Origin of the sequence: Hymenobacter sp. 5516J-16, assembly GCF_022919335.1 — a bacterium.
GTDB lineage: Bacteria > Bacteroidota > Bacteroidia > Cytophagales > Hymenobacteraceae > Hymenobacter > Hymenobacter sublimis.
In genome coordinates this window covers 4229587-4285818 of record NZ_CP095058.1, presented here as the reverse complement: position 1 = coordinate 4285818, position 56232 = coordinate 4229587, and the positions used below count along the sequence as shown (strand labels likewise).

Below are 56232 nucleotides of genomic sequence, written 5' to 3'. Positions count from 1 at the left end.
GTGGGCTTTGGGGTAGCCGTGGGGGTAGTAAGTGGCGTGGTACTTCCGGATGCTCTCCTCGGTGCTTTTGCGCTCCGTGGCCTCGGCCTGAGCGATGGTTTGATAGGGTACGCCCAGGCGGTAATCTTCCAGCCCAATGGGGTTTTCCAGCACCAGCCGCTCCGTGAGCTGCGGGTACTGCAGGGCAAAACGGGTGGCTAGCATGCCGCCCATGCTGTGGCCTACCACCACTACCTGCCGCACGCCCAACGTATCGAGCAGGCGCCGGGTGTTCAGGGCCAATTGATGAAAGGAATAATGAATGTCGGGCTTATCTGATTTGCCAAAGCCTACTTGGTCCGGCACCACCACCCGAAACCCGGCCTCCCGTAAAGCTTTGATGGTTTCGCGCCAGTAGGCCCCAAAAAAATTCTTGCCGTGCAGCAGTACTACCGTGCGGCCATTCGGCTTGCCAGTAGCGGCCACATCCATGTAGGCCATGCGCAGGCGCTGCCCCTCAATCGTCAGCGGCAGGTAGCGGACAGGAAAAGGATAGTCGTAGCCGTCGAGGGTAGCGTTGAGGCTGCTAGGGGCAGTAGCTTGAGCCGCGGCAGAAGTGGTAACGCACACGAGCAACAACAGGCAGTAAGAAAGAAAACGTAACATGAGCCAGGAAAACGAAAGTGAAGCGGTAGCTTCTTCCAACCGTCTTTTCGGCCCGGAGGTTACGCTGCCGCTTACTAGGCTCCCAGGGGCCGCGTTGCTTTAGGCGCAGTTCCAGCACGCGGGTGTCCTCGTTGCTCCAGATAAAGTTGCGCACGTCCTCGATGCGAAACACCACCAGTCCATCGGGCAGGCCATACTCGGTGAAGCATTCCATGAGCACGTGCTCCTGGGTAAGCTGGCGCACGTAGCCGTAGTAATCCATACTCAGGTGGGTGTACACGTTTACTAGTTGCCCGGCTTGGTGGGCCCGTTCCAGCAGCAGGGGCACCGTCAGGTCTTCCTGCTCCAGAAAAGCCGGCGACTTCAGCCCCGCGTATACCTTATCCAGGTTATCGGCCTTGAATTCGACGTGACGGGTATACTGGTCATCGAAATCGAGCTGAAAGACGTCCAGCAGGTTAAAGGACTGAATGGCCGTGGGCATACCGTCGCGGTTGATGATGCGCAGCACCACTACCTCCTCGGAGTAGCTTAGCACGTAGCCCACCGAAAAGCGGGACGGGTCGCCTTGGCTACTACGCACTCCTAACAGCCGCTTTTCCCGCCGGGCGCGCTCAAACACTTCTTGAAACAAACTGGGCATACTAAACTACGATACGCAACTATAATTCCGGTTTCGCCGGCTTCTTCCCGCCTGCCCTGCCTTAAGAGACACCCGGCCAAGCCTTTGCCCGGCTAGGCCGCGCCACAAAAGAAGATTCGCTTGTACTGCCTACGGGCCAAAGCTCAACAGTACGGAGAGAAGCAAAAGTAGCTAATCGGGAAGCTCGGCCCTAGTGACTACCGTCAAGTTTTCGCAGAACTTCCCGGGCCTGGGCTACATGGTCGGTGGCCCGGCTCATGGAATTAAAAATATATTGAATAACTCCCTGTTTGTCGATTACAAAGGTTACACGCCCAGGTAGCAGCCCTAGCAGGGCCCGGGGCACCTCGTAGAGCTTGCGCACCTGCCCGCCGGCATCGGCCAGCAAGGGGAAGGGCAAACGGTGCTTCTGGGTAAACTTTTGGTGGGAGGCTTCACTATCGGAACTCACGCCCACTACTTCCGCCCCCAGGTCCTGAAAATCCTGGTACTGGTCGCGGAAGGAGCAGGCTTCGGCGGTGCAGCCGGGCGTATCATCTTTGGGGTAGAAGTACAGCACTACGCTGCGCTGCCCACGCTGGTCGCGGAGGCGAAAGGTTTCGCCGGTGGTGGTACGGAGGGTAAAATCGGGGGCTTGGTCGCCAATCTGGAGCATAAAAACACGGGTAAAGCCGAAGTATACGGCTAACTCAGCATTGGGGACCATTGTTCCGGGGCCGGAACAAGACGCCCACAGGGGCGCTAGCCGCCAGTGAAGCCCGAAGTTCAGGGGCTGCTGACGGGTAGTGACCGGGTGGTGAGGCTGGAAGCGGGACACTTGCGCATCTTTGCAGGCTCAACCCTGCCCCACCCATGTCTGTTGCTCCTCTGCCGCTGGCCGTCATCGACGTTATTATTCCTGCTTACAACGAAGAACAGTCCATTGCCCGGGTACTGGCCGAAATTCCGGCGGGGCTGGTGCGCGAAGTAATTGTGGTGGACAACAACTCCCGCGACCAGACCGGCCCGGTAGCCGCCGCGGCCGGGGCTACCGTGCTGCGCGAGCCCCGCCCCGGCTACGGCCACGCCTGCCTGGCTGGCATGGCCCGCTGCTACGGCCGCCCCCCGGCCGAGCAACCAGATATCATTGTGTTTCTGGACGGTGATTACTCCGATTACCCCGCCGATATGACGGCGCTGGTGGCCCCGCTACTGCGGCAGGAAGCCGATGTGGTGATTGGCTCCCGGGCCCTGGGCCAGCGGGAGGCCGGCTCCATGCTACCCCAGCAACTATTCGGTAACTGGCTGGCTACTACCTTGCTGCGCTACCTCTACGGAGCCCAGTTCACCGATCTGGGGCCGTTTCGGGCGGTACGGCGCGAGGCTCTGCTTCGCATCGGCATGCAGGATACCACGTACGGCTGGACGGTGGAAATGCAGCTGAAGGCGGCCAAACTGGGGCTCCGCTGCACGGAGGTGCCCGTGCGCTACCGGCGGCGGATTGGCGTAAGTAAGGTATCCGGGACGGTGAAGGGGACGCTGGGGGCGGGCTATAAAATCCTGTGGACTATTTTCCGCTACCTGTAACCCGGCCTCCAGCCTTCAGGCCGTTTTGCGCCAGTGCTGCCTCACCGTTTCCTTTCCTCTTTTTCTTTTCCCTGGCTGCTTGCTACCTGCTTTACAACTGTTGCTGATTGGGTTGTACGGGCTTTGCCTGCTGCTGCTGCTGGGCTTTAGCGTGGGCCAGTGGCAGCTTACTCGGCTGGCCCGCCGGGCCCACGCTGCTCCCCCCAGCCCACCCCCACCTACCCCGGCCGAATGGCCGCTGGTAACGGTGCAGCTCCCCTCTATAACGAGGTATTTGTGGCCGAACGCCTGCTCGATGCCTGCGCGGCCCTGCGCTACCCTGCTGGGCGCCTGCACCTACAAGTTCTCGATGATTCTACCGACGAAACCGTAGCGCTAGTTGCCGCCCGGGTAGCGCACTACCGCGCCCAGGGTGTGCACATCGACCATGTGCGCCGGGCTACCCGCACGGGCTTCAAGGCTGGGGCCTTGGCCTACGGCCTCACCCGCACGGAGGGGGAGCTAATTGCCATATTTGACGCCGACTTCGTGCCGCAGCCCGATTTTTTAGAGCAGGTAGTACCTCATTTCTACCTTGATGAGGCGGAAAATACCCGCACTGGAGTAGTGCAAACTCGCTGGGGCCACCTCAACGAGGAGTATTCCCTGCTGACCTCCCTGCAAGCCTTTGCCCTGAACGCCCACTTTTACGTGGAGCAGGTAGGCCGGCAGCAGGGCGGGCACTTCCTGAATTTCAATGGCACCGGGGGAGTATGGCGGCGCGCCTGCATTGAGGACGCCGGCAACTGGCACGCCGATACCCTGACGGAGGACCTCGACTTGAGCTACCGGGCCCAGCTACGGGGCTGGCACTTCCGCTACCTGCCGCAAGTTGCGGCCCCAGCGGAGCTGCCCGCCACCATGGACGCCCTGAAGTCGCAGCAGTTCCGCTGGACCAAGGGCGGCGCCGAAACGGCTCGTAAGCATTTAGGCGCTGTTTGGCGCTCGGATCAGCCCTTGGTCACCCGCTTGCAGGCCACCTTCCATTTATTGAACAGCACCGTGTTTCTGGCTATTCTGTTGATGGCCGTGCTGAGTGTGCCGCTAGTGTTTATGCGGGCCCGGGTGCCGCAGTTGGAGCCAGCCTTCCAGATGGCCACGGCCTTTCTAGTGGTGCTCGTTCCCCTGGTTTTCTATTTCCGTACGGCTTGGCAGCGGGCAGCCCTCGACCGGCCAGCGCCCCGGCCTGGCTTTATGAGGCAACTGCTTTTGTTTCTGGCGTTTTCCATGGGCTTGTCCTTGCATAACTCCCGGGCGGTTCTGCTCGGGTTGCTGGGGCAGCGCACTGCGTTTATTCGCACGCCCAAGCTGGGGCTGATGCAGCAGCCGGGGGCTTGGCGCGGCCGCCGCTACCGTACCAGCCGCCTGCGCAGCGGCCTGACCCTCCTGGAAGGCCTGTTGTGCCTGTACTTTCTGGTCGGAATAGGAGCGGGTGTGTATCTGCGTGAGTTCGGGCTGCTACCTACCCATCTGCTCCTTGCCACGGGCTACGGCCTGGTATTTTACTACTCCTTGCGGCACGCCGCCTAGCTTTAGAAGCGGAAGCAACTACCACTTCTACGCCACTTGTCTGTTCTACCCAATTGCATGAAACCCGCCGTTCGTATTCTGCTGCTGGGCAGTAGCGCCCTGCTGTACGGGGTGCTGGCCTATGCCACGCCAAGGCCGGAGTTTGGGCAGCTGCTGGGGGTGCTGATTGCGGCGTTTGGGTTATACGGCTGGATGATGCGCGCCGGGCTGCCGCTGCGCCAGGGTTTAGTGGCGGCACTGCTGTTGCGCCTGCTCTGGCTGCCGGCCCTCCCTACCCTCTCCGACGATTACTACCGCTTTCGGTGGGACGGCCTACTAGTTGCGCACGGCGTCAATCCGTATCAGTTCCGGCCCGACGAATTGCTGACGCCCGCGGGGCCCCTCCCGGCCCAACTGGTGGCCGAGCTGTACCCGCGGCTTAACTCCCCGCATTACTACTCGGTGTACCCGCCGGTCTGTCAGGCGGCGTTTGGGGCGGCAGCGAGCCTGTTCCCGACCTCGGCGCTTGGGTTCGTGGTGGTCTTGCGGGTGCTCATTATTGGGGCCGAACTGGGCACCGCTCTGCTGCTGCTGGCCCTGCTGCGGCGGTTTAACTTGCCGGAGCAGCTGGCTTTGTGGTACTTGCTCAATCCCCTCGTGCTAATAGAGCTAACTGGTAATCTGCACTTTGAGGCGCTGGTTATCAGCTTTCTGCTGCTTATGCTCTGGCTGGCTACCCGCGGCCAGCTAGCGCGGGCAGGCGGGGCACTGGCGCTGGCTGTTGCCACCAAACTACTACCTCTGTTGGTGCTGCCCTTGCTGGTGCGCCGTCTGGGTCGAGGGCAACTGCTAGGCTTCCTGGCAGCGCTGGCGGTGGGGCTGCTGGTGCTGTTTGCACCCTTTCTCTCCGTCGAGCTGTTTCGCAATATCGGGCGCAGTCTTACGCTGTACTTTCGCTCCTTCGAGTTCAATGCCAGCGTGTATTACCTACTGCGGGCCGCGGGCCAGTGGTACAAGGGCTACAACGATATTGCCCGCATTGGGCCGGCGCTGGCCTGCACTACGGCCTTGGGTAGCCTGGTACTGGCCTCACGCGAGCGGCAACCCACTTGGGTAACCCTCCCCCGCACTCTACTCCTACTCCTGACGCTGTACTTTCTGCTGGCCACTACGGTGCATCCGTGGTACATCACGCCGCTGGTAGCCCTGGGGGTATTCACCCGCCTGCGCTACCCCGTGGCGTGGTCGGGACTAGCCGTGCTGTCCTACGCCGCCTACCGCACCCCAGCATATACTGAGAACCTGGGGCTAGTGGCGCTGGAATACGGCCTGCTGCTGGCAGTACTAGCCGCTGATGGCTGGCAGGGCCGGTTTAGCGTGCAGCCGCGGCAGGCGTAGCGGCTGCACTATCAGGGGCGGTAGCGGCGGCCGGTGCCACGGGCCAGTACACATAACGACGCACTTGCTTGAGCTGAAGGGTTCGGCCATCCCAGGTGGTTTGACGCAGCAGCACATTGGGGTACTGTTTGCCAAACCAATACACATTTCGCTTTTGATTGGTCAGCGTGACGGTCACCCGCCAGGCAGGCTCGGACGTGTCCGCCGTTAGGGCGTCTTCCGTGCGGATGTGGGCGGGGTAGAGCACCGGCGGCGTGGCCTGGTTGGTTTGCTGCAGCTCGTACACATCGGCCTTGAAGGTGGGAAGGGTTTCAAAGCGCAGACTGCGTAGTGTGTAAGGCAGGGCATCTTCGAACAGCACCACCCGCCGCAGCTGGCGCTGCCCTACCCCCTGACCGTCCCAGTAAGAGTTATAGGTTTGCACGTACTGCATCCCGTCGTCTAGGATGGTCTTAAACGTGTTGCCGCACCACTCCTGCGAGGAGGTCGTGAGCTTGTGAAGCTGGGCCGGCTGGTCGCGTCGAAAGAACAGGGAAGTCAGGAAGTGATAAGGATACTGCTCCGTAGGAATGGTACAGAACTGATTCACCTTCATCACCGGAAACACGTCCTTGCGCTGCCGGTCGTCGGTCTTGACATTGTACTGCTGGCTGAATTCTTCCTTTACCGTGATAAGCGTGTATTCAAACCGGCGCGGCTCCCCGTACACTACCCGCTCCGCCTCGTAGGTAGCCACCTCCGCCTTGCCATCTTCCCACAGCCGATCCATGGCCCATTGCTGGCGCAGGGGCCACCCCGCCGGGTCAGCGGGTTTTCGGTTGCAACTTCCGGGGCAGCCACGGAAGCCGCCGGTTTGCTACCGGAATCAGGGGAACAGGACAGCAGACCAGCGCCCAGGGCGCCGCCCACTACTACGGCAACTATACGCATGCAGGAAAACACTAGCTCAGGAATGCGCTACAGTACGCGCAAACCCTGCCCAAATGTTTTCCCCGTGCTGGTTTCCCAGGCGCGCAGATCAGCTCCGGTATCAATGTCGCTCAGCTCAGAAAGCAGTTGGAGGCGCAGGCCTAGTTGCTGCGCGTCGGCTACCGTAGCGGCGCACACAGTATCGGTGCTCCAGCTTTTGCCCGTGAACAAGCTCGGCCACAGTTGCTTCATTCCCAGCAGGTAGTAACCTCCATCGGTGGCGGGCCCGAGCACTACATCGTGGGTGCGTAAGGCCTCGAAAGCATTTGTCAGGTGGGCGGTAGTCAGGCCCGGGCAGTCCGTCCCGATGATGACCACGGCGGCAGCTTGCCGATCAAAGTCGTGGGCAAAAGCCGCCTGCATTTTCTCACCCAGGTCGCCTGGGGGCTGGGCCAGCTGCTCGTAGCCTGGCCACGCATCAGTCAGGTCAGCGGCGGGGCCGGCTTCGGCCAGCCACACGGTTTTATGCACCGGCAGCGGAGCCACCACGGCCCGGGTGTGGGCCAGCAGTTGGCGGTAAATGCTCAAGGCGGGTTCGGCCCCGATGTCCGCCGCGAGCCGCGTTTTCACGCGCCCCATTTCGGGCAGGCGGGCAAAGACAATCAAGTGGTTAAGTGCCGGAGGAGCCACGAAATCGTTATTCATAGACCGGGTTGCCTTGCTTCAGCCAGGGGCGCCACATTACGGAATAGGGGTGCACATTGGTAGTGGGACCATGCGCATTTACTACCCCATAGCCGTTGTTAACCCACTGAAAAATACCGCCGTACAAATTGCGCACATCCTGAAAGCCCCGCTCCCGCAGCCAGGCCCCTACCTGCTCGCTCCGGGCTCCGACGGTGCAATACACCACTATGGGCTGGGTGCGCGGCAACTGCCGCAAATCGGTGTCACGGAAATGGTCAAAATCTACGAACCGTGCTCCTTTCAAGTGGCTTACCCGGTATTCGGCCGGGGTGCGAGCGTCTAGGAGCACGACGGCGGCGGGGCTGCGCTGCAGGCTAGCAGCCAAGGCGGCGGGCTGCACCACGGGCACCGTCTGTTTGTAGAGCAGGCGCAGCATGTGGTCGTAAGCCGTCATGGTAGAGGTAGAGGCAGAAGCGGAAGTAGTGGAGCCGGTCTGCTGACCGCAGGCAGTTAGCGCAGCGGCCAGGAATCCTAAAAGCAGGCTGGAGCCTCGTTTCATGTGCGTTTCTGTGCGCCCGGAGGCAACTCGTTGGCATGGTGGCTAACTCCCCTTCAGCCAAGGAGCAACCACCAGTCGATGGAAAACAAGCTTCGCTGAGCGAGGCTGATTATTAGGTGGTTGCGCCGCCGCAACTCGAGCCGGCGCCGGCGGTGCAGCCGTAGCAGTGCTGGTTGATGACGATGGCCCGTGCGTTGAGCACAGCCTCATCAAAGTCCCGGATGTGCTGCACCGGGCTGGCTACGGTCAGGTCCAGCATCTGGTTGAAGTCACAGTCGTAGAGCTGCCCGTCCCAGCCAATGCTGAGGGTAGAACGGCACATGACGTTGGCAGCGGCCACTGGGTTGTAGGCCGCCACCAGCTTTTCCATGTAGCCCTCATAGTTGCCACTTTCTAGCAAATACTCCAGGAAACGGCTAACGGGTAGATTGGTGATGGTCAGCAAGTTATTGAACACAATACCGTACTCCCGCCCCAGGCGCTGCTTGAACTCCCGCTCCAGGCCTGCCTGGCTACCCGGCATAAAGGCTCCGGCGGGGTTGTACACCAAGTCCAAGCTCAGGCCCGAGCCTTCCTGGCCGTAGCCGACGGCATTCAGCATTTGTAAGGCCCGGATGGAACGCTCAAACACGCCTTCCCCCGCTGGGCATCGGTGCGGCCGGCCGAAAAGTGAGGCAGCGACGACACCACCCGCACCCGATGCCGGGCGAAGAACTCGGGCAGGTCGTGGTACTTCTTGTTGGCCACGATGATGGTCAGGTTGCAGCGCACAATGATGTCTCGCCCCAGCGCCGAAATCTGTTCCACCAGCCAGCGGAAATCCGGGTTCATCTCCGGGGCACCGCCGGTCAGGTCCACGGTAGCAATGTCGGTGCGGGCCAGGGCATCGAGGCAGAGCTGCATGGTGGCCCGGGTCATGATTTCGGTGCGGTCGGGGCCGGCATCTACGTGGCAGTGCTTACAGACTTGGTTGCACATCTTGCCCACGTTGATCTGCATGACACTCAGGCCAGTTGGCAGCAAGGGTAGCAAGCCGCTCTGTTGCAGTTTGTGGGCAAAAGACGGCAGATGCGCGCCTTCCGCCTCGGCCTGGGTCAGGACGGTAAGCTGGTAGGCCGTATCGGCCAAGGGGGCGTGCCGGGCCAGCAGGGACTTAATCATGGGCTATTAACTCGTAAGCCAACGGGGTAGTTCGCTGCTCCTGTAAGCAACACGCCCCAAGGGCAGCTGACTACATGCTTAACTCCTTGGCTTTGTTCATCATCTGCACGCCGTGCACCAGCGCGGCCCCACCCTTGATGGCGGCAGCTACGTGTACGGCTTCCATCATCTGGGCCTCGTCAGCGCCTTTCTGCAGGGAGTCGGAAGTGTAGGCATCAATGCAGTAAGGGCACTGCACGGCGTGAGCCACGGCCAGCGCAATCAGGGATTTTTCCCGCTCGGTTAGGGCTCCGTCCTTGAACACCTCGGCGTAGTAGGCGAAGAACTTGTTTCCCATTTCCGACTGCCACTCCGTGATGTTACCAAACTTGGCCAGATCCGCAGGATTGTAGTACGTGCTCATATTCAGATGTTTAACCTGTGGTGAAAGAAGTTGAAAGTAAATTGATTCCCGCAGAGCGGAGTAGCTGCGCGGGCGGCTACCCAACACACTCAACTGGCAGCATAGCTAGTAAGCGTTTAACTAGGCCGCAGGTTTTATCCGTCGTACCCGAATGCGCACTTCTTCGCCGTTTTCATTGGTAGTGGGCTCCACTTTGATGATGTCGGCTTCATCGAAGTACGTGGCCAGGCCGCGTACGATACCTACGGCCAGCGCCCCCATCCGCCGCTTCGACACGTAGTCGATGAACAACTCGTCGGGGCTGATGCGGGTAACGTGCAGCACGGGCGGGGCGTTTTCGGCGTGCTCGCTCCGCACCTGCCGGTGCATGGTGTTTTCGGTGTGCTCAATCATGTCGAGCGTGTTCCAGCCGGGCTGCACCAACCGCTGATACATGTACATCAGGTCCGGCACCAAGTACTCGCCAAACTTTTCGTGCAGTTCATCCGCCGACAGCCCGGTCATCTCGGCGGCCTGGCCTACCAACTGGTACATATGCTCATCGGGGTACACATGCTTGTGGTCGAAATCGGTAGCCGTCAGCCCCGAATTTTCCAGCAGCTGAATCCAGGTACTATGGTCGTACTGGGTCTGGACGTAGCGCTTGAGAAGCGTAAAGATGGTTCCGTGCACGGGTTGGGTAACTGGAGTTAGAATCGGAAGATAGCCGAAAACCAGTTATCTGCCAGCCCTGAACAGAAGAAGGAGCAGACAGCTTACGCCGCCTGCTCCTTCTTCTACCCTCGCGTTGCCGCTACAGGTTGCCGATTACGGTCATGGTGCTCAGGGTGGGCGAGGCTACCCCACCTTCATCCTCCACCGTCATGGCAAAGGCTTGGGCGCTGGCTATGTCCTTCATCTGCTGAATGCTGTCGCCGCTGGCCGTGGTGCTGGCTAGTACCCCGGCGTCAACGGGCTTGCCGTTGTCGAGGGCCCAGAGCTGGTACTGCTTGCCAGTTGGTGGTGCGGGCAGGTTGCGAACATCCACGTACACTGCTTTGGTTTGCGGGTTGTAGTACACGCGAGCCAGAGCATCTGGAGCCTTCGGCGTACCCTTCAGGTCCACGGTGCGGAAGGCCTGGTTACGCAGAACAGAAAGCTGCTGATCCCGTTCGTTCAGGGCCGCTTTCTGGGTAGCCGCGTAGCGCGATTGTTCCGTTTGGGCTACTTCCAGATTGGCTTCCGTTTCGCGCAGGCGGTTGTACAGCAAAAAGTTACCTAAAGCACTCAGTACCAACAGGGCCACCGAAGCTGCAATCAGCCACCGCGTACGGCTGCCGCTGGCAGTTTCAACCGGCATTTGCCGAACTACAGCCTCCCCAGCGGGGGTAGCAGCTGGCGCCGCGGCGGGGGCCGAAGCGACCATCCGGGGCGGCGTCGAGCTGCCGTCCGAAGCAGGAAGGCTGGGGGTTTGCTCCGCGGCTTGAATGGCTTGCTGCCAGCCCGCCAATACCCGTTCCCGCATGTCGGTGGGTGGGGTCAGGGCGTGGGCTTCGGCGTAGGCATCCAAGCTCGCAATAACTGTTTTCAGCTCCCGGTTTATCTCCGGATGCTCCCGTGCGATGCGCTCGACTTCGGCGCGCTCGACCTCGTTGAGTACGCCCAGAGCGTACTCCTCAAGGATGCCAGATTCGATATATTCCTGGATGTTCACGATTACCGAATCAATTTAGAAAGTACTTTGATGGCCGCCCGGGCGCGGGTTTTCACCGTACCGAGCGGGAGGTTGAGTTCTTCTGCCACTTCGCTTTGCGTAAATCCGCCGAAATAAAGCAGGTCCACGATTTGCCGCTGCTCCGGATTCAGCTGGCGCGTCATTTCCTGCAAGCCAATGTGCTCAGGCCGGAACGAAGGTTCGGCGGCCTGGCGCAGCGCTGCACTTTCTTCGATTGGCTGCGTACGACTACCTACGCGGTACTGTCGGGAGCGGATTTTGTCGATGGCTAAATTTCGGCACACATTCATCACCCAGGTAAACAAACGCCCTTTTTCGGCGTCGTAGGAGGGAAATGAGTGCCAGATTTTGACCATGGCCTCCTGCAAAACATCCTCCGCAATTTCTTCTTTCTTGACGATGCGCATAATCACACCGAACAAAGCTGCGGAGTACTTGTCGTAGAAGATGGTCATGGCCCCTTCGTCCCGGTCGCGCAGGCGTTGCACGAGCAGAACTTCAGTTTCGAGGGCAGCTGACTCAGAAGTAGGAACAGACACGGGCAGCAACTAATGGAAACAGGGCGGCGTAGCAATGCCAGCCCCGCGGATGAAACGAAAGTACTGGATAAACTTACATTTCGACACGCAGGCACCTAAAAAGTGCAATCCACGCACCTGAACATCTTGCTACGGCCCTTAACTAGCCGAAGTTACCACAGCCGAGGTTAACCACGGAAGCGGTTTACTTGTTTATTTCTTCTTAATAGGCCTTCTTTTTCGCCGGCCCTACCTCCACCGCTACCCCTTTATGGCAATTGAATCTTTCAACCCGTACACTGGCCGCGTAGAGCGCCGGTTCCGGGCGTTCAGCTGGAGCAAAACCGAACGTATTCTGGCCCAGGCGCACCGGGCCTTCGGGGAGTGGCGCACTACCTCGTTTGCGCACCGAGCCGGCCTGATGCGCCGCGCGGCCGCGCTGCTGCGTGAGCGACAGGACGAGCTGGCCCGCCTCATGGCCCTGGAAATGGGCAAGCCCGTAGTGGATGGCCGCGCCGAGGTGCAGAAGTGCGCCCTCACCTGCGACTACTACGCCGAGCACGCCGAGCACTTTCTAGCCGATGAAGAAATCAAGACCGAGGCCCAGCGCAGCTTTATTGCCCACGAGCCCATTGGGGTAGTGCTGGCCGTGATGCCCTGGAATTTTCCGTTCTGGCAGGTCGTGCGCTTTGCCGCGCCGGCCCTGATGGCGGGCAACGTGGGCTTGCTTAAGCACGCCTCCAACGTGCCTCAGTGCGCCCTCGCTCTGGAACAAATTTTCCATGATGCTGGCTTTCCGCCCGCTGCCTTCCGGGCCCTGCTCATCGGCTCTGATGTGGTAGGCAAGCTCATTGAAGATGATCGGGTGAAGGCCGTGACGCTCACTGGTTCGGAGCCGGCCGGGGCGCAGGTGGCTGCCACCGCTGGTCGCGAAATCAAGAAGACGGTGCTGGAGCTAGGCGGCTCCGACGCCTTTATTGTGCTGGTCGACGCCGACCTGGAGCTGGCCGCCAAAACCGCCGCCCAGGCCCGCATGATTAACGCCGGCCAGAGCTGCATTGCCGCCAAGCGCTTTATTATAGAGAAGCCGGTGCTCAAGGAATTCGTGGCGAAGATGAAAACCCACCTGCTGAACTTCCGCCCCGGCGACCCACTCGACGAGGCCACGCAGTACGGCCCCCTGGCCCGCCCCGACCTGGCCGACGAGCTTACCCAGCAAGTTGAAGACTCCGTGAAGCAAGGCGCGAAAGTGGAGCTGTTTGGGGGCAGAGCAAACCCGGCACCGCCCTGTTTCGGCCCGTAATCCTGACCAACGTAAAGCCCGGCCAACGCGCGTACGAAGAGGAGTTTTTCGGCCCCGTAGCCATTATTCTGGAAGCCAAAGATGCTGACGACGCCATCCGACTTGCCAACGATTCCCGCTTCGGCCTCGGTGGCTCCGTCTGGACCCGCGACGTCAGGCGCGGCGAGGAGCTGGCGCGGCGCGTGGAGGCCGGGGCGGTGTTCGTAAACAGCATGGTGAAATCGTCGCCGGAAATGCCGTTTGGGGGCGTGAAGAAGTCGGGTTACGGCCGGGAGCTTTCCCACCTTGGCATCCGGGAGTTTGTCAATCAGAAATCCATTTGGGTGGCTAAGGAAACCAAGCCAGAGGCTCGAAAGAAAGTAGAATAGCCAGGCCAGTGCCTGCCGGCTGCCGGCAATAATCCGCCAACAAAAAACGGTGTCCTTCCGAGCGGAGCGAGGAATCTGGGATGCACGCAAGAGCCTAACCTAGATTCCTCACTCCACTCGGAAAGACACCGTTTTTAAGGTAGTACAATCAAAATGTCTCTGGCTTTGTGCGTGGATTGCGAAGGGAGCTGAGGCGTGCTGGGCGCAGCCAAATCTGCTCCAGCCCTACCCCTGTTAACACCCCGAGCGTGTAGCAGAGCAAGTCGCTCCACAGGAAGCCCTGGCCCAGCACGAGGCGGCCGGGCCGGGTGTGGCGCAAGGCATCCAGCCAAGGCACGTGGTAGAGCTGACTGCATTCTATGCAAAAGGCAAAGCCCAGGGCCACGGCCGCAACCCGACTATTACCCCACCGCGGCCAGCCGAAGCCAACCAGCCAGAACACTAGCAGCGCCCACAGTGCGTCGCCGGCATAGGCTCCTATCCAAGCCGGCAGTAGAGGGGCAAATTGGCGGGAGGCCAGCCCTAATCCTATGGTTAGCAGGCCTAACACGGCATACCAGATTCTATTTCTTTTCATGCCACCTAAGCCAGTAAAGCCAACGAAAACCAAAATTAGTATTTACTTTGTGTTTCAAAGTAATTTGCAATACTACTTACATCGTAACGGGCACCGGTGGTGGAGTTCGTGCGTTTCATCGTGGAAGAAAGGAAAACATGGAGTATTTCGTAGCCCAAGAATCGGTGGTGCGCACCATTTGGGGAAAGGCTGATACGGTGCTGTTCATTTTTGCGGGGGCGGCCGCCGAGTTTGCCGTGAACAAGGCAGTCGACTGGCTGTATTTCACGGGCCGCCTGCCCGCCGATCCGCTGGGCCGTCTGTTCTCGACGGTAGAATACGCCCGGCAGATTGTGTTTGCCGAGCGCCACGAAGCCGAGCGGGCCATCGACACCATTGCGGCCATTCACGCCGCCGTGGAAGCTAAGCGGGGGCAGCGCATTCCGGCCTGGGCCTACCGCGACGTGCTGTACATGCTTATTGACTACTCCATCCGTGCCTTTGAGCTATTGGAGCGCCCTTTATCGGCGCCGGAAAAAGCCGAAGTCTGTGCTGTGTTCTGCCGGGTAGGACAGCGCATGGGCATTCCGGAGCTACCAGCTACGTACGCCGCCTGGCTCCTAGACCGGGAACAGCACCTCAGTCAGGACTTAGCGCATAGCCCTTTCACCACCAACCTGTACGCTCAGTACCGCAAGCACTTGGGCCCACTCCGGTACCAACTGCTGCTACAGGGGCAGGCGCTGGTAGTACCCGCGCCAGTTCGGGGGTTGCTGCGGTTGGGTCGGCGCTCTTGGTTGGAGCCCGTTGTGCCCATTTACCGTCGCACGCAGCACCTGGCTGTAAGCAAATGGGTGAAAACCAGCTTACTGCCAGCCGCCTACCGGGCCCAGATCAGCGCGCTGGACCGGGAGCCGGCCCCAGCGCGGCCGCTGGCGGCGTAAGGCAGGCAGCTACCCGAGGCGTGGCGACACATAGTGGCTCTCTTCCCTAACTACAAGCGTAAAAAATCTGGGCCGAAGCATTTGTTTTTTAAGCGCCAAACAGTGGCGCGGCATACCTGCCACCGGAGCCAACACGGCCCGGCTGGCAGGTATTTTTGCTTGTGCCGTAGGTGTATTGGCTTGTGGATAAGGCAAAGAAATGAGGTGAGCAGGCAAGAAACGAGGCTTGCAAATAGCCGCTAAAGGCAAATACATTAGCATTATTCACTGCCTTAGTTGAATTATTTTCTAGACCACACGGGCCCATTTCCATCGCTCATTTTTGCGTGGCTCGCTTCTCAAGGAAATGATGACCTCCCGGCTACCCGGGCTATCTGCCTACTGAACTACAGCCAATTACCCCTGGCTTCCGCTCCTGTTGCCTCACCCTTTTTGTTCTCCAAATCCCACCGTTATGAAAAGAACTTTCTACCAGTACGTCCATCGAGTCCGTGCCCGAGGCTTGGCTTTGCTGGGCGGGCTCTGTTTACTAACTCAGCTACCCGCCCAGGCCCAGCAGCAGCTTGTTTGGGAGGAAAACTTCAACGGCACCACTATTAACCCCAGCACGTGGACCTTTGACCAGGGCGACGGATGCGCTCAGGGCGTGTGCGGCTGGGGCAACAGCGAGTTGGAAACGTACACCAACCGCCCTGAAAACGCCCGCGTAGAGGGCGGCAACCTTATCATTGAGGCCCGGCGCGAAAACTATCAGGGCAAGGCCTTTACCTCGGCCCGCTTGAAAACCCTGGGCCGCGTGCAGTTTAAATACGGCACCCTGGAAGCCCGCATTAAGGTACCCAACCTGCAAAACGGGCTGTGGCCGGCCTTCTGGATGCTGGGCGCCTCGGGCACTTGGCCGGCTAGTGGGGAAGTGGACATTATGGAAATGGGCTCGGCCGCTGCCATTCAGGCCGGGCTTACCAACCGCCGGTTGGGCGGGGCCACCCACTGGGAAAACGCCGATTCCCACGCCGCCTACGACACCCACTACGACAGCCCCACCGACCTGACGGCCGACTACCACGTGTACCGCATGAGCTGGGACAGCCAGTTCATCCGGATGTATATTGATGGCACTGAGTACTACGCCATTGATATTTCCCGGGCCGCGGCGGCTGATTTGGAGGAGTTCCACAAGGCGCAGTACATCCTGCTGAACCTGGCCGTGGGCGGGCAGTACACCGGCATCTACGACCCGAACGCCATTACCGCCCCCCTACCCGGCCAGATGCTGGTCGACTACATCCGCCTCTACCAGAGCCCCGGCGACGAGCTGTACCTGGGCACCAACAACAGCATTGCCGGCGACTTTGGCATCTACACCGAAAACCCGGCCATTACCAACCGCCTGGCCTACGGGCAGGACGCCAACCTCTACCTCTGGAACAACCTCACTAACATTGCCGGCGCTACCCCCTTCGAGGGCCAGGAAGTGCTGGCCCTGCGCGCCAACGCAGGCAACTGGTTTGGCTTTGGAGTTGATAACCAGGTGAAGAACCTGGCGGCCTTTGCCAATGGCTCCCTCAAGTTCCAGTTCAAGACTACCTACGCCGGGCAATTTAAGGTTGGGCTTAAGTCGGGCGCTGGCGAAAGCTGGATTGATTTTCCGGCGGGCAGCAGCAAGTACGGGCTAGTGCGCGACGGGCAGTGGCACGAAGTGGTGCTGCCGATGTCGGCTTTTGGCAACGGCGACCTGGGCTCAGTAACGCAGACGTTTATGTTTGCCGGCGACGCAGCTAGCAGCCAGGCTGACTTTTACTTCGACAACATCTACTACAGCGGGGGCGTGGCCACCAACCCCGCGCCCACCGTCAGCCTGACTTCGCCCGCCAACGAGGCGTTGCTTACCACGCCGGTCAGCCCTACCCTCACGGCCAACGCCGCCGACGCCAACGGCTCGGTTACGAAGGTGGAATTCTACAGCGGTTTTACCCTCATTGGTACGGCTACCACGGCGCCCTACAGCGTGCCCTGGCAAAACGTAATGCCGGGCACCTACACGCTTACGGCCAAGGCTACGGACAACGAAGGCGTTGTGACTACCTCGGCTCCGGTTACCGTGTTTGTGGCCGCCCCAAACAACGCGGCGCCGGCCGTCAGCCTCACTGCGCCTTCTGCTTCCAATAGCTTCACTACGCCCGCCACCATCACGCTGGAAGCCAATGCCACGGATGCCGATGGCACGGTGTACAAGGTGGAATTCTACAACGGCATTACCCTGCTGGGCACTGACTTCTCCAGCCCCTACACGTACACGTGGAGCGGTGTGGCGGCCGGCACGTACTCGCTTACCGCCAAAGTAACCGACAACGGCAAGCTCACGGCTACCTCGGCACCAGTGAGCGTTACGGTCCGCAGCAACGTGATGGCGGGACCCAACTTCGGGGTGTACACGGACAACACCCAGATTACGGACAAGCTGGCCCTGGGTCAGGATGCTAATCTGTATATCTGGAACAACCTCAGCAACATTGCCTCCCCTACCCCTTTCGAGGGGCCGAACGTACTGGCCCTGCGCGCTAATGCCGGCAACTGGTTTGGCTTCGGCATTGCCAACGACATCAAGAACCTGGCGGCTTTCAAGGAGGGCTCCCTCAAGTTTCAGTTTAAGACTACCTACGCCGGGCAGTTCAAATTTGGGGTGAAAACTGGCGGGCAGAAGGCTGGGTTGATTTCCCGGCCGGCGCCACCCAGTATGGCCTGCAGCGCGACGGACAGTGGCACGAAGTGATTATTCCGCTGCGGGCGTTCGGTAACCTCGACTGGGCGACCTTGGAGCAGGCGCTGATGTTTGCCGGCGACGCCCCCGGCGCAGCAGCAGACTTCTACTTCGACAACGTGTACTACAACACCCAGCCCGTGGTAGTAGCGCCCGTTACTTACTGCGGCACCGCTGCCAGCGGCGACTACAGCTGGAAAGCCGTAACCAGCGGTAGCAACGTGGCCTTCACCTTCCACCCGTTGGGTGCTACGGCAGGCGGCAACTTGGCCATAGTGTACGTGAACGGGCCCGGCTATCTGATGACCAAAAATTCAGCCGGCGACTTCACCTACACCGTACCGAACCAAACCAGCGGCACCGTCCTAAACGTGTACTTCACCTACCAAGTAGGCGCCGGCGGATTCGAGCGGAACTCGGCCGCTACCCCGCATGCGTACACCGTAGGTGCCAGCTGCGGCGCAGCCCCCGTTAACGCGGCGCCTACCGTAGCCCTGACTTCGCCCACGGCCACCAGCTTCTCGGCGCCGGCCACCATTACCCTCACGGCTACGGCCGCGGATACCGATGGCAGCATCAGCAGAGTAGAGTTTTACCAGGGCACTACCCTGCTCGGCTCCGATGCTACGGCCCCGTTTAGCTTTACCTGGAACAACGTATCCGCTGGCGCTTACTCGCTCACGGCCAAGGCTTTTGACGACAAAAACCTATCCACTACCTCCGCAGTCGTGGCCATCACCGTCGTTATTCCGGACGCCGACAACGATGGCTACCCCGCCGACCAAGACTGCGACGACAACAATGCCGCCGTGCACCCCGGCCTGGTTTTCTACGCGGATGCTGACGGCGACGGATTTGGAAATGCTGGGGCTCCTACGGTAACGGCCTGCGCTACTCCCGCTGGCTACACCCTGCGGGCCGGCGACTGCAACGACCAGAATGCGGCCATCAACCCCGCGGCGCAGGACGTGTGCGGCCAGGACCGCAACTGCGACGGTAAGCTGGACTTGCCCGCCCAGGTGGCTCCTACTGTTGCCGTGCAGCCTTCCTCTAGCGTGCAAACCGGCGGCCCGGCCACAACTATTTATCTGGGCTACGGCGCTCAGCGTGTGCAACTGACAGCCAGCGCGGCCGCGGCGGCAAGCTACACCTGGAGCCCAGCCGCTGGCCTGAGCGCCAGCACCGGTGCTAGCGTGGTGTTTACGCCCACGGCTCCTGGTCGCTACACCTTCACGGTCACGGCCCGCAACGCGGCCGGCTGCACCGCCGACGCCAGCGTGACCATCACCGTAATTGATGCTCGCGGCCTTAAGCATTCGGATAAAGTGCTGGTGTGCCACCAAGGGCAGGTACTGGAAATCAGCGCCAATGCCGTGGCGGCCCACCTCAGCCACAGCGACAAGCTCGGGAGCTGCTCGGCGGTGGCAGCCCGGCCCGCGACGGCCGGTGTTGCTAGCAGCCCATCGACCCTAATGACCACCGACCTGACCCTTTCCCCGAACCCAGCCCAGGACCGGGTGAGCCTAGAAGTGGCGCTAGGCCAGGATGCTACCTACTCGCTGGCCATTTATGATCTGAAAGGCACGCTGGTCAAAACCATCAGCAGTGGTCAATCGGCAGCGGGCCAGCGACTTTCCTTAGAGTGGAATGCCGCTGACTACGCCGAGGGCATCTACCTGGTGCGTCTCGTAACGGAGAAAGAAGTCATCAATAAACGCCTGGTAATTCAGCACTAACCAACTACAAACTTAGCTTTCAACACAACGCCCCAACCGCTTGGTTGGGGCGTTGTGTTTTGTTCTTTATTGAGGCCAACTCGGGTGTGTTCTTCCGAGCGAAGCAAGGAATCTGGGTCAATCTCTTACCTGGAACTCAGATTCCTCGCTCTACTCGGAAGGACACGCGGGGTAGGCTACTGCACTTGGCTGGGAGCTACCGCCATTTGCTCGGCATGTTGCGCGCTGCCTTTCAGCTCGGCCAGGATTTCATAGGAGCGCAGGCGGGCGGCGTGGTCGTAGATGTGCGAAACGACCATGAGCTCCGCCACCTGGGTTTGCGCCACAAAGGCTTCTAGTTTCCGAGTGATGGTGGCGGGGCCACCGATGAAGACGTAGGTCATCATCTGGCGTACGGCGGCTTCCTCGTAGTCGGTCCAGTACCCTTCCATGCTGTCCAATGGGGCTGTAAGGGAAGCGTAGTGCCGCGGATGATGCCCAGGGCAAACACATAGAACGAAGTAGCCAGCCGTTCAGCTTCCTCGTCGGTATCGGCCGCAATTACGTTCACACAGGCCATGGCGTACGGTTCCGCAAGTTGGCCGGAGGGCCGGAAGTTGCGGCGGTACAAGCCCAGGGCCTCGTGCAAATAGGTAGGCGCGAAGTGGCTGGCAAAGGCAAACGGTAGGCCGAGCAGCGCCGCCAGTTGGGCGCTGTAGGTGCTGGAGCCCAACAGCCAAATCGGAATGTCGAGCCCCTCGCCCGGCACGGCCCGCACTCGGCTACCCCGGTTTTCGGCCGAAAGGTAGGTTTGCAGTTCCTGCACGTTGCGGGGAAAATCGTTGGCAGCCGTGTGCTGGTCGCGGCGCAGGGCTTGGGCCGTAAGCTGGTCGGTACCGGGGGCGCGGCCCAAGCCCAGGTCGATACGGCCGGGATAAAGCGAGGCTAGGGTACCAAACTGCTCGGCAATCACCAGCGGGGCGTGGTTCGGTAGCATGATGCCGCCCGAGCCCACCCGAATGCTGGCAGTGCCGCCCGCTACGTGCCCAATCAGAATGGCCGTAGCCGAGGAAGCAATGCTGGCCATGTTGTGGTGTTCAGCCAGCCAGTAGCGCCGGTAGCCCCACCGCTCGGCGTGGCGGGCCAGGTCAACGCTGTTGCGGAAGGTATCGGCGGGCGTGTAGCCGGCCAGAATAGCGGCCAAGTCCAGCACCGACAGGGTGAGGGTGGCAAGCGGGGAAGTGTTCATAGCAGGAAGGATAGGGAGGGCCGGCGGGCGAAACCGGTCCGTTGACCAGCCCACCGACGGACGCCAGGTGTTCACCCGCGGCGCAGTGCCGCGCTTTCGTGGTGCTACCAAATCGAAGGCGTAACAACCATGCTCGGAGCCAAAAGGTTTACGGTCCCGAAACTCCCCTTCCCAGTACTTGCCGTCGGGCGGCGGCAAACCTATGCGGGCCTGTTATTCCTTGCTCGGTGTTCTTGCTTGCCGCTGCATACGGGGTGTACTGCGGTGCGCCTACCGCGGTTTTCATAATGAGTTGCCGCCGTGGCACTCAGCGTAAGGCCCGGCCAGTGCCCACGTGCTACCGCCGAGCTAGTCTGAGCCCCAGGATTTGCCCGTACGCTGCACGGGGCCCACGCCGCCAATTGGCCTAGACTACCCAGCCGCCGCGCGCAGCCCGCTATAACTACGCCACGTAGCCCCGCAGCCGGTACACTGCATAGCCTACCATTTCATGCAGCAGAATACCCCACAGGCGCGGGGCCTCGTCGCTGGGAATCAGCCAGTACGTGAGCGTGGCCTGCCGGTCAGAGGAATAGTAGGAAGCCGGGAAAACGGCAGGATTCAGGCCTACCTCACGGAAGCAGCCCATGGCCCGGCGCAGGTGAAAAGCGGAGGTAATCAGCACGATGGACTTAATTTCTGGGTGCTGACGTAGCAAGGCGCGGGTATTGAGGGCGTTTTCGCGGGTGTTGCGGCTGCGGGTTTCCAGCAGTATGTGCTGCCGGGGTACGCCGGCCAGCCGCAGCAGAATGCCCAACTCTTCCGCCTCTGAGCGCCGTTTACTGCCGCCCAAAGCCCCGACCCGCCCGAGACGATGATGTTGCGAATGCGCCCGGCCCGGTACAGCCACAAGGTATGCAGCAGCCGGTCGGCGCCCTGCTCCACGTACACCCGGTCGTGGGGCGACTTGCGGCCCTTGGTGATGCCCGTGAGCAGGACGCCCGCATCGTGGCGGCCCAGCTGGGTAAGCCGCACGGGCGGAATTTCCCAGGCCAGCAAGGCTTCATTGACCAGAGCGCCGTTGGTGAGCACTAACAGCAGGGCAACTCCCAGCCCCAGCAGCCGCGGCCCCCATGTGGAGCGGCGCCGCAGAACGGCCAGCAGCAACACCGCTACCACCCATACCAAGGGCGAAATAAGGAAATCAAGCAGTTTTGACAGGATAAAGAACATAGCCGCGAAACTACGAGCCTCCCATTCAGCATCCCACCCCACTTCCTACCTCTTGTTTAATTAGAATGAGGAGATACAAAAAGCACCCGTCATACGAAGCATGTGGCTCGATGCGCTACATGCTTCGTATGACGGGCTGCTTAAAACGGTTTCGAGCACTGGGTACCCAGGAAATTACTTTTTTTACTATTCAGACGCACTAACTACCCGTTCCGGTTGCGGACAAAGCGGCCAAAAGTGTCCGGCGTGCTACTCTTCTACCTCAACGGCATCCGTGCAGCTTTGCAGCTGGGTGAGCATTTCCAGCACTTCCTGCTCCGTGCGCAGCGTGTCGCACTCCATCAACCGGCCCCGGCAGTAGGACACAAAGAACGGGGCTACTTTGGTATCCATCATCTTGCGGGCCACGGGGTTCTCATCGGCATCCAAACGAAGAAAAACCGTGGACAGAAAGCGCGCGTCCACGGAAAACTGCTCGAATGGGGGAGCCAGCAGGTCGCAGACGGAACAGTTCTCGGAGGTGAATTTCGCCAGCACCCGGGGGTAGTCGTGAATGATCGTGCGCAGTCCTTCGTCGTTGGTGTCAATAACTTTCATACGGTGCATTCTACGTGAGCCGGTGGTTCGGGCGCTTACATCACCCTACTCTTCCCGGCAGACAAAAAATCCGCCCCGGAAAATTCCTTCCCAAAGCGGATTTCGTGTCTTAAAACGGGAAACCTGGTGGCTTAGTTGTGGCCCAGCATCATCTGGCGGATGTACTTGACGGGGGCGCTGCCGTAGCTCAGGAACTGCTCGTGAAAGGCTTTTAGGTCGAAGCTCTTGCCCTGCTGCTTTTTCAGTTCCTGGCGCAAATCATAGATTTCAGTGGAGCCGGTGAAGTAGCTACTTAGCTGCACCTGGCTGAGGGTAGCGCGGCGCCACTTGTTGCGGGCCTCGGCCTCCTCCTGAAATCCGTCGCGCTGGAGCAGGGCCACGGCTTGGGCCTCGGTGATGCTGCCCGCCTGTACCTCGTGGTCGAGGATGGCGTTCAGGGTCACGCGCATGTTCCACTTGTCCCACATCAGCCAGATTTCGTCGGTGTTGCCCCCGTAGCCGCTTTCCAGCATCATGCGTTCGGTGTACACGGCCCAGCCCTCAATCATGGCCCCGTTGCCGAAGATGGATTTTACCAGCGAGGGCGAGCGGTTGGCGTACACCAACTGGGTGTAGTGGCCCGGTATAGCCTCGTGGATGTTCAGAATCTGGAGGGTGTACTGGTTGTACTCGCGCAGGTAGCTTTCGGCCTGGGCCGCAGACTGCCCATCGAGGGGCTCCACGTTGTAGTAGGTGTTAGCGGCCTTATCGTAGGGCCGGGGGCCGAAATGCTGGCGCCCGCTCCGCTGCCGCGCATGTACAGGGGCGTTTCGCGCACCACTAGGGGCTTGGTGGGGTCCTGGGTCAGCAGCTTATGGTCATCGACCCACTTCACCAGGGTAGGCATCTGGTCTTTCACGGCTTGCACAAAACCGGCGGGGGTAGCGTGCTTTTCCGACAGCTTGCTGATGACTTGCTTAATTAGGGCCACCGAATCAGCAGGCATAGTTTGGCCAGGGAAGTACTTGGGCCAGAGGCGAGTAGCCCGGCGGCCCATGTCGTGGAGGAGTTCCTGGCGGTGCTGCTGGGCCTTCCGGTACACCTGGTCGGCGGAATACGTGGACTGAATATCCAGCGCAAACTTGCGGTCAAACAGGGGCTTACCGATGCGGAAGGAGCGGAACTTGCCGGCCGGCAGCACCTCCTGCTGCAGGAAGCGCACGTAGCCTTCCATCACGAGGCGGGTGGTAGCAATGCGCCCCTGTAAGTCCTTTTTCTCCTGGGCCGAAAGCCCCGACTTTGCCACCGAATCTTGCAGGGCCGGCCCGAATACGGCCAGCCCGCCCTGGGTTTGCAGAATGGCTAGGTTGGTATGCTCGCGGGTAGGCGTTTGGATGTTCTGCTTGGCGGCCTCGTAGTAGTCGGCGGCGCGGCTGATTTTGGTGCTGATGGCGCGCAGGCGGCGGTCGAGGGGGTGGTAGCGCCCGTTCAGGATTTCAGCCACCGAGGAGCCCAGGTTGTAGCCCGCCGGGTTCCACTGCCAGTCGCGCAGGGTATCGGCGTAGAAGCGGGCCGAGGCCAGGTAGTTCTGCAGCAGGCGGTAGTCGGTCTGGTTGTTCACCGACAGATCCTCCACCTTAAAGATTTCCATTTCCTTGCGCCGGCGGGCCAGGGCGGCGGCTTCCGTCTGGCGGCGGCCCGCCGAGGGAATTACCAGTAGCGAGTCGTAGCGGTGGTAGCCGGCGCCGGAGGCCCACTCGGGGTTGTAGTACCACAGGGAGTCAATAAAGCGCTGTTTGTACCGGTCGAAGTCGGCATCCACGGTTTCGGGCGTGCCGGAGGTGGGCTTGGTGTTGGAATTGCAGGCGCTGAAGGCCGTTAGGCCCGCCACGGCCGCCGCCAGCACCAGCCGGGAAGCGTAAGGGTGCGTCATAAATTAAAAGAGAGGAGGTAGTTCAGGTGCCAAGGTAGCGCACAAGGACGCGGGAACCGCAGCCGGCGTTGCGCTGCGGGAAGCAGTGCCCAAGGCCGTTGCCCCTTTTTGTCCGCCCAGCACTACCCTGCAACGACACTTGCTTCTTGCCAGCAAACCTATTTCTGGGTAGGCACCCCGCTGGCGCGTATATTTCCTCTCCCATTTGCGCCTCACTCTCTCCTTCCCATGAAAAAATCTACCAACAGCCGCCGCCGCTTTCTGCACACCCTTGGGTTTGGGCTGGCTGGCAGCGCCCTGCTTACGGCCTGCGCCCGCGCCAGCACGGGTGCTGCGGCTGCGGCTAATAGCTACCTCGTGTACGTGGGCACGTACGGCCCGGCTGACCAAGACAACATCTGGCTGTATCGGTTGGAGCCGGCCACCGGGGCCTTGACGCGGGTAACGGGGCCCGGGGCGGAGCCAGCCCCTCCTTCCTGACTGTGGACGCCAAGCACCGCACCCTTTATGCCGTGAATGAGGTGGACAATTACGAGGGCACGCCCAACGGCGGCGTCAGTGCCTTTGCCATCGACCAGCAGCGCGGCGGCCTGACGCTGCTAAACCAGCAGGCTTCGGGCGGCACTATTCCGTGCTACATCAGCCTGGACAAGCAAGGGCGGCACGCGCTGGTGGCGAATTACGGCAATGGCACGGTGGCGGCCCTACCCCTCGGGGAAGGTGGCAAGTTGCAGCCGGCTTCTTCCATAGACCAGCATACGGGCCACGGCCCCCACAAGAACCAGGCAAACGCCCGCGGCCACTGCATGCTCCCCGACCCAGCTGGCAAGTACTTTTTCGCCGTGGATTTGGGCAATGATACCGTGTACGGCTACACCTTGGCGGCCGACGGCCAGTTGCAGCGCCTGCCTACCCCGGCCCACCAGGCTAAGCCCGGCGCCGGGCCCCGCATCCTCACCTTTCATCCCAGCAAGCCGCTGGCCTACCTCATCAACGAGCTGGACTCCACCATGACGGCTCTGGCCTACGACGCCAGCCGGGGCAATTTCCGCGAAATCCAGACCATACCCACGCTGCCCGCCGGCTTTACGGAGTGGAATGCCTGCGCCGATGTGCATGTGTCGCCCAACGGCAAGTTTCTTTACGGCTCCAACCGCGGCCACAACAGCCTAGTGGTGTACGCCATCGACCCCAGCAGCGGCCGCCTGAGTTTGGTGGAGCACGTGATGCTACCCGGCAAAACACCCCGCAGCTTTGCTCTCGACCCTACCGGCCGGGTGGTGCTAGTTGCCCATCAGCAGTCGAATACGGTAGTTACTTACTTTGCCGATGCCCGCACCGGCCGCCTTACGCCCACCGGCGTCAGCGTGGACCTGGCGGCTCCCGTGTGCCTGCAGGTCTACCCCGACTTTTTGCGCGGGTAGCCAAGAGTTGGCTAGGCGGGGTAATCGTATAATCCAGAGGCAGCCTGGGTGCTGATTAGGGGGTACTACCTACCATCAAGCGGCGGATTAGAGCTAAGGCTAGTTTCTATATCTATGTTTTCTCGTCCGCGTCTCGCTGAGCTGGCACGGTAGCAGTATCAGACATGAGCACGCGAGATGCTTCGCTTTCGCCTCTGCATGACGTTCTTTTCTTAATATACTAGCTATATGCCCTGAGGTTGAAGATGGTACTATTTCGGCTGGCTTGACGTTTGCTTAGCGGCATTTAGTCGTGTGACTCGACAAGCTGGCCTACCCTTCTTTCTTCCGCTGCTTTTTATGAAACGTTTCGGCGGCCTAGCCCTACTGGCCCTCCTCCCATTTTCCCTACCCGCTCAGCAAGCTGGCTCGGTGCAGCGCCTAGATGAGAGCAACGGCTTTCGGGGCCTGCACTTTGGGGCTCCCCTAACGGAGGCCCTGCACCTGCGACTCGTCCGGGACGGCGGCGACGAAAAGATTTATGAGCGCACCGACGAGGATTTGCGGCTGGGTTCGTTTTCGGCCACTCGCATTCACTACAAGTTTTTCCGCGGACAATTTGCCGCCGTTACCATCATTGTGAAAGGGGCCGACCATGCCCCGCGCGTACTGCCTGCGTTTCAGAAAGTGTACGGGCCGGGCCGTGTGGAAGGCTTTAGCTGCAAGTGGCAGGGCCGACAGGTGGCCCTCTCCTGCGCCTCCTGGAGCGAGGACAACGCCATTCTGGCCATGTCCAGCTTACCCCTTACGGCCCAAATGAAACAGGCCAAGAGCGGAAAATAAGCTCCTACTCGGCCAGCAGCGTAGCGCACTGACTGGCAATTTCCAGCTCCTCGTTAGTGGGCACTACTAGCACCTTTACGCGGGCACCCGGCTGGCTTATTTCCCGGATGCCAGGGCGGCGCTGCTGGTTCTCCTGCTCGTTCAGCTCAATGCCCAGAAACTCCAGCCCCTCGCAGGCTTTGCGACGCACCAGCGCGTCGTTTTCACCTACTCCAGCCGTAAATACTACTGCATCTAGCCCGCCCAGCGCGGCCGCGTAGGCCCCAATGTATTTGCGGATGCGGTAGGTGTAGAGGTCGTAGGCCAGGGTAGCGCGGGCGTCGCCTTGGTCCAGGGCTTTGGTGATGTCGCGCATGTCGCTGAGGCCCGTTAGGCCCAGCATGCCGCTTTCTTTGTTCAGCAGGGTGCTGATTTGCTCGGCTGTGTAGCCCAGCTGGCCCATCAAGTGCAAAACCACCGAGGGGTCCAGGTCGCCGGTGCGGGTGCCCATTATCAGCCCGGTTAGGGGGCCGAAGCCCATGCTGGTATCGAGGCAGCGGCCCGCGTGCACGGCGGCGGCGCTGCAGCCGTTGCCCAGGTGCAGGGTAACGAGGCGGGCATCGGGGCGGCCCAGGTAGGTAGCGGCCTGCGCGGCTACGTACTGGTGGCTGGTGCCGTGGAAACCGTATACCCGCACCCGTTCCTCGGTGTAGAGCTTCTCAGGCAGGGCGTAGCGGAAGGCGTGCTCCGGCAGGGTCTGGTGAAACGCAGTGTCGAAAACAGCTATCTGGCGAGCTTGGGGGAAGATACGCTCGGCCACTTCGATGCCCAGCAGATTGGCCGGGTTGTGCAAGGGGGCTAGGGCAAATAAGCGGCGGATTTCAGCCTTTACTTCTTCGTTTATCTGGGTGGTAGCCGCGAAACTCTCCCCGCCGTGCACAACCCGGTGGCCCACTACCTCCACCTCCGCCGGGTCGCGGAGTACGCCGTGCTCTGCATCGGTTAGCAGGGCCACTACCTGGCGCAGGCCGGCTTCGTGGTCGGGCAGGTGTAGGGTGCGGCGGGCTTGCTGGGGTGTCTGCGTGGTAAATACGTTGTGGGTAATGGTGGCATTGGGGTAGCCAATACGCTCTACTAGCCCGCTGCACACCGGTTGCTGAACCGGCCACCGGAAAAGCTGATACTTAATGGAAGAGCTACCGGAGTTTACAACGAAGATGTTCATAGCGGAGAGAAAGACGGAAAGTCAGCCCATGCATGACTACGCCTGTAACAGGCTCATCGTGTGGGAAGAAGCGTAGGATGGTTGACGGCGCAGAAATAAAATCGTTGTCCTCCTCATACTCGTCCAATGCCGAGCCGCGGCCCTGCGCGTGCAGGCACCAGCATAACCGGCATTCGCGCGCTGCTTGCAGATGCTCTAGGCTTTGCTAGGCCGCATTTTCTTCACTAGCCTTACCACCTGATCAATAAGGAAGCCCAGGATAAGGCCGCCGATACCACAGGCCAGTACTTTGGCCAGCCAGGCCAGGGCCGGCACGTTGGCTAACGCATGTTCCAAGTCGTGGAGCAAGTGGCTGGTGAAAGGAATACCGTGGGCAATAATTTCGGCCCCTACCCACAGCATAGCGGCCGTACCTACGTAGCTCAGAATACGCAGGAAGCTGGGCATAAACTTGACGATGCCGCGCCCAAATTTCTGGGTGGCGGGGCCATAGGTGTTACCAGCCAAGTGCAGACCGATGTCGTCCGCTTTTACAATCAGACCCACAAAGCCGTACACGGCCACGGTGATAAACACCGCCACGGCCAGCATCACGATAATCTGATTGACAATCGGTTGGCCGGTTACCTGGCTGTAAGCAATGGCCATAATCTCGGCCGATAGAATGATGTCGGTTCTCACGGCGCCCGTCACCCGCTCCTTCTCCAGTTCCTCCGGGGTAATGGCTTTCACCTGCTCACTTTCCGGATGCACCTCGTGGTGCTTGCTGAACATGGAATGCACCTTCTCATAACCCTCAAAGCATAAGTACGCCCCGCCCAGCATCAGAATGGGCGTAATGGCCCAGGGAGCGAAATACCCCAGCACCAGGGCCGCCGGACTTAAAATCAGGATTTTATTAATGAGGGATTTCTTGGCAATCTGGTAGATGATGGACAGCTCCCGGGAGGGGTCCAGGCCCACCACGTATTTGGGCGTCACGGCCGTGTCATCTATCACGATGCCAGACACCTTGCCGGTAGTTTTGGCTACTTGCGCCGGCACATCGTCGAGGCTGGCCGCGCTGACTTTCACCAAAGCCGAAATATCATCTAGTAAAGCAAAAAGTCCTGAAGGCATAGGTTGGGGTGGTGCGCTGTTTCTGTGTTAGAAAATGGTGTACTTCTTTCTCGTTTTACCAGGCTGCAAGCTACAAGGAAAGTAAACGAGGCCGCCGCATTTTAGCTCCTGCTACTACCCGGAACCCTGTTTGCTACCCCTGCTGACTCTGGATGGCCGTGATGATGACCGTGTTGTACACGTCGTCGACGGTGCAGCCGCGGCTGAGGTCGTTGACGGGCTTGTTGAGGCCTTGTAGCACGGGCCCGATGGCCAGAGCCCCGGTTTCGCGCTGCACGGCTTTGTAGGTGTTGTTGCCGGTGTTCAGGTCGGGGAAGATGAGGACGCTGGCCTGGCCGGCTACTTCCGAGTCGGGCAGCTTCTGGCGGCCCACGATGGGGTCCACGGCGGCGTCGTACTGGATGGGGCCGTCCACTTTGAGGTCGGGGCGGAGCTGGCGGACCAGCTCGGTGGCCTGGCGCACCTTCTCCACATCAGCCCCCGCCCCGACGTGCCCGAAGAATAGGACAGCATGGCAATGCGGGGCTCAATACCGAAGGCTTGGCTGCTTTCGGCCGAGGAAATGGCAATTTCCGCCAGCTGCTCGGCCGTGGGGTTGGGGTTTACGGCGCAGTCGCCGAACACGGCCACCCGGTCGGGCAGGCACATGAAGAACACCGACGACACCACCGACACGCCCGGCTTGGTTTTGATGAACTGCAGGGCCGGCCGAATGGTGTGCTGGGTAGTGTGCACCGCCCCCGACACCATGCCGTCGGCGTGGCCCTGGTGCACCATCATGCTCCCGAAGTACGACACGTCGCGCATCATGTCCCGGGCCATGTCCTCGTTCACGCCCTTGCTGCGGCGCAGCTCATAAAAGGCCTGCACGTAGCCGGGGTAGTAGCTGGAGTTTACCGGGTCTAGCACCTGCAGGTGCTCGCCTACTGGCAAATGCAAACCCAGGCGCTTGGCCGACGCCGCTACCTCCTGGGGGTTGCCCAGAATGGTTAGGTTCACGATGTCCTGATGCAGGAGCTGGGCCGCGGCGCGCAAAATCCGGTCGTCGTTGCCTTCGGGCAGCACAATGTGCTGGCGCTTGCGCTTGGCCCACTGCAGCAGGCGGTACTGGAACATGTGGGGCGTGATGCCCTCGGGCTGATAGCGAGCCAGACGCTCCTGCAGGGCGCGTACGTCCACGTACCGCTCAAACGTCTGAATAGCCAGCTGGATTTTCTGCGGATTATCGGGCGAGATGCGCGACTTGATGGCCCCTACCCGGGTGCTCGTCTCGAAGGTGCCGGTGGGCACGGCCAAGATGGGCACCACCGTTTGCAGGCCTTCAATCAGGCGGCGCACGGGCTCCTCCGGCTCCGAGCCGGCCGTCAGCACAATGCCAGCCACGCGGGGGTAGCTGGCCGAGAGGTTGGCTTGCAGGGCCCCAATGATGATGTCGCCCCGGTCGCCGGGGGTTACGATGAGCACGTTTTCCTTGAGGTAGTTCAGGAAGTTGGGCAGCTGCATGGCCCCTATCACGTAGTTATCGACCTGGTTGCCCAGCTCGGCCTCGCCCAGCAGCAGCTTGCCGCCCAGCCCCTCCTGAATTTCGCGCATGGTGGGGTGTAGCAGGTTCACATCCTCGGGAATGACGGCCAGCAGCACTTCCTCCGGCAGCTGGGTGCGCAGCAGCTCACGCACGTCCGCTACCTGTTCGGGCCGAATGCGGTTGGCCACCGCGGCCAGCACCTGCACTTCCCGGGCCTCGAAGCTGCGCAGCACCGTCAGCACCGTGCTGACCACCTGAGCCGTGGTTTTGCCCTCGCCCGACACCACCATGAGCACGGGTACACCCAGATTTTTGGCAATGGAAACGTTGGCATCGAACTCAAACGCGGTGCCGGGGCCCACAAAGTCGCTGCCTTCCACCACCGTAAAATCGTACTGCTCCTCCAGCTGCTTGTACTTGTGAATGACGGTGTCGATCAGCTCGCCCTGGGCATCGGACTCCAGCAGGCGCAAGGCTTCGGGGCGGGTGTAGGCGAAGGTATCCTCGTAGGCCAGGGGTAGCTTGAAGTAGCTGAGCACGGTAGCAATGTGCGGGTCCTGGGGCTGGTCGCCGGCAATGATGGGCTTGAAGTAGCCGACCCGTTGGGCCTGGCCCAGCAGCAGATTCACCAGGCCCAAGGCCAGCAAGGACTTGCCGCTGTAGGGCTCAGCCGAGGCAATAAAGACGGTTTTGGTCATACCCGTTGTCGTTGGTAGCAGATGCGGCAGCACGGCGGAAGAAGCCAGGGTCGCAGGGAAGTACTGCCTACGCAAGTGCATCGGGCAAGGATAAAAAGGCGGCGGCTTGGAGCTACAATTTTCGCCACAGCCGCGGCCGGTGCGGCCACCACGCAGTCAGCCCAGCACGTGCCAACCGCTACTTCAGCCGCTTGATTTTAGCGCTACGGGCACCCGCAGCAAGTGGTTAGCGCGGCAAATACACCGAAAAAGTGGAGCCCTCCCCTACCGCGCTGACTACCTCAATTCGTCCGCCGGCGTTTTCCACCATTTTCTTGACCATGTACAAGCCGATGCCCGAACCCTCCACGTGGGCATGGTAGCGGCGAAACATGACGAACAGCTTCTGTCCGTTGGCCAGATCTAGGCCCAGGCCATTGTCCTGCACTTCCAGCACCAGAAACTGCTGCTCGGTTCGGCACCGCACCTGCACCCGGGGTACTCGCCCAGGGTGGCGGTACTTCACGGCGTTGCTGATGAGGTTATAGACCACAGAGCGCAGGTTTTTCTCGGAGAAGGCCACCAAGGGGCACTCCTCCACGTGTACCTCTAGTTGGGCACCCGTGTCTTGCAGCAGGGGAGCCAGGTCCAGAAGCACACCTTCCAGCACCGGGGCTAAAGCTACCTGGGTGGCCGGTTGGGCGTATTCCTGCTGAAGACGGGCTACATCGGTGAGCTGGGCAATGGTGGTTTTGAAGCGCTCCACGGAGCCGTACATCAAGGCCAGAATCTGGGCTACCTCTGGCGCGCCGGGCGCCGGAGACAGGCTACCCTGCAAGGCGTTCAGTAGTCCTTCAATGTTAAGAATGGGAGCTTTCAGATCGTGGGAGGCCGTGTAAATGAAGTTATCCAGGTCCACGTTGGTGCGCTTGAGTTGCCGGTTGGTTTCCAGCAGGTCCTGGTTGCGAGCTTCCAGTTTTGCATTGGTCACCTCCAACTCATCTGACAGAAACTGGAGCTGTTGCGCGGCCACTTTGCGCTCGGTTATTTCAGTTATTACCCCGGCCATACGCACAGGCGTGCCGCTTTCATCGTAAAAAACTTTGCCCCGCACTTCCACCCAACGCCGCTGCTGGTCCACGCGCACAATCTGCACCTCAAGCTGCAGGCTGCCCGTTCGGCGGGCTTCCAGGGAAGCCGCCTCCAGCAATTCCTGCTGCTCCGGCACTACGTGGCTCCGAAACCGGTCTGCCCCCACTCTGGCTGCGGCTCGGTATAGCCAAACAGCTGGTCGTGCTGCAAGGACCGCTCGGAGGTGTTGGTGCGCAGGTCCAGGTGCCAGGTGCCCATCTGGCCCGCCGTGAGGGCCAGTTGCAGCAGTTCCTGGCTGCGCTCCACCTCCCGGCGGGCCAGCACCTTGTCGGTAGCATCTACAATAAAGGCTAGAATGCCCTGCGTTTTGCCCTCAGCCGTCACCAGGGGCTGATACACGAAGTCGATGTACTGCTGCCGTGATGTGTTGCTGGCCGGGTTGCGCAGTTGCACGGGCACCTCAATTCCCACGTAGGGCTCACCCGTGCTGTACACTCTATCAAGCAGGTGCACAAAGCCCTGGCTGCCTATTTCGGGTATAGCTTCCGAAACGGGCAGGCCATACTGGGCCCGCTGCCCAGACAACACGTGGTAGCTGCTGTTGAAAAAGGTGTACCGGTGTTCGGGGCCGGTAAGGGTAGCAATGGAGGCGGGTACTTGGCTGAGAATGTGCTGAAGCAACACTTTTTGCTGCTCCAGCAGCTGGCCCTGCTGCTCCGCTTTCCGCAGAGCCGCTGCTACCTGGGTCGTGCGCTTCTGAATGCGGGCTTCCAGCTCCTGGTTCAGGTTGCGCAATTCGCGCTGGGTCTGCACCAGTTCTACGTTGGTAAGGCTGTACTCCTCATTCGCTACTTGCAGTTCTTCGTTGATAATTGCCTGCTCCTGATTTAGCTGCTCCACCTGTTGGCGGGCCTGCACCTGCTCGGTCACGTCGTAGGCAAAGTTCAGCAGGCCATAGATGCTACCCTCCGCATCGCGCAGGGCCTGGAAGAACACGTTGAAATAGCGCTTCTGCAGCTGGCCTGAATTTGTAAAATCAACCCAGGTTTCCTGCTCCTGATTGTAATAGGGCTTTCCAGTTCGGTACACGCGAGTAAGCTCCTCATATACGCCCTGACTTTTAAGCTCGGGCAGGGCCACGCTCAGGGGCAGGCCCAGTATCGTGCGCTCCGGAAACAGCTGCTGGTAATATGGATTCACCAAGTCATACACCATGTTGGGGCCAACGTATATGGCTATGCACACGGGCAGCTGCATGAGCATATCGTGGAGGCGCTGGCGCTGGGTTTCGGCTTCGGCCCGGGCCTGCCGCTCCCGCGCGTGACTTTCGCGCAGGGTTTGCTCCACGTTGCTGCGGTCTTGGTCGGCGGTATCCGTGAAGCTAACCACCAGCAGCTGACCACTGCGCCGAGCTGCCAGGTGAAAAAAGTTGTCCAGCCGGTCGGCCTGATAATTAACATCAAAGCGTTCGGCCCCTTCGTTCTGGAAGGCCTGGCAGTAATATGCAAACACGCCGTTGTGCCGGGAGTGTGGATACTGGGCAAGCAGGGTCCAGCCAGCGTGCTCCGGTAGCTCCAGCATGCGCTGGGCCGCCGGATTCAACCGTACGCACTGGAAATCAATGATTTCTTGACTATCAGGGGCGTACACTGGCTGATAAAACAGTACGCCCGTCAGCGACACGAACAGCACATCGGCGAGCAGTTCCGAGGCCGAAGACAGCGCGGGGGCCGGGAAGGGAGGGGTAGCTGGCATAGGGCAGGCAGGCGTAACTGGAATAATATCTGCAAGTTCACAGAACCCGCAGGGAATCCAACCGGCGCGGCCGTTAGTTGCCCACAAACGGCCGCGGGACGCCCATCAGGCCCGGCATGGAAAGCTCGGGTTCTGCACTACATTCGTTGTCTAGTTCGTACCGCTGCCCATGTTTTCACGTCCCGCTCCTTTGTTGTTTTCCGTCCTGCTGCTCAGCCTCAGTACCCTGGGCTGCTCCCAAAACCCGCCCGAAACGGCCCGCACTGCGCCGGCCAAGTCATCAGCCTCTCAGCCTACCCAGTCGGGGGCAGGACGGATTACCGAAACGTTTGAAACGGCTGAAAAAGGAGCCTACGCGGCCGCTGATGAAACGCTGGCCTCCGGCTCCTGGCATTTCGAGGATGCCCTAATCGGCTCCTCCGACCAGGATCATAAGAGTGGACAGCGTGCGGCCCGCCTGCGCGGGCAGGGCCGGCTGCGCATGAACTTTGATGCGCCCGGCGGCGTGCAAACCATCCGTATCAAAAGTGCCGCCTACGGCGACGACCCGGCCAGCACCTGGGAGCTGTGGGGCAGCCTCGACCGAGGCCGCACGTTCCGGCGCATTGGGCAGCCGGTGCGGGCGCAGGGGCCACGGCTCATCGTGACGACGTTTCAGGGAGGAGCCGCCGGCCCGTTGCGCCTGGAAATTCGCAAGACCGATGGCGGCTCGGGCCGCCTGAACATCGACGACATTGCCCTAGAAGCAGCCGGCGGCGCGGTTGCTGGCGGGGCAGGTGGCCCCGTTACCCCGGCCCTTCCCCCCAGCGCCCAGCCCAGCCCAAGCCGTAGTTACGGGCCGCGACGATAACATGGCCCTGGGCAACCCCAGCGGCGCTACCCCAAACGTAAACACGCCTACCAACTACCTGCTCAGTAAGCCCCAGTTCGCCGTGGGCTACAACGCCCAGCGCGGCACGCCCACCTGGGTAAGCTGGCACCTGAACCGGGCCTGGATGGGCGCAGCCCCGCGCCAGGACGACTTCCGCCCCGACCCGGCCCTGCCCCGGCAGTTTTACCAGGTCACGCGCAACTCTTACGCCGGCTCCGGCTTCGACAAAGGCCACAACTGCCCCAGCGCCGACCGCACCACGGACCTGGACGACAACTCGGCTACCTTCCTGATGACCAACATGATTCCGCAGGCTGGCAACAACAACCAGCGCACTTGGAGCGCCCTGGAAGAGTGGGGCCGCGACCAGGTGCGCCAGGGCCAGGAAATCTACGTTATCATGGGTAGTTATGGCAAGGGAGGCACCGGTCAGAATGGTAAAATGACGACCCTCGACCAGGGCCGGGTAACGGTGCCCGCCCGCATCTGGAAGGTGCTGGTGCTACTACCGGAAGGCAGCAACGACCTGCAGCGCATTGCCGCCGGCCAGGCCCGCATTGTGGCCGTGGATACACCCAACGACCAATCCATAAGCCCCGACTGGAGCCGGTACCGCGTGAGCGTAGATGCCATTGAGGCCGCCTCTGGCCTGGATTTACTAAGCAAGCTTCCGCTACCCGTGCAGGAACAGCTGGAGGCGCGGGTTGATACGGGCCCCGTGCGGTAGCTCAGGGCAGCCGCAACCTCCGCAGCAACCTCTGGGGTAGGCGGGCGTACATACAGGCAGCTGAAGCCAAGAGGGTTTCCGCAATTGTGCTGATCTTTACGGCGACGCTTCCCACCGCGCCTATTCACTTTTCTTGGTGCATTCCCACCCATTATGCCTTTGCCGGGGCGTAATGGGTGTTTTTTTGACTTACCAGCGGCCTCCTTTTCTATGCTTGCTCAACCCCTTACATCACCCCTGCTCCGACCCCGCCGCACGCACCGCCTGGCCGTAAGCGCCGCGTTTCTGCTGCAGGGGCTGTGCTTTTCTACGTGGGCGGCGCGCATTCCTACCGTGCAGCAGCAGCTAGGCCTTTCCGATACCGAGCTGGGAGGCGTCCTGCTGGCCGTACCGGTGGGGTCTATGGCCTCGCTGCCGCTGTCGGGCTGGCTGGTGGCTCGCTTCGGTAGCCGCCTACTTACGGTGCTGGGCCTGTTTCTGTACGCGGCGTTTTTGCCTCTGCTGGGACTGGCTACTACCACCCCGCAACTCATGGGGGCGCTGGTCTTGTTCGGGCTGGCTAGCAACATGGCCAACATCAGCATCAATACCCAGGCCGTGGGCGTGGAGGCCCTCTACGGCAAGTCCATCATGGCTTCTTTCCACGGCTTGTGGAGCCTGGCAGGCTTCGCCGGCGCGGCGCTGGGCACCTTCATGATTAGCAACACCATTGCACCCCTCCCCCATTTTCTGCTCGTGGCGGCTGTGGTAATCGGTAGTGTATTTCTGACCCGCCCCTACCTGCTGCCCGCCGACGCGCCCGGGAAGCGGACGCCCCAATATTTGTACTTCCCGATAAATCGTTGCTGCTGCTGGGCGTGTTGGCTTTCTGCTCCTTGCTCTGCGAAGGAACCATGTTCGATTGGAGTGGGGTGTACTTCCGCAAGGTTGTGCAGGCGGATAAAGACTTGGTGGGCGTGGGGTTTGCCGCCTTCATGAGCACTATGGCGGCAGGCCGCTTCGTAGCCGACTGGTTTGCGGACCGCTTCGGCCGCCGGCGCACGCTGGTGCTGAGTGGTTTGCTGGAAGCCACTGGCCTGCTCATTGCCGTGGCTTTCCCCGGCGTTATTCCTGCTACGCTGGGCTTTATGCTGGTAGGGCTGGGCGTATCGTCGGTGGTGCCGCTGGTGTACGGGGCAGCGGGCCGTTCTACTACTATGTCGCCGGGCGTAGCGCTGGCGGCGGTTTCTACGGTTGGGTTTGCTGGCTTCCTGCTCGGCCCACCCGTTATTGGATTAGTAGCCGGCGTCACCGACTTGCGGGTATCCTTTGCCTTGATTGCCCTGATGGGCGTAGCAGTAGCGGCCCTGGCCCGCCGCTCGGCCGTCGACTAATGCTTGGTGCAGGCTTCGAGGGTAAAACACCAGCGGCCAGCCCTTACCAGGCTGGCCGCTAATCTTGTGCAGCGTGCCATACTAGGGAGGCACCAGCCTTTTACGCTCGATTAGGTTTCTGTCAGTACGGTTTTAAAGCCCGCCAGCTTACCGCCGTCGGCCTCGCCCAGCACCAGCACCGGCACCTGCGGACCGCTGCCAAAACGGTAAACCTGCACGTTGTTCAGTTCCTGCTTCAAGTACATCTGCAGGGCTTTAAAGCGGTTGGCCAGCTCAGGGTTACCTAGCACGCCGTTGTCGGCGGTGTGGTTGCGCAGGAAGTAGGTTAACTCCTGCTTTTCCACTTGGGTAGCAGCGGGCACACCGGCCAGCGTAGCCAAGGCCGCATCCGTTAGGGCACCGGCCGGCGCGGGGTAGCTCACGGCCTCCAGAGGCGCCTCCGATTCGCTCATGTATTCGAGGCCTTGGGTTAGCTGCTGGAGCTGGTGCAGGGTAGCATCGGAGGTAGCAGCAGGAGCAGCGGCATCGTTGGCTTCGTTGGCTTCGGTGGTTGCGTGGCGGGCTTGGCTGGTGAGGGTGGCCGTAGCGGTGGAGCTATTTGCACCGCTGCCGGGCACTTGGGCGGCAATGGCGGCGGCCAGCTCCTGCATGCGCGCATCGGCTACCTTTATCTTGGGGTTGGCAAAGTTCATGTCCGCCACCTGCTTCATCGGAATCAGATGAATGTGGGCGTGGGGCACTTCCAGCCCAATTACCGCCACTCCAATCCGCTTGCAGGGCACGGCCGCTTTCACGCCTTTGGCCACGCGCTGGGCAAACTGGTGCAGGGCCGCCAGTTCGGCGGGTGGCAAATCAAAAATGTAGTCGACTTCCTTTTTCGGTATTACCAGCGTGTGGCCTTCCACCAGTGGGGTGATGTCCAGAAACGCCAGGTGCTGGTCGTCCTCGGCAACTTTGTAGGCGGGCAGCTCGCCCGACACGATACGGGAGAAAATAGAAGGCATAGAGGAAGGTAGTGAGTGGTGAAGTTGCGAAGTTGTGGAAACCACGGCAGTGCCGCGTGGCGCCTCAAAGTACGCGGCAAAACGCAAAAGGGCGAAGCCGACTGGCTTCGCCCTTTTGTTGAGTTCATGAAAATCACGAACTCACCATTTCACAAGGTCACCGTTAGCGGCTGATTTCCAGAATTTCAAACTGGAGCTTACCCGCGGGTACCGTGATTTCAGCCGTGTCGCCGGCCGACTTACCCAGCAGGCCTTTGCCAATGGGCGACTTTACGGAGATTTTGCCGGCGGCCAGGTTAGCTTCCTCTTCCGCTACCAAGGTATAGTCCAGAACCATGTTGTTTTTCAGGTTCTTCAATTTCACTTTGCTCATGATAAGCACCTTGGAAGTATCCAGGTTGCTCTCATCCAGCAGCCGCGCATTGCCGACAATTTCCTCCAGCTTGGAGATTTTGAGTTCGAGCAAGCCCTGCGCTTCCTTGGCCGCGTCGTACTCCGCGTTTTCGCTCAGGTCGCCTTTGTCGCGAGCCTCGCGCAGGTCATCGGCGGCTTTGGCCCGACCGCGGATTTTGAGGTCCTGCAGCTCATCCTTCAGCTTCTGAAGACCTTCCGGAGTGTAATAGTTGATGGTAGCCATGGTGGGGTGATGTAAGCTCAAAAAACAAGGAGAACGGCCAGCGTGGCTGGCCGTTCTCCCCGAACAGGTTTAGGCAAATATACGAAACGTTGGGGAAAAACCGGCGAGCAGGTCCCGCGCAAGCGGTATTCCAAACCACGGCAAGCAGTCGCTGCCAGCCGTTGCCCTTCTACTCCGCTACCCCGCTCGCCGCCGGTAACTTTCCCGCTAGAAACTCGCGCAGCTTGCGAACCAGCACCGTGTTAATGCGCTCGTAGCTCTGGAAGCTCCAGCCGCCTACGTGCGGGGAAAGCACCACGTTCGGGGCCGCCGCCAAGTACGCAAACCAGGCCTGCTGCTCGGGGCTGAGAGTAGCCAGCTTTTCGTTTTCCAACACGTCCAGGGCGGCGCCGCGCAGCTGCCCGGTTTGCAGGCGCTGCACCAAGGCCGCATGGTCAAGCACTTCGCCCCGGGCCGTGTTCAGCAGCCACAACGGCTGACGGAAGCCGGCCAGAAACTCCTCATTCACGAAGTGGTGGTTGGCCGGCGAGTATGGGATGTGCACGCTCAGCACTTCGGCTCGGGCCTGCAGTTCCGGCAGGCTCACGAGGGTAGCGTGGTGGTTGGCTTCTACGCGGGGGTCGTGGTCGTAAGCCAGCACGGTGCAGTCGAAGGCCTGCAGGCGCCGGGCAAAGGCCTTGCCCATGTGGCCGTAGCCCAGCAACCCGATGGTTTTGCCCCCTATTTCCTCACCCCGGTTGGCCTCGCGGCGCCACTCTCCGGCCCGCACTTCCCGGTCGGCGCGCGCAATGTTGCGGAACAAGGCCAGCAGCAGCCCTACGGCGTACTCTCCTACCGCGTCGCGGTTGCCTTCGGGGCATTGAGCAGGGTTACGCCGGCCGCGGCCAGGGCCTCCTCATCAATGTTATCAACCCCGGCCCCAGCCCGGCATACGTAGCGCAGGTGTGGCCCCTGGGCTAGCAGCTCCCGCGTAACGCGCACTTTGGAGCGCACCATCAGGCCGTTGTAGGGGTGAGCCGCCAGAGCTGCGGGCACTTCGGCAGCCTTTAGATCGGGGCGGTAATGCAACTCAATACCCATATCCTGCAGCAAGTCCGGCAGGTTCGGGTGCATTTCGTCGATGACGAGGCAGAGGGACATTCTGAGTAGTGAAAAACTGAGGATTAAAACTGATGCTCTTCCGCAGCTGGATGTATAGCACGCGTAGTATCTTCAGTGTAAGTCACAGAAGCATAGGCTTTTTTGGTGCTCTGGGCCGCTGCTGTTACGGTTACGCGAGAGCCACTTTCGGCATCATAACCAACTACCTGCCGGTTTATCCGTCGGAAATTGTAAAAACCACCAGCCAGCGGCTCTACCCGTTGCCACCAGTGGGTACTGTAGCCGAGAGTAGTGCGGCCCTCGTAGTCGGTTCTGACATAGAAATTCGGGGCTTCTGCCAGCGGCTCCCAGGAGCCCGCATCTGCATCTTGCCCCAGCGCCCAGAAGAAAACACCCAACAGTAAAGTAGTGGTTAGCAAAAAAACCACGGCCGTCTTCTTCCTCATTTTCAGGACAGCTTGTGCTGCTCTACCTGCTGCGTGAGGCCCACAAAATCCTGCACGCTCAGCTGCTCAGCGCGCTTGTCGAAGATGGGGTCGGTGGTGGCTTCTGCGGGCATACCGAAGGGCTTAAGGGCGTTGCGCAAGGTTTTGCGGCGTGTCTGGAAGGCCTGCTTTACCACCTGAAAAAACAACTTCTCGTCGCAGGCCAGCTGCTGGGTTTGGTTGCGCGTGAGCCGAATTACGGCCGACTGCACCTTGGGCGGGGGACTGAACACGTGCGGGGCACCGTGAACAGGTAATCAATAGTATAAAAAGCCTGGAGCAACACGCTCAGGATGCCGTAGGTTTTGGTACCCGGCCCCTCAGCGAGGCGGTCGGCTACTTCCTTCTGAATCATGCCTACGCACTCGCGCACCTGCTGGCGGTGAGCCAGCACCTGAAAGTAAATCTGGGAACTGATGTTGTAGGGAAAGTTGCCGATGATGCTGATTGGCTGGCCGGGGTACAGCTTGCCCAAATCCATCTTCAGAAAGTCCTGGGAGTAAATCCGCCCCTCCAGCGCCGGGAAATGTTGCCCCAGGTAAGCCACCGACTCCCGGTCAATTTCTACCACCGAGGTGCGGTACTCGGGGTGTTGCAGCAGGGTTTGGGTAAGCACGCCCATGCCGGGGCCGATTTCCAGCACCTCCGCTACCCCATCAGGCAGGCGCAAGGCCTCCACAATATTGCGGGCAATGTTGGGGTCAGTCAGGAAGTGCTGCCCGAGGTGTTTTTTGGCCTTAACGGAATCCACGGCAAAGGGAAATGAGGAGGAAAGAAGGAGCAGGAAGCCGGAACGGTAGTACACACAGCAACAAGGAAAATCTAAGGCAGTGAGGCCTGCTCACGGCTACTTCCTTATTCCTCATGAACAAATCGGCTACCTTCACGCCCAAAGATACGCCGGCAACTGCCGTTTCTCCGCGCCCGGAGCCCGGAGCAGGGGTAGTAGCTGGCCTTACAGACTTCGTCTCATGCCCCTATCCCTCGCCTACGCCGCCGATTTCCCTTCCTTTGCGGATACCGTATTTATCCTGCCCGCCGGCACTACCGAGCTACCCATCAGTGCCGCCGCCGACTTACCCGAGCCAGCCCGCCAGTACGTGGCCGCTCAGCTAGCCGCTGGGGAAAAGCTATTTGGTATCAACCAGTACACCCACCGACACTATTATGTGGTGGTCGAGCAGAAAAAAACCGCGGACCTTACCGCCGAAGCGCTGCGCAAAGCCGGCCACCAGCTCCACGCCCGCCTAAAGACGGACAAGGTACCCGAGTTGTTCATTCACGATCTGACAGGTTCCGGCGCCCTCCCCCTGGCCGAGGGCCTTGCCCTGACAGCCTACCAGTTCGAGGGGTACAAAACCGACGAAAAGTCCAAGAAAGCCCCTGACCTGCAACTGCTAACCCTAGTCAGCGCTGAGTTAACAGCCGAGAAGGTACAGGAACTGGACTACGTGCTGCAAGGCGTGTACCTGGCCCGCGACTTGGTCAACATGCCCTACAGCCACCTCAACGCTACCCAGCTGGCCCAGCGCTTTGAGCAGGTCGGCGACGAGGCGGGTTTCCACGTGGAAGTACTGGACTTGGTTCGGATTGAGGCCCTGCGCATGGGCGGCTTGCTGGCCGTCAATCAGGGTAGCCCCGAGCCGCCTACCTTCACTATTATGGAGTACAAACCGGAAGGCGCTACCAACGCCAAGCCCATTGTACTGGTGGGCAAGGGGGTAGTATTTGATACTGGCGGCCTTAGCCTCAAGCCCACACCCAACAGCATGGATTTGATGAAGTGCGACATGGCCGGCTCGGCGGTAGTAGTCGGCGTGCTGGCGGCCCTGGCCAAAAACCAGGTCCCCCTGCACGTTATCGGGCTGGTGCCGGCCACCGACAACCGCCCCGGCGGTCCGGCCCTGGCTCCCGGCGACGTCATCACGATGTACAGCGGCCTGAGCGTGGAAGTCCTGAATACCGACGCCGAAGGCCGCCTGATTCTAGCTGACGCCCTGGCTTTTGCCAAAAAGTACGACCCCGAACTGGTACTCGATTATGCTACCCTAACCGGCTCGGCCGTGCGGGCCATTGGCGTGGAGGGCATTGTGTACATGGGCACGGCCGCGGAGCAAACCATGAGCGCCCTCAAGCAGGCCGGCCACGCTACCCACGAGCGCCTGGTAGAGTTTCCCCTCTGGGACGAGTACGCCGACCACATCAAGAGTAGCATTGCCGACATCAGCAACTTGGGCAAAGCCGAAGCCGGGGCCATTTCGGCGGGCAAGTTTCTGGAGCGATTCACCGAAGGCTACCCCTGGGTTCACTTCGATATTGCCGGCCCCGCCTTCCTAACCGCCCCCGATTCTTACCGGGGCAAAGGCGGTACGGGCGCAGCCGTGCGCCTCACCTACGAGTTTCTGAAAAACCGGGCGTAATACCACGTTAGTAATAGCACGCCGTTTTGGGCGGCGCGAGAAACCTTACTACATGCTGTTGTTGCTTGCTATGCAGTAAGCAGCGCGCACGATTTCTCGCGCCGCCCGGTGTGACCGGCTGAACTAACAACTTTCCTCTACCGCCTTCATCACTTCATTACCCCCACAAATGCTTCCACGCATTGGCATTTCCGTCGGCGACCTAGCCGGCATTGGACCGGAAATCATTTATAAAACCTTCCTTGATCAGCGCTTGCTCAAGTATTGCACGCCTGTTGTGTACGGCACGGCCACGGTGCTCTTCGACGACTTTCCCGCCGACGCTACCCACGAGCCGCTTACCTTCCGACAGGTGCGGGAAGCGGCCGATATTGCCCCGGGCAAGCACAACGCCGTTACGTGCTGGGATGAAGACTTCACCCTCACGCCCGGCCAACCGAGCACGGCCAGTGGCACCGCTGCCCGGCAAAGCCTGCTGGCCGCCGCCCACGACCTGAAGGCTGGTCTGCTCGATGCCCTGGTAACCGCCCCCATCAGCAAGGAAAATACCCAGTCGGATGATTTCCGCTACCCCGGCCACACCGAGTTTCTGACGTCTTTTTTCGGCGCCAAAGAAAGCCTGATGCTGCTCGCTAGCGAAGACCTGCGCGTGGCTACCGTTACGGGTCACATTCCGCTCAAAGACGTACCGGGCCGCGTTACCCAGCAGCTGCTCACCACCAAGCTGCGCATCTTGCTCCATTCGCTTAAGCAGGATTTCGGCATTGAGAAGCCGCGCGTGGCCGTGCTAGGACTGAACCCCCACGCGGGCGAAAACGGCCTGCTCGGCTCCGAAGAGGCCGACGTTGTGACGCCCGTACTGCGGCAGTTTCAGAACGAAGGCCACCTAGTGTACGGCCCCTTTCCCGCCGATGGCTACTTCGGCACGGCGCAGTTCCGGCAGTTTGATGCCACCCTGTCCTTGTACCACGACCAAGGGTTGATTCCTTTTAAAACCATTGCCTTCGAGCGGGGCGTCAACTTCACGGCCGGGCTGCCTGTCATCCGAACCTCCCCGACCACGGCACCGCCTACGGGCTAGCCGGCCAGTACAAAGCCGACGAAACCTCCTTCCGCGAAGCGCTCTACATGGCCTGCGACTTAGTGCGGCAGCGCAAAGCCCTAGCCGATATTGTACCCTTGGTACCGGGCCCGGCCCCGCGCGGCGGCCGCCACGAGTAACCTTTAGGTTCTTTATAAGAAGAGCGGCCATCGTTCCTGCTGGAAACGATGGCCGCTTTTTTCCCTAATAGCTTAAGCACAGAACGCTTTACATAACGGCATTTCGGTAGCTACCTTTTAGTTGTGCCAGTTGGCGAAAATGGTCTTTTTTAACAATTAAACACTTGCCTATCAGAATTTTAAACATAAAGCATAGTAAACAAGCACAAGGTCTATAGTGAAACATTCTTTTCAAAATCGAAATTTACTTTGTGTTTTTAAAATTACGCTGTAAGTTTGCAACTGTAATCAGCGGAGCCACTTCGGTTCCGTTCTGCTTTTACCCCGTTTCATGACGCTGCACACTCCCACCGACTACCGTACTGCCCTGCGCCGCCTCGACGCGCTGGTAGCGGCAGGCGTGGAGGGAAATGCCGCGTTGGAGGCAGAGTTTCGGGAGTTGATTGCGGCCCTGGATACCTACGAAGGCAAGCTCGGGCTGCTGCCTATTCCCAACCTGCCTACCTCCCTGGCGGAGATGATAGAACTGAAGCGCCAACAGATGCGCCTTAAGCAGAAAGAGCTAGCGCAGTTGCTGGAAGTACCAGCGGGACGTCTTTCGCAGATACTGAACGGCAAACGCCGCGTGACGCTCGACTTGGCGAAACGCTTGTATGAGCGGCTGGATATTCCGCCGGATTTTATCCTCAAGAACGCCTAGCCCACTGCCCTACCCCGCAACTGCTTTTACAAACCGGGGAAAACTTTCTACTTTTGCCCCCTGCTACAAACTAGCCGTGAAAAAGGACGCCCAATACGACATCAATATTGCCAAGCTAGCCGATAAAACGCATCACTTTGCGTTCGAGCTGGACAAGGCTTTTTTTGAGCAGTTTGATCAGCAACTCATTCCCGAAGGTCAGGTGCACGCTGATGTGACGCTGACCAAAACGGAGCGGCTCATTACCGTGGATTTTGACCTGCACGGCACCGTGCGTCAAATCTGCGACCGGAGCCTGGACGAGTACGACCAGGAGGTGGAAGCGCACGAGCAGTTGCTGGTTCGCTTCGGCGACCAGAATCAGGAACTGGACGACAACGTGCTGCAAATCACGCCCGATACGCAGACCCTGCCCCTGGCTCAACACCTCTTCGACTACATTGGCTTGGCCCTGCCCATGAAGAAGCTGCACCCGCGCTTCCAGAATGAGCCCGATGAAAACCCCGAAGCCGACGCCAAACTCATTTTCACTACCCGCCCGAAGGCGACAAGGAAGATGATGACAACGACGGCATCGACCCGCGCTGGAATGCGCTGCGTAATCTTAATTAGGCCCCGTCTTTCGCCTAATTCCTCACTCTCAATTCTTCATTCTTAATTTTTTTCAGAAATGGCACATCCTAAGCGCCGGACCTCCTCCGCTACCCGCGACAAGCGTCGTAGCCACTACAAACTGACTCCTAAAGCCGTTTCGGTTTGCTCCACTACCGGCGAGTTGCACCTGCGTCACAAAGCCTACGTAGTAGACGGTGACCTGTACCTGAACGGTAAAGTAGCTATCAAAGACTACGCTCCCGTAGCCGCTCCGGCCGCTACCGACAACGACGAAGAATAGTCGCGCGTTAGCAGCTTACCCGCCTTGCGGTGGGGCCTAATATACCATTCCCGGCCTTTAGCTTCCTCAGGAAAGCTGGGGTCGGGGATTCGGCCCTTCCCAAGGATTCTCTCCCGGACCTCTTTGATTTCCCGTTCATGAAGATAGCCCTGGACGCAATGGGGGGCGATTTTGCTCCTCAGGCCGCCGTCGATGGGGCCATACTGGCCGCCAAACAGCTGGCGGGCAAGGCCCAGATAGTGCTCATTGGCCAGGAAGATGCCGTGCGCCCCTTGCTGGCGCAGCACGGCCCCGATGCTGCCGACCTGCTAGTAGTGCCTGCTTCCCAAATTATTGACATGGGCGAGCACCCGGCCAAAGCTTACCAGCAGAAGCAGGACTCCAGCATTGCCGTAGGCTACCGCTTGCTGGCAACGGGTGAAGTCGAGGCTTTTTGCTCGGCTGGTAACACGGGGGCCATGCTGGTAGGCGCTATGTTCAGCGTGAAAGCCGTACCGGGCGTGATGCGACCCGCCATTGCCAACTTTGTCCCGAAGCTACACGGCGGCATGGGCATCATGCTCGATGTAGGGGCCAATGCCGAGTGTAAGCCCGAAATGCTGGAGCAGTTTGGCGAGCTTGGCTCCCTGTACGCGCAGTATGTGCTAGGCATTAACAAGCCGAAAGTTGGGCTGATGAACTTGGGGAAGAGGAAGGCAAAGGCACTGCCATTACCCAAGCTGCTCACCAGCTGCTGAAGGTGAATCCCCACATCCACTTTGTTGGCAACATCGAAGGGCGCGACCTATTCAATGACAAGGCCGACGTCATCGTCTGCGACGGTTTTACGGGGAACGTGGTGCTGAAGATGGCGGAATCCGTGTACGACATCATTGCCGATAAAGGCATTCACGACCCTTTCCTCGACCACTTCAATTACGAAGCGGTAGGGGGCTCCCCCATTCTGGGCATCAACGATAACGCCATTATTGGCCACGGGGTAAGCACGCCCCTAGCTATTTGCAACATGCTGCTGCAAGGCTACCAAATGGCCAGCTCAGGCATTGCTGACCAGATAAAAAACACCTTCAAGTCTTAAAAGCGACTGTAAGTCCGGCCGCCGAGCCGGACTTTTCCTTTGCCGCGTTTTCCGTTTTCTCCCTAATGAAGATTACCGCTGCCATTACCGGAGTCGGCTCCTACGTGCCCGACTACGTGCTTACAAACCAAGAGCTCGAAACCATGGTCGACACGACCGACGAGTGGATTATGAGCCGAACCGGGATTAAGGAGCGCCATATTCTGAAGGGGGAAGACCAGGGCACTTCCGTGATGGGCGTAAAGGCCGTGCAGCAGCTACTAGCCAAAACGGGCAACAAGGCTGCGGACATCGACCTTATCATCTGCGCTACCACTACCCCGGACTTGGTATTTCCGGCTACGGCCAACATTATTTCGGCGGCTGTAGGTGCTACCAAGGCATTTAGCTTTGATATGCAGGCAGCCTGCTCGGGCTTTATGTACGCCCTGGCCACGGGCTCCCAGTTTATTGCTACCGGTACCTACAAAAAGGTAATTGTGGTAGGCGCCGATAAGATGTCGAGCATTATCGATTACACGGACCGCGCTACCTGCATCATTTTCGGCGACGGGGCTGGGGCCGTTTTGCTGGAACCCAACACCGAAGGCCTGGGCCTGCTAGATCAGGAGCTGCACTCGGATGGTAGCGGCGAGCAGTACCTGCACCAAAAAGCCGGTGGCTCCCGGCGCCCCCCATCCGCCGAGACGGTAGCCAACCGGGAGCATTTTGTGCACCAGGAAGGCGCCGCGGTGTTCAAGTTCGCCGTGAAGAACATGGCCGATGTAGCCGCCCAGGTAGCGGACCGCAACGGCCTGAATCCTGATACCATTGACTGGCTGGTGCCCCACCAGGCTAATAAGCGCATCATTGATGCCACGGCCAACCGCGTGGGCATTGGCCCCGAGAAAGTAATGCTCAACATTCACCGGTACGGCAACACGACCAACGGCACCATTCCTCTGTGTTTGGCCGACTACGAGTCGCAGTTGCGCAAGGGCGATAACCTGATTATTGCCGCGTTCGGTGGGGGCTTTACCTGGGGGTCTTTGTACCTGAAATGGGCCTACGACCCCAAGCCCGATCCTACGGCAGCCTAAATTGGCGGCCCGCAAGCGGAAAAACTTCTATACTTGCACTCCCGACGTGCCGTCCCGCCATCTTTCCGGGGCGGCACGTTGCGTTTCCACCCGAGTAACTCACTTTCTGACAGTTGAAGATTCGGGCCGGAACCGGCCGTTTCCGGCCGCTCTTCACCTTATTTTCCCTCTCTAATTCTTTCCTCCCACCATGGCCACGACCGCAGACTTTCGCAACGGGCTCGTTCTGAACTACAACGGCGAGTTGCACGTCATCACCGAATTCCAGCACGTAAAACCTGGCAAAGGCCCGGCTTTCGTGCGTACCAAGCTCCGCAACATCAAAACCGGCCGCGTAATTGACAATACCTTCAACGCCGGGGTGAAAGTGGAAACTGCCCGCGTGGAGCAGCGTCCCCATCAGTACCTGTACAAGGACGATTACGGCTTTACTTTCATGGATAATGAGTCGTTCGAGCAGGTAGTGCTGCCCGAGGCCATGGTGCCTTTCGCCGACATCATGAAGGAAGGCCAGGTGGTTACTATCCTGTTCCACGCCGAAACCGAGCAGCCTCTCACGGCCGAACTACCAACGACGGTAGAGCTAGTAGTAACCTACACCGAGCCCGGCCTCAAGGGCGACACGGCCACCAACACCCTCAAGCCCGCCATCGTGGAGACGGGGGCTCGGATTCAGGTGCCGCTTTTCATTGATACCGACACCAAAATTCGCATCAAGACCAGCGACTACTCCTATGTCGAAAGAGTCAAGTAAGCAGCCCAACAAGCCCACCGCCGCCCCATGAAAGCCAAAGAACTACAAGAGCTCATCGACTTCATTGCCAAGTCGGGTCTGAACAAAGTCAACATCGAAACCGAGGAGTTTAAAATCTCGGTGCAGCGCGAGCCTAACACGAAAGTGGTAAGCGGTAGCGTAGCCGCCGCGCCGGCCCCGGCTCCCGTAGCCGCACCAGCTCCTGCCGCCGCCCCCGCGGCCCCTGCTCCTGCCGCCGCGCCTACCCCGGCAGCGCCCGCTGAAGCAGCCGGTGGTAACTACTCGCCCCTGAAGTCACCGATGATTGGCACGTTCTACCGCAGCAGCAGCCCCGATTCGCCCGCTTTTGTGCAGGTAGGCGACTTGGTGGAGAAAGGCCAGGTGATTTGCATCATCGAAGCCATGAAGCTCTTCAACGAAATTGAGGCTGAACAGTCGGGCCGCGTGGTGAAGGCGCTGGTGGAAAATGCGTCGCCCGTGGAGTACGACCAGCCCTTGTTCCTAATTGAGCCGATGTAGAGCAATTAAAAATTGAGAATTAAAAATTAAGAATGGACCGCGCTAAGGTTACTAGCTGCCGCGCGGTTCCAATTTTTAATTCTTCATTTTTAATTTTTAATTGATGAAGCTGTGTTCAAGAAAATACTAATTGCCAACCGGGGCGAAATTGCGCTGCGCGTAATTCGGACCTGTAAGGAAATGGGCATCAAGACGGTAGCCGTGTACTCGACTGCTGATAAGGAAAGCCTGCACGTGCGCTTCGCCGACGAGGCCGTATGCATTGGTCCCCCTAGCTCTGCCCAGAGCTACCTGAGCATTCCTACCCTGATTGCTGCCGCCGAAATTACCAACGCCGACGCCATTCACCCCGGCTACGGCTTCCTGTCGGAAAACGCGGAATTCTCGCGCGTGTGCCAAGAAAATGGCATCAAGTTCATCGGGGCCTCGCCCGAGATGATCAACCAGATGGGTGACAAAGCCTCGGCCAAGGCAACCATGATTGCGGCCGGTGTGCCGTGTATCCCCGGCTCCGTGGGCTTGCTCGACTCAGTGGAGCAGGGCAAAAAGGTCGCCGCCAAGATTAAGTACCCGGTTATCCTGAAGGCTACGGCCGGTGGCGGTGGCCGCGGTATGCGCATTATCAATTCCGAAGAGGAGTTCGAGAAAGCCTGGAACGATGCCCGCACCGAGGCCAAAGCCGCTTTCGGCAACGACGGCGTGTACCTGGAGAAGTTTGTGGAGGAGCCCCGCCATATTGAAATTCAGGTGTGCGGCGACCAGTTCGGCCACGTTTGCCATCTTTCTGAGCGCGACTGCTCCATTCAGCGCCGCCACCAGAAGCTGGTAGAGGAAGCGCCCTCGCCCTTCATGACCGACGAGCTGCGAGAGCGGATGGGCCAGGCCGCCATTGCTGGCGCCGCGGCCATCGGCTACGAAGGCGTAGGGACCATTGAGTTTCTGGTCGACAAAAACCGGGACTTCTACTTCATGGAGATGAACACCCGCATTCAGGTGGAGCATCCCGTGACGGAGGAAGTTATCAACTACGACCTGATCAAGGAACAGATCAAGGTAGCGGCTGGCATCCCAATTACAGGCAACAACTACGGCCCCAAGATGCACGCCATGGAGTGCCGCATCAATGCCGAAGACCCCGCCAACGGCTTCCGTCCTTCGCCCGGCAAAATCACGGTACTGCACATTCCCGGCGGCCACGGCGTGCGCGTAGATACGCACGTGTACGCGGGCTACCAGATTCCGCCTAACTACGACTCCATGATTGCTAAGCTTATCACCGTGGCCCAAACCCGCGAGGAGTGCATTGTGAAAATGAAGCGGGCTTTGTCGGAGTTTGTAGTGGAGGGCGTGAAGACCACGATTCCTTTCCACTTGCGCCTAATGGACAATGCGCAGTTTAAGGCCGGTGACTTCACCACGAAGTTCTTGGAAACCTCCTTTGATTTTTCGGAGCTATAAGCGTTTCTGCAAGCAGCATAGAGAAGGGCTATCCGTTCGCGGGTAGCCCTTCTTTTTTACCCGCACAAAAGGCACTGCTCTACCCTTTCAGAGCGCCACGTTCACCAATAAAACCGGTAAACTACGCCGGTACCAATGCCAGCGGCTACAGCAACTTACTACTGTTGGCTCGTAGCTCTTGTGTGTGGGCTCCTAATTACAGCAGGCCTCTTCTACGCTGACTAGTAGCCATAAGAACCTCAGCTTACGAACGTAAAAAAGCCAGCGTACCGCTGGCTTTTTTATGCAGGTATGTCTGCAATCAACCTACCGAAGGCATCAAATCCGGCTTTTAGCAATGGATACGGCCCTAGCAACCGGACGGGTTTGGCATCCGGCTCACCAAATTCGGTAGCGCTATCATCGGCTAGGTAGCTCACGCCTTGCTGAAACACGATGTCATAAAACGGGTAATGCGGTTTCTCAGGGTGGGTAAATGGTACTAGCACATTAAGCTGAAATTGCTCCGATAATGACTGCGCCAACCACAAAGACCGGGCTTCCTCATCTTTGGTCGGCGTCCGGTAAATAGCCACATGCTGCGGAAACTGTGGAACCTCCGATTCCGTGGTTTCAAAGAAGATATGGGTGGGGTTGCGCGAGTCAAATTCCATCGGCTCTTTCTCACCCAGCAACATCTCCCAAGGAAATGCGGTAAGCCCTGGCATTGCTGTCTGCAGGAACTGCTGAATCTGTGCGGCACTTAAGTTTTCACTAACGTACATCTCCTCCATGCCGAAAACGGGTTACGTAGAAACTTAAAGTACTAAAAAGGCCGACTGCGCAGTCGGCCTTTTACTTCTGCATTATCTGCTTGATGGCGGACTGCTGTACAGTTCTAGCGAGCAACCGCCTACCCAACCTGCGCGCTGCCCTGCTCAATTTCCTGCACCAGCTCACCGTACCACTGCTCACCGTACTTGCGAATGAGCGGCTCCCGCAGAAATTGGTACACCCGTACGCCCAGGTTTGCCCCGAAGGAGCAGGCGGGTGAGCAGATGCTCCACCGGTCGTAGTTCAGGGCTTCGAAGCCCTCGTACTTAGTAACGCGAATGGGGTACAGGTGGCAGCTAATGGGCTTTTTGAACGAGGTGGCCCCAGCTCGCCAAGCATCTTCAATGCCGCACTTTAGAATACCCCGCTCATCGTAGAGGGCGTAAGCGCACTCCCGGTCGTTAATGGTAGTCGTGCTGTAGTCGCCTTCCCAATCCTTGATGTAGAGGCCCTGTTGCTCAATGGCTTGGCGGCCGGCTTCGGTTAGGAAGGGCTTGATGGCCTCGTACTCATTGTGCAGGATTTGCAACTCCTCGTCTTCCAAGGGGGCGCCCAGGTCGCCTTCCACGCAGCAGGCGCCCTTGCAAGCTTCCAGGTTGCACACAAAGAAATTATCCCGAACGTCGTCGGAAATAAGGGTATTCTGAATCTGAATCATGGTAGGGGCGGCGGGCTCAGGTTCTCGGGGCCGTGGGGCGCTAACAAATCCGTAGCGTTTCCAGTGCCGCGCTGAGCAGGCAAATAATCCCCAAAGATACCAGATTTACCCCAGGCCGTGCAGCACCTTTTCCGTCAGCGCACACTGGCGATGGTGGGAATAGGTAGTCAGGGCCTCGGCCTGGGCTTGCCGGCCCAGGGTAGCGGCCAGCTCCGGCTCCCGCAGGACCCGCTCAATAGCAGCGCAGAACTCGGCCTGGTTACGCAGCGGATATAATAGGCCCGTGCGGCCGTCTTCCACAATCTCTAGGGTGCCGCCCGCCGCCGAAGCCACAACGGGTAGGCCCGTGGCCATGGCCTCAATGGTTACCATGCCGTAAGTTTCATTCACGGAGGCTGTAATGGAAATATCAAGGGCGCGGTAGGCTACCTCGGGCTGCAGCGTGAACGGGCGCAAGTGCACAACCTCCGACAGGCCCAACTGCTGTACCCGCGCCAGCACGGCTTCTTGGTAGGCATTACCCTCGTTGCGCGTCGATTCGCCCACGAACAGCACACGCAGATACGGGTGCCGCGCGTGTAACGCCCCAAGGCTTCCACCACAAAATCCTGGCCCTTCCCGTCGTCGAGGCGGCCGATTACGCCGAGCAGCACCGCGCCGGGCGGTAGCACTAGGCCAAGCTGCTGCCGGGCCTGAGCTTGGGTTAGGCGAGCATCAGCAAACTTTTCCAGCTCAATACCAAGCGGAACCACGTGCAGGCGCGCGGCAGGGAAGCGCGTTTTCTGCAGCACCTGCCGGGCCAGGCCGGGCAGCGGGGAAAGCCAGGCGTCCAGGGCGCGGTAGCGTAGCGTGTGCACAACGCCCCGCTTGGCCAGGCCCAACCGCATGTGCTGCTGGTACACTACCCGCAGCTGCGGCAACCGCAGGGTTTTGCAGAGCACTGCTAGGCCCAGGTCGCCGTTGCGCGTGACGATGAGCACCTGAGTTCCGAAGCTGCGCAGCACGGACGCCAGCCGGCCGGCGGCCGGTACGTCAAGTGCCTTCCACGGATTGCGCAGCAGGGCTACCGGTAGCTTCAGCTCGGTGGCGCGGGCGGCAATGGGCGAACCGGCCAGGGTAATAACCTGCACGGGCCAGCCCCGCTGCCGCATCCAGTCGGCAAACCGGACGGTATTCAGCTCCAACCCGCCCCAGCTCCCGGACAGGCACAGCAACGAAATAGGAAACACGGCGGGCGAAGCGGAGGTAGCAGCGGCAGAATTCACGCCGCGAAGATACAGCCGGCGCTTTTGCGGGTGATAATTGGACCGCCGCGCACCAAATGCCGCACGCTGCGGTTAGTACTTTTCGGGGTGTAGGCTGCTTCTACGGGGCCGACATTCGGTTTCGCTACCCCAACCGAAAGCCCTACCTTTGCTAACAAGCCAAAAAGCTTAGTTTTCGATCTGACTGACACGCATGGCACTGGATTATCACGCATTATTGAACCCCTCGCAGGCGGCGGCCGTGCTGCACACTGAAGGCCCCTGCATGATTATAGCCGGCGCGGGCTCCGGCAAAACCCGCGTGCTTACGTACCGCATTGCCCACCTGCTGGAAAAAGGGGTGGACCCATTCAACATCCTGGCCCTGACCTTTACCAATAAGGCGGCCAAGGAAATGCGCGCCCGCATCGAGAAGGTAGTGGGCCCGAACGCTAAAAACCTGTGGATGGGCACTTTCCACAGCATCTTCGCGCGTATTCTGCGCTCCGAAGCCGACAAGATTGGCTACCCCCGCTCCTTCACTATCTACGATACCCAGGACTCGAAAACCCTCATTGGGCAAATCCTCAAGGAGCTGGAGCTGGACGATAAGCTCTACAAGCCGAATATGGTGCTGGGCCGGATTTCGGCCGCCAAGAATAAGCTGATTTCGGTGCAGCAGTACCTCAACGACCCCGTGATTCGGCAGGACGACGAGGCGGCGCTGCGGCCTAAGCTGGGCGTTATTTACCAACAGTACGCCAACCGCTGCTTCAAGGCTGGGGCCATGGACTTCGACGACCTGCTCTACCAAACCAACGTGCTGTTCAAGGACCACCCCGACGTGCTGAACAAGTACCAGAACATGTTCCGGTACGTGATGGTGGACGAGTACCAGGATACCAACTACTCCCAGTACCTAATTGCGCGCAAGCTGGCGGCCAAGGAGCGCAACATCTGCGTGGTGGGCGACGACGCGCAAAGCATCTACGCCTTCCGGGGCGCCGATATTCAGAACATTCTCAACTTCGAAAAGGATTACCCTGAGCTGCAGGTATTTAAGCTGGAGCAGAACTACCGCTCCACCAAAAACATTGTGCGCGCAGCCAACTCGGTTATCAAAAACAACCAGGCCCAGCTGCGCAAGGACGTTTTCTCGGATAACGAGGAAGGCCCGCTGATTGAGGTATTCAAGGCCGCTTCCGACAACGAGGAAGGCAAGTTGGTAGCCAACAGCATCTACGAAGACAAGATGAACCACCACTTGTCCTACGATGACTTTGCCATCCTCTACCGCACCAACGCCCAGAGCCGGGCCATGGAGGAATCTTTGCGCAAGCTCAACATCAAGTACAAGATTGTTGGGGGCCTCTCCTTCTACCAGCGTAAGGAAATCAAGGACTTGGTGGCCTACCTACGCCTGACGGTAAACCCCAACGACGAGCAGGCCCTGCGCCGGGTGATTAACTACCCCAAGCGTGGCATCGGCGACACAACCATTGCCAAGCTCATTAACGCGGCCGAAGAATCAAACCACACCATTTGGGAGGTAGTAGCCAACGCCGACCAGTTCCTGCCCGCCCGGGCCGCCAACCCGATTGTGGATTTTGCCGAGAAGATCAAGGCCTACACGGCGGTAGCGGCCAAAGATGATGCCTTTGAGGCGGCCAAGTTTATCGCCAAAAACTCGGGCCTGATTGAGGACCTGTACGCCGACAAGAGCATCGAGGGCCTTTCCCGCTACGAGAACATTCAGGAACTGCTCAATGGCATCAAGGCCTTCGTGGAAGACCCTGAGCGGGAGGATAAGACGCTGGCCTCCTTCCTGCAGGATATTGCCCTGGTAACCGACGCCGATACCAAAGACGCCCAGAGCGAAGGCGAGCAGGTGACCTTGATGACTATTCACTCGGCCAAAGGCTTGGAATTCCGCAACGTTTACATCGTGGGCATGGAGGAAAACCTGTTTCCTTCGCAAATGATGATTACCTCCCGGGCCGACCTGGAAGAAGAACGCCGCCTGTTTTACGTGGCCATTACGCGGGCTGAGAAGAAGCTGACGCTGAGTTACGCTACCTCCCGCTACCAGTGGGGCAACCTGCGCAGCTGCGAAAAAAGCCGCTTCCTGGATGAAATCGACCCGCAGTTCGTAGACTTCAAGTTCTCAGCCGGTCCCGTGGGTAGTGCCGGCCCAGGCGAGTCGCCGTTTGGGCACGTGTTTGAGCGGCGCAGCAACTTGGTGCCGCCGGCCCCGCGCAAAACTGTTGCTACCAAGTACTCCCCACCCGCCGACTTCAAGCCCTCCGACACGAGCAACCTGCAAACCGGCCAGCGCGTGGAGCATCCCAAGTTTGGGTTCGGGACGGTCACGAAGCTGGAAGACCAAGCCGGCTCCGTTAAAGCCATTATCCTGTTTGAGGAAGTTGGGGAGAAAACGCTGCTTCTGAGCTTTGCCAAACTGCGGGTGCACTAACTGTTCCTGTGTCCTTCCGAGCCAAGTGAGGAATCTGGGTGGCAGTAAGAAGTCACACTGGATTCCTCGCTTGGCTTGGAAGGATACCAGGCGCCGTGCACCCAAATTGCCCTATTCGCGTTACTTTAGATGCTGATAGCGCGGCCCTACCCTGCTATGCATTCCTGCTGAACCTTGCCGCTGGTCTTCCTGTGCAAAATAGGATGCCATTGGGGCAAGGTTTGGCGTATATTTGGCCCTTCGAATACAATTTTTCATGACCTTACCTTCTCTTCATAAACACGAGCTGCTCCAGCGCGAGTACGGGCAGAGCACCTTTCAGCTCGTGCAGCAACTCCGCGACGTAGAGGACCGCACTGAGCGCACCCGCCGGGCCCAGCAGATCGTGCAGCTCATCTTCCGCATCCAGCCTACCCTGCGCGACCAGCCTGAATCTCAACAGAAAGTGTGGAACCATCTGTTTGAAATGGCCGACGGCGAGCTAGACGTTGATGCGCCATTTCCGCTGGTAGCCCAGGCCAACATGGCGCCTCCACAGCGGGTAACTTACCCCAGCAAAGGCCCCAAGCTACGGGCCTACGGTCGAGCCGTGGAACAGCTCATCGAGAAAGCCATAACCCTGGAAGACGCCACCGAACGGGAGCAGGCCACCATCATTATTGGGCGGACCATGAAGTTTCTGTACCGTTCCCATAACAAGGAAAACGCCAAGGATGTCACCATCCTCAAGCACCTG

General features: G+C 59.7%; 53 protein-coding genes and 7 pseudogenes (2 of these 60 cut by a window edge). 29 read left to right on the top strand and 31 right to left on the bottom strand.

All coding sequences use genetic code 11. The features are described from left to right. The 3 genes from MUN84_RS21215 to MUN84_RS21205 form a co-directional block, all read right to left on the bottom strand. On the bottom strand, positions 1 to 645 hold the 5' portion of the coding sequence (locus MUN84_RS21215) for an alpha/beta fold hydrolase (protein ID WP_244695892.1). 357 nt of this gene lie to the left of the window's left edge; the window shows 645 of its 1002 coding nt (coding positions 1-645); its start codon is at positions 643 to 645; its stop codon lies beyond the left edge, outside the window. Further along, positions 566 to 1288, bottom strand: a complete 723-nt coding sequence (locus MUN84_RS21210; protein ID WP_244695891.1) for a hypothetical protein — start codon at positions 1286 to 1288, stop codon at positions 566 to 568. Before MUN84_RS21210 ends, MUN84_RS21215 begins: the two co-directional genes overlap by 80 nt. 190 nt (positions 1289 to 1478) lie before the next feature. After that, complete coding sequence (locus MUN84_RS21205; RefSeq protein WP_244695890.1) at positions 1479 to 1943, bottom strand: peroxiredoxin; 465 nt, start codon at positions 1941 to 1943, stop codon at positions 1479 to 1481. A gap of 197 nt (positions 1944 to 2140) precedes the next feature. On the opposite strand from MUN84_RS21205, the gene MUN84_RS21200 reads away from it, so the two are divergent. The 4 genes from MUN84_RS21200 (at position 2141) to mptB (ending at position 5800) form a co-directional block, all read left to right on the top strand. Beyond that, positions 2141 to 2854, top strand: a complete 714-nt coding sequence (locus MUN84_RS21200) for a glycosyltransferase family 2 protein (protein WP_244695889.1) — start codon at positions 2141 to 2143, stop codon at positions 2852 to 2854. 79 nt (positions 2855 to 2933) lie between these two features. Continuing rightward, positions 2934 to 3227 carry a hypothetical protein gene (locus MUN84_RS21195; RefSeq protein ID WP_244695888.1) on the top strand — a complete coding sequence of 98 codons (294 nt, stop codon included), beginning with the start codon at positions 2934 to 2936 and terminating at the stop codon, positions 3225 to 3227. Continuing rightward, positions 3131 to 4423 (top strand): glycosyltransferase, encoded by a 1293-nt coding sequence (locus tag MUN84_RS21190; protein WP_244695887.1) that lies wholly within the window; start codon positions 3131 to 3133, stop codon positions 4421 to 4423. Before MUN84_RS21195 ends, MUN84_RS21190 begins: the two co-directional genes overlap by 97 nt. Positions 4424 to 4480: 57 nt before the next feature. Beyond that, complete coding sequence (mptB, locus tag MUN84_RS21185; RefSeq protein ID WP_244695886.1) at positions 4481 to 5800, top strand: polyprenol phosphomannose-dependent alpha 1,6 mannosyltransferase MptB; 1320 nt, start codon at positions 4481 to 4483, stop codon at positions 5798 to 5800. On the opposite strand, the gene MUN84_RS21180 is transcribed toward mptB, so the two are convergent. From MUN84_RS21180 to MUN84_RS21145, 8 genes and pseudogenes are all read right to left on the bottom strand, one after another. After that, positions 5775 to 6569, bottom strand: a complete 795-nt coding sequence (locus tag MUN84_RS21180; protein WP_244695885.1) for a hypothetical protein — start codon at positions 6567 to 6569, stop codon at positions 5775 to 5777. The genes mptB and MUN84_RS21180 overlap by 26 nt on opposite strands. Before the next feature lie 188 nt (positions 6570 to 6757). Continuing rightward, positions 6758 to 7414: a TIGR04282 family arsenosugar biosynthesis glycosyltransferase gene (locus MUN84_RS21175; RefSeq protein ID WP_244695884.1), complete on the bottom strand. Its 657-nt coding sequence runs from the start codon at positions 7412 to 7414 to the stop codon at positions 6758 to 6760. Next, positions 7407 to 7955 carry a rhodanese-like domain-containing protein gene (locus MUN84_RS21170; RefSeq protein WP_244695883.1) on the bottom strand — a complete coding sequence of 183 codons (549 nt, stop codon included), beginning with the start codon at positions 7953 to 7955 and terminating at the stop codon, positions 7407 to 7409. Before MUN84_RS21170 ends, MUN84_RS21175 begins: the two co-directional genes overlap by 8 nt. Positions 7956 to 8067: 112 nt before the next feature. Further along, positions 8068 to 9113: pseudogene (arsS, locus tag MUN84_RS21165) on the bottom strand (arsenosugar biosynthesis radical SAM (seleno)protein ArsS). 73 nt (positions 9114 to 9186) lie between these two features. After that, on the bottom strand, positions 9187 to 9519 hold the full coding sequence (locus MUN84_RS21160) for an arsenosugar biosynthesis-associated peroxidase-like protein (RefSeq protein ID WP_244695882.1): 333 nt from the start codon (positions 9517 to 9519) through the stop codon (positions 9187 to 9189). A 120-nt stretch (positions 9520 to 9639) separates the two neighbouring features. After that, positions 9640 to 10191 (bottom strand): heme NO-binding domain-containing protein, encoded by a 552-nt coding sequence (locus MUN84_RS21155; protein WP_244695881.1) that lies wholly within the window; start codon positions 10189 to 10191, stop codon positions 9640 to 9642. Between the two features lie 121 nt (positions 10192 to 10312). After that, on the bottom strand, positions 10313 to 11212 hold the full coding sequence (locus MUN84_RS21150) for an anti-sigma factor domain-containing protein (protein ID WP_244695880.1): 900 nt from the start codon (positions 11210 to 11212) through the stop codon (positions 10313 to 10315). A gap of 2 nt (positions 11213 to 11214) precedes the next feature. Further along, positions 11215 to 11772: an RNA polymerase sigma factor gene (locus tag MUN84_RS21145; protein ID WP_244695879.1), complete on the bottom strand. Its 558-nt coding sequence runs from the start codon at positions 11770 to 11772 to the stop codon at positions 11215 to 11217. A 250-nt stretch (positions 11773 to 12022) separates the two neighbouring features. Between MUN84_RS21145 and MUN84_RS21140 the strand changes: the two genes are divergently transcribed. Both MUN84_RS21140 and MUN84_RS24260 read left to right on the top strand, forming a co-directional pair. Continuing rightward, positions 12023 to 13054: an aldehyde dehydrogenase family protein gene (locus MUN84_RS21140; RefSeq protein ID WP_317239033.1), complete on the top strand. Its 1032-nt coding sequence runs from the start codon at positions 12023 to 12025 to the stop codon at positions 13052 to 13054. After that, positions 13039 to 13422, top strand: coding sequence for an aldehyde dehydrogenase family protein (locus MUN84_RS24260; protein WP_317239236.1), 384 nt, complete (start codon positions 13039 to 13041; stop codon positions 13420 to 13422). Before MUN84_RS21140 ends, MUN84_RS24260 begins: the two co-directional genes overlap by 16 nt. Positions 13423 to 13570: 148 nt before the next feature. On the opposite strand, the gene MUN84_RS21135 is transcribed toward MUN84_RS24260, so the two are convergent. Further along, the gene (locus MUN84_RS21135; protein ID WP_244695878.1) at positions 13571 to 13999 is read right to left on the bottom strand and encodes a DUF2809 domain-containing protein; all 429 of its coding nucleotides are present in this window, start codon (positions 13997 to 13999) and stop codon (positions 13571 to 13573) included. Between the two features lie 137 nt (positions 14000 to 14136). On the opposite strand from MUN84_RS21135, the gene MUN84_RS21130 reads away from it, so the two are divergent. The 3 genes from MUN84_RS21130 to MUN84_RS21120 all read left to right on the top strand — a co-directional run bounded on the left by MUN84_RS21130 (position 14137) and on the right by MUN84_RS21120 (position 19419). After that, complete coding sequence (locus MUN84_RS21130; protein WP_244695877.1) at positions 14137 to 14922, top strand: oxygenase MpaB family protein; 786 nt, start codon at positions 14137 to 14139, stop codon at positions 14920 to 14922. Between the two features lie 454 nt (positions 14923 to 15376). Beyond that, complete coding sequence (locus tag MUN84_RS21125) at positions 15377 to 17695, top strand: Ig-like domain-containing protein (RefSeq protein WP_244695876.1); 2319 nt, start codon at positions 15377 to 15379, stop codon at positions 17693 to 17695. Next, entirely contained in the window at positions 17692 to 19419 is a 1728-nt protein-coding gene (locus MUN84_RS21120) for an Ig-like domain-containing protein (protein WP_244695875.1), read from the top strand. Before MUN84_RS21125 ends, MUN84_RS21120 begins: the two co-directional genes overlap by 4 nt. 176 nt (positions 19420 to 19595) lie before the next feature. Here the strand turns inward: MUN84_RS21120 and MUN84_RS24255 are convergent, their stop codons facing one another. The 3 genes from MUN84_RS24255 to MUN84_RS21110 form a co-directional block, all read right to left on the bottom strand. After that, the gene (locus MUN84_RS24255) at positions 19596 to 19850 is read right to left on the bottom strand and encodes a hypothetical protein (RefSeq protein ID WP_317239032.1); all 255 of its coding nucleotides are present in this window, start codon (positions 19848 to 19850) and stop codon (positions 19596 to 19598) included. Beyond that, complete coding sequence (locus MUN84_RS21115; RefSeq protein ID WP_317239031.1) at positions 19802 to 20647, bottom strand: LLM class flavin-dependent oxidoreductase; 846 nt, start codon at positions 20645 to 20647, stop codon at positions 19802 to 19804. Before MUN84_RS21115 ends, MUN84_RS24255 begins: the two co-directional genes overlap by 49 nt. Positions 20648 to 21089: 442 nt before the next feature. Beyond that, positions 21090 to 21536 carry a YdcF family protein gene (locus MUN84_RS21110; RefSeq protein WP_244695874.1) on the bottom strand — a complete coding sequence of 149 codons (447 nt, stop codon included), beginning with the start codon at positions 21534 to 21536 and terminating at the stop codon, positions 21090 to 21092. 47 nt (positions 21537 to 21583) lie between these two features. On the opposite strand from MUN84_RS21110, the gene MUN84_RS21105 reads away from it, so the two are divergent. Further along, positions 21584 to 21721: a hypothetical protein gene (locus MUN84_RS21105; protein ID WP_244695873.1), complete on the top strand. Its 138-nt coding sequence runs from the start codon at positions 21584 to 21586 to the stop codon at positions 21719 to 21721. A 387-nt stretch (positions 21722 to 22108) separates the two neighbouring features. Here the strand turns inward: MUN84_RS21105 and MUN84_RS21100 are convergent, their stop codons facing one another. Together MUN84_RS21100 and MUN84_RS21095 are read right to left on the bottom strand one after the other, a co-directional pair. After that, on the bottom strand, positions 22109 to 22456 hold the full coding sequence (locus MUN84_RS21100; RefSeq protein ID WP_244695872.1) for a thioredoxin family protein: 348 nt from the start codon (positions 22454 to 22456) through the stop codon (positions 22109 to 22111). A gap of 131 nt (positions 22457 to 22587) precedes the next feature. After that, positions 22588 to 24368, bottom strand: a pseudogene (locus MUN84_RS21095) (DUF885 domain-containing protein). A gap of 228 nt (positions 24369 to 24596) precedes the next feature. On the opposite strand from MUN84_RS21095, the gene MUN84_RS21090 reads away from it, so the two are divergent. From MUN84_RS21090 to MUN84_RS21080, 3 genes are all read left to right on the top strand, one after another. Next, positions 24597 to 24848, top strand: a complete 252-nt coding sequence (locus MUN84_RS21090) for a hypothetical protein (RefSeq protein WP_244695871.1) — start codon at positions 24597 to 24599, stop codon at positions 24846 to 24848. A gap of 2 nt (positions 24849 to 24850) precedes the next feature. After that, the gene (locus MUN84_RS21085) at positions 24851 to 25792 is read left to right on the top strand and encodes a lactonase family protein (protein ID WP_244695870.1); all 942 of its coding nucleotides are present in this window, start codon (positions 24851 to 24853) and stop codon (positions 25790 to 25792) included. 339 nt (positions 25793 to 26131) lie between these two features. Further along, positions 26132 to 26614, top strand: coding sequence for a hypothetical protein (locus MUN84_RS21080; RefSeq protein ID WP_244695869.1), 483 nt, complete (start codon positions 26132 to 26134; stop codon positions 26612 to 26614). A gap of 4 nt (positions 26615 to 26618) precedes the next feature. On the opposite strand, the gene MUN84_RS21075 is transcribed toward MUN84_RS21080, so the two are convergent. From MUN84_RS21075 to MUN84_RS21055, 5 genes and pseudogenes are all read right to left on the bottom strand, one after another. Then, positions 26619 to 27818, bottom strand: coding sequence for an acetate/propionate family kinase (locus MUN84_RS21075; protein ID WP_244695868.1), 1200 nt, complete (start codon positions 27816 to 27818; stop codon positions 26619 to 26621). A gap of 195 nt (positions 27819 to 28013) precedes the next feature. Further along, positions 28014 to 28937, bottom strand: coding sequence for a DUF808 domain-containing protein (locus tag MUN84_RS21070; RefSeq protein ID WP_244695867.1), 924 nt, complete (start codon positions 28935 to 28937; stop codon positions 28014 to 28016). 133 nt (positions 28938 to 29070) lie between these two features. Then, positions 29071 to 31160, bottom strand: a pseudogene (gene pta, locus MUN84_RS21065) (phosphate acetyltransferase). Positions 31161 to 31386: 226 nt separating this feature from the next. Beyond that, a complete protein-coding gene (locus MUN84_RS21060) occupies positions 31387 to 32397 on the bottom strand; it encodes a sensor histidine kinase (RefSeq protein WP_244695866.1) in 1011 nt (336 codons plus the stop codon). Then, complete coding sequence (locus tag MUN84_RS21055; protein WP_244695865.1) at positions 32367 to 33986, bottom strand: PAS domain-containing protein; 1620 nt, start codon at positions 33984 to 33986, stop codon at positions 32367 to 32369. The genes MUN84_RS21060 and MUN84_RS21055 overlap by 31 nt, the downstream gene beginning before the upstream one ends. A gap of 169 nt (positions 33987 to 34155) precedes the next feature. Here MUN84_RS21055 and MUN84_RS21050 point away from each other — a divergent pair, with 169 nt between their 5' ends. The 4 genes from MUN84_RS21050 (at position 34156) to MUN84_RS21035 (ending at position 36957) form a co-directional block, all read left to right on the top strand. Continuing rightward, positions 34156 to 34836 carry a hypothetical protein gene (locus MUN84_RS21050; RefSeq protein WP_244695864.1) on the top strand — a complete coding sequence of 227 codons (681 nt, stop codon included), beginning with the start codon at positions 34156 to 34158 and terminating at the stop codon, positions 34834 to 34836. After that, positions 34763 to 35584 carry a DNA/RNA non-specific endonuclease gene (locus MUN84_RS21045; protein WP_244695863.1) on the top strand — a complete coding sequence of 274 codons (822 nt, stop codon included), beginning with the start codon at positions 34763 to 34765 and terminating at the stop codon, positions 35582 to 35584. Before MUN84_RS21050 ends, MUN84_RS21045 begins: the two co-directional genes overlap by 74 nt. Before the next feature lie 210 nt (positions 35585 to 35794). Beyond that, the gene (locus MUN84_RS21040) at positions 35795 to 36562 is read left to right on the top strand and encodes an MFS transporter (RefSeq protein WP_244695862.1); all 768 of its coding nucleotides are present in this window, start codon (positions 35795 to 35797) and stop codon (positions 36560 to 36562) included. Then, a complete protein-coding gene (locus tag MUN84_RS21035) occupies positions 36514 to 36957 on the top strand; it encodes an MFS transporter (protein WP_410780060.1) in 444 nt (147 codons plus the stop codon). The genes MUN84_RS21040 and MUN84_RS21035 overlap by 49 nt, the downstream gene beginning before the upstream one ends. Positions 36958 to 37067: 110 nt before the next feature. Here the strand turns inward: MUN84_RS21035 and MUN84_RS24250 are convergent, their stop codons facing one another. The 5 genes and pseudogenes from MUN84_RS24250 to rsmA form a co-directional block, all read right to left on the bottom strand. Continuing rightward, positions 37068 to 37961, bottom strand: coding sequence for a nuclease A inhibitor family protein (locus MUN84_RS24250; RefSeq protein WP_317239030.1), 894 nt, complete (start codon positions 37959 to 37961; stop codon positions 37068 to 37070). A gap of 163 nt (positions 37962 to 38124) precedes the next feature. Beyond that, positions 38125 to 38598: a transcription elongation factor GreA gene (gene greA, locus MUN84_RS21020; RefSeq protein WP_244695860.1), complete on the bottom strand. Its 474-nt coding sequence runs from the start codon at positions 38596 to 38598 to the stop codon at positions 38125 to 38127. Between the two features lie 169 nt (positions 38599 to 38767). Further along, a complete protein-coding gene (locus MUN84_RS21015) occupies positions 38768 to 39400 on the bottom strand; it encodes an NAD(P)-dependent oxidoreductase (protein WP_244695859.1) in 633 nt (210 codons plus the stop codon). Positions 39401 to 39429: 29 nt separating this feature from the next. Continuing rightward, complete coding sequence (locus MUN84_RS21010; protein ID WP_244695858.1) at positions 39430 to 39738, bottom strand: hypothetical protein; 309 nt, start codon at positions 39736 to 39738, stop codon at positions 39430 to 39432. Between the two features lie 409 nt (positions 39739 to 40147). After that, a pseudogene (gene rsmA / locus MUN84_RS21005) lies at positions 40148 to 40935 on the bottom strand (16S rRNA (adenine(1518)-N(6)/adenine(1519)-N(6))-dimethyltransferase RsmA). Positions 40936 to 41155: 220 nt separating this feature from the next. Between rsmA and MUN84_RS21000 the strand changes: the two are divergent. From MUN84_RS21000 to accC, 10 genes and pseudogenes are all read left to right on the top strand, one after another. After that, on the top strand, positions 41156 to 42604 hold the full coding sequence (locus tag MUN84_RS21000) for a leucyl aminopeptidase family protein (protein ID WP_244695857.1): 1449 nt from the start codon (positions 41156 to 41158) through the stop codon (positions 42602 to 42604). Between the two features lie 169 nt (positions 42605 to 42773). Next, positions 42774 to 43678 (top strand): annotated as a pseudogene (pdxA, locus tag MUN84_RS20995) (4-hydroxythreonine-4-phosphate dehydrogenase PdxA); the annotation flags it as partial. 478 nt (positions 43679 to 44156) lie between these two features. Continuing rightward, positions 44157 to 44525 carry a helix-turn-helix domain-containing protein gene (locus MUN84_RS20990; RefSeq protein WP_244695855.1) on the top strand — a complete coding sequence of 123 codons (369 nt, stop codon included), beginning with the start codon at positions 44157 to 44159 and terminating at the stop codon, positions 44523 to 44525. A gap of 76 nt (positions 44526 to 44601) precedes the next feature. Then, positions 44602 to 45183: a YceD family protein gene (locus MUN84_RS20985; protein WP_244695854.1), complete on the top strand. Its 582-nt coding sequence runs from the start codon at positions 44602 to 44604 to the stop codon at positions 45181 to 45183. Between the two features lie 12 nt (positions 45184 to 45195). Further along, positions 45196 to 45420, top strand: a complete 225-nt coding sequence (gene rpmF, locus MUN84_RS20980; protein ID WP_139922673.1) for a 50S ribosomal protein L32 — start codon at positions 45196 to 45198, stop codon at positions 45418 to 45420. Between the two features lie 137 nt (positions 45421 to 45557). Next, positions 45558 to 46498 (top strand): annotated as a pseudogene (plsX, locus tag MUN84_RS20975) (phosphate acyltransferase PlsX). Positions 46499 to 46563: 65 nt separating this feature from the next. Further along, positions 46564 to 47577 (top strand): beta-ketoacyl-ACP synthase III, encoded by a 1014-nt coding sequence (locus MUN84_RS20970; protein WP_244695853.1) that lies wholly within the window; start codon positions 46564 to 46566, stop codon positions 47575 to 47577. 190 nt (positions 47578 to 47767) lie between these two features. Continuing rightward, positions 47768 to 48331 carry an elongation factor P gene (gene efp / locus MUN84_RS20965; protein ID WP_244695852.1) on the top strand — a complete coding sequence of 188 codons (564 nt, stop codon included), beginning with the start codon at positions 47768 to 47770 and terminating at the stop codon, positions 48329 to 48331. 27 nt (positions 48332 to 48358) lie between these two features. After that, complete coding sequence (accB, locus tag MUN84_RS20960; protein WP_244695851.1) at positions 48359 to 48850, top strand: acetyl-CoA carboxylase biotin carboxyl carrier protein; 492 nt, start codon at positions 48359 to 48361, stop codon at positions 48848 to 48850. A 111-nt stretch (positions 48851 to 48961) separates the two neighbouring features. Continuing rightward, a complete protein-coding gene (accC, locus tag MUN84_RS20955) occupies positions 48962 to 50308 on the top strand; it encodes an acetyl-CoA carboxylase biotin carboxylase subunit (RefSeq protein ID WP_244695850.1) in 1347 nt (448 codons plus the stop codon). A 281-nt stretch (positions 50309 to 50589) separates the two neighbouring features. On the opposite strand, the gene MUN84_RS20950 is transcribed toward accC, so the two are convergent. From MUN84_RS20950 to MUN84_RS20935, 4 genes and pseudogenes are all read right to left on the bottom strand, one after another. Beyond that, positions 50590 to 51081: a hypothetical protein gene (locus MUN84_RS20950; protein ID WP_244695849.1), complete on the bottom strand. Its 492-nt coding sequence runs from the start codon at positions 51079 to 51081 to the stop codon at positions 50590 to 50592. 119 nt (positions 51082 to 51200) lie between these two features. Further along, positions 51201 to 51779, bottom strand: coding sequence for a DUF3109 family protein (locus MUN84_RS20945; RefSeq protein ID WP_244695848.1), 579 nt, complete (start codon positions 51777 to 51779; stop codon positions 51201 to 51203). A gap of 105 nt (positions 51780 to 51884) precedes the next feature. Next, the gene (locus tag MUN84_RS20940; protein ID WP_244695847.1) at positions 51885 to 52325 is read right to left on the bottom strand and encodes a glycosyltransferase family 4 protein; all 441 of its coding nucleotides are present in this window, start codon (positions 52323 to 52325) and stop codon (positions 51885 to 51887) included. A 188-nt stretch (positions 52326 to 52513) separates the two neighbouring features. Next, positions 52514 to 53008, bottom strand: a pseudogene (locus MUN84_RS20935) (glycosyltransferase family 4 protein); the annotation flags it as partial. A 235-nt stretch (positions 53009 to 53243) separates the two neighbouring features. Between MUN84_RS20935 and MUN84_RS20930 the strand changes: the two are divergent. After that, positions 53244 to 55496, top strand: a complete 2253-nt coding sequence (locus MUN84_RS20930) for an ATP-dependent helicase (protein WP_244699082.1) — start codon at positions 53244 to 53246, stop codon at positions 55494 to 55496. A 256-nt stretch (positions 55497 to 55752) separates the two neighbouring features. Next, positions 55753 to 56232, top strand: partial view of a DUF4290 domain-containing protein gene (locus tag MUN84_RS20925; RefSeq protein WP_244695846.1) — the 5' portion only. 222 nt of this gene lie beyond the right edge of the window; 480 of the gene's 702 nt are visible here — the first part of the coding sequence; it begins with the start codon at positions 55753 to 55755; its stop codon lies off the right edge, out of view.

What these genes read in the sequence shown, in the direction of transcription:
- MUN84_RS21210 (WP_244695891.1), bottom strand. Translation starts at nt 1,288, where the DNA reads ATGCCCAGTTTGTTTCAAGAAGTGTTTGAGCGCGCCCGGCGGGAAAAG.
- MUN84_RS21205 (WP_244695890.1), bottom strand. Translation starts at nt 1,943, where the DNA reads ATGCTCCAGATTGGCGACCAAGCCCCCGATTTTACCCTCCGTACCACC.
- MUN84_RS21200 (WP_244695889.1), top strand. Translation starts at nt 2,141, where the DNA reads ATGTCTGTTGCTCCTCTGCCGCTGGCCGTCATCGACGTTATTATTCCT.
- mptB (WP_244695886.1), top strand. Translation starts at nt 4,481, where the DNA reads ATGAAACCCGCCGTTCGTATTCTGCTGCTGGGCAGTAGCGCCCTGCTG.
- MUN84_RS21180 (WP_244695885.1), bottom strand. Translation starts at nt 6,569, where the DNA reads ATGGATCGGCTGTGGGAAGATGGCAAGGCGGAGGTGGCTACCTACGAG.
- MUN84_RS21175 (WP_244695884.1), bottom strand. Translation starts at nt 7,414, where the DNA reads ATGAATAACGATTTCGTGGCTCCTCCGGCACTTAACCACTTGATTGTC.
- MUN84_RS21170 (WP_244695883.1), bottom strand. Translation starts at nt 7,955, where the DNA reads ATGAAACGAGGCTCCAGCCTGCTTTTAGGATTCCTGGCCGCTGCGCTA.
- MUN84_RS21160 (WP_244695882.1), bottom strand. Translation starts at nt 9,519, where the DNA reads ATGAGCACGTACTACAATCCTGCGGATCTGGCCAAGTTTGGTAACATC.
- MUN84_RS21140 (WP_317239033.1), top strand. Translation starts at nt 12,023, where the DNA reads ATGGCAATTGAATCTTTCAACCCGTACACTGGCCGCGTAGAGCGCCGG.
- MUN84_RS21135 (WP_244695878.1), bottom strand. Translation starts at nt 13,999, where the DNA reads ATGAAAAGAAATAGAATCTGGTATGCCGTGTTAGGCCTGCTAACCATA.
- MUN84_RS21130 (WP_244695877.1), top strand. Translation starts at nt 14,137, where the DNA reads ATGGAGTATTTCGTAGCCCAAGAATCGGTGGTGCGCACCATTTGGGGA.
- MUN84_RS21125 (WP_244695876.1), top strand. Translation starts at nt 15,377, where the DNA reads ATGAAAAGAACTTTCTACCAGTACGTCCATCGAGTCCGTGCCCGAGGC.
- MUN84_RS24255 (WP_317239032.1), bottom strand. Translation starts at nt 19,850, where the DNA reads ATGGAAGGGTACTGGACCGACTACGAGGAAGCCGCCGTACGCCAGATG.
- MUN84_RS21115 (WP_317239031.1), bottom strand. Translation starts at nt 20,647, where the DNA reads ATGAACACTTCCCCGCTTGCCACCCTCACCCTGTCGGTGCTGGACTTG.
- MUN84_RS21100 (WP_244695872.1), bottom strand. Translation starts at nt 22,456, where the DNA reads ATGAAAGTTATTGACACCAACGACGAAGGACTGCGCACGATCATTCAC.
- MUN84_RS21090 (WP_244695871.1), top strand. Translation starts at nt 24,597, where the DNA reads ATGAAAAAATCTACCAACAGCCGCCGCCGCTTTCTGCACACCCTTGGG.
- MUN84_RS21080 (WP_244695869.1), top strand. Translation starts at nt 26,132, where the DNA reads ATGAAACGTTTCGGCGGCCTAGCCCTACTGGCCCTCCTCCCATTTTCC.
- MUN84_RS21075 (WP_244695868.1), bottom strand. Translation starts at nt 27,818, where the DNA reads ATGAACATCTTCGTTGTAAACTCCGGTAGCTCTTCCATTAAGTATCAG.
- MUN84_RS21070 (WP_244695867.1), bottom strand. Translation starts at nt 28,937, where the DNA reads ATGCCTTCAGGACTTTTTGCTTTACTAGATGATATTTCGGCTTTGGTG.
- MUN84_RS21055 (WP_244695865.1), bottom strand. Translation starts at nt 33,986, where the DNA reads ATGCCAGCTACCCCTCCCTTCCCGGCCCCCGCGCTGTCTTCGGCCTCG.
- MUN84_RS21050 (WP_244695864.1), top strand. Translation starts at nt 34,156, where the DNA reads ATGTTTTCACGTCCCGCTCCTTTGTTGTTTTCCGTCCTGCTGCTCAGC.
- MUN84_RS21040 (WP_244695862.1), top strand. Translation starts at nt 35,795, where the DNA reads ATGCTTGCTCAACCCCTTACATCACCCCTGCTCCGACCCCGCCGCACG.
- MUN84_RS24250 (WP_317239030.1), bottom strand. Translation starts at nt 37,961, where the DNA reads ATGCCTTCTATTTTCTCCCGTATCGTGTCGGGCGAGCTGCCCGCCTAC.
- greA (WP_244695860.1), bottom strand. Translation starts at nt 38,598, where the DNA reads ATGGCTACCATCAACTATTACACTCCGGAAGGTCTTCAGAAGCTGAAG.
- MUN84_RS21010 (WP_244695858.1), bottom strand. Translation starts at nt 39,738, where the DNA reads ATGTCCCTCTGCCTCGTCATCGACGAAATGCACCCGAACCTGCCGGAC.
- MUN84_RS21000 (WP_244695857.1), top strand. Translation starts at nt 41,156, where the DNA reads ATGCCCCTATCCCTCGCCTACGCCGCCGATTTCCCTTCCTTTGCGGAT.
- MUN84_RS20990 (WP_244695855.1), top strand. Translation starts at nt 44,157, where the DNA reads ATGACGCTGCACACTCCCACCGACTACCGTACTGCCCTGCGCCGCCTC.
- rpmF (WP_139922673.1), top strand. Translation starts at nt 45,196, where the DNA reads ATGGCACATCCTAAGCGCCGGACCTCCTCCGCTACCCGCGACAAGCGT.
- MUN84_RS20970 (WP_244695853.1), top strand. Translation starts at nt 46,564, where the DNA reads ATGAAGATTACCGCTGCCATTACCGGAGTCGGCTCCTACGTGCCCGAC.
- efp (WP_244695852.1), top strand. Translation starts at nt 47,768, where the DNA reads ATGGCCACGACCGCAGACTTTCGCAACGGGCTCGTTCTGAACTACAAC.
- accB (WP_244695851.1), top strand. Translation starts at nt 48,359, where the DNA reads ATGAAAGCCAAAGAACTACAAGAGCTCATCGACTTCATTGCCAAGTCG.
- MUN84_RS20950 (WP_244695849.1), bottom strand. Translation starts at nt 51,081, where the DNA reads ATGGAGGAGATGTACGTTAGTGAAAACTTAAGTGCCGCACAGATTCAG.
- MUN84_RS20945 (WP_244695848.1), bottom strand. Translation starts at nt 51,779, where the DNA reads ATGATTCAGATTCAGAATACCCTTATTTCCGACGACGTTCGGGATAAT.